This is a genomic window from Geothrix paludis, from assembly GCF_022808815.1.
In the GTDB taxonomy this organism is placed as follows: Bacteria; Acidobacteriota; Holophagae; order Holophagales; family Holophagaceae; genus Geothrix; species Geothrix paludis.
Genome location: NZ_JAKZLC010000004.1, coordinates 1 through 56,913 on the forward strand (window position 1 = coordinate 1; position 56,913 = coordinate 56,913).

48 protein-coding genes, 1 tRNA gene and 2 riboswitches (1 of these 51 only partly in view) are annotated in these 56,913 nt (G+C 63.6%); of the genes, 18 read left to right on the plus strand and 31 right to left on the minus strand.

All coding sequences use genetic code 11. From position 1 onward, the window contains the following. From MLE64_RS10540 to MLE64_RS10550, 3 genes are all read right to left on the minus strand, one after another. The coding region (locus tag MLE64_RS10540) for a mannose-1-phosphate guanylyltransferase (protein WP_243317691.1) at window positions 1-881 on the minus strand (881 nt) is incomplete at its 3' end. A gap of 65 nt (window positions 882-946) precedes the next feature. After that, window positions 947-1,915, minus strand: coding sequence for an ATP-dependent 6-phosphofructokinase (locus tag MLE64_RS10545; RefSeq protein WP_243317692.1), 969 nt, complete (start codon window positions 1,913-1,915; stop codon window positions 947-949). Then, window positions 1,912-2,226, minus strand: coding sequence for a hypothetical protein (locus MLE64_RS10550; protein ID WP_243317693.1), 315 nt, complete (start codon window positions 2,224-2,226; stop codon window positions 1,912-1,914). Before MLE64_RS10550 ends, MLE64_RS10545 begins: the two co-directional genes overlap by 4 nt. Window positions 2,227-2,383: 157 nt before the next feature. Here MLE64_RS10550 and thiC point away from each other — a divergent pair, with 157 nt between their 5' ends. From thiC to MLE64_RS10565, 3 genes are all read left to right on the plus strand, one after another. Next, window positions 2,384-4,213 carry a phosphomethylpyrimidine synthase ThiC gene (thiC, locus tag MLE64_RS10555; RefSeq protein ID WP_279343061.1) on the plus strand — a complete coding sequence of 610 codons (1,830 nt, stop codon included), beginning with the start codon at window positions 2,384-2,386 and terminating at the stop codon, window positions 4,211-4,213. A gap of 94 nt (window positions 4,214-4,307) precedes the next feature. Beyond that, window positions 4,308-4,889 (plus strand): DJ-1/PfpI family protein, encoded by a 582-nt coding sequence (locus tag MLE64_RS10560; protein WP_243317694.1) that lies wholly within the window; start codon window positions 4,308-4,310, stop codon window positions 4,887-4,889. Window positions 4,890-4,977: 88 nt separating this feature from the next. Beyond that, window positions 4,978-5,078: riboswitch (SAM riboswitch) on the plus strand. 373 nt (window positions 5,079-5,451) lie between these two features. Continuing rightward, window positions 5,452-6,720, plus strand: a complete 1,269-nt coding sequence (locus tag MLE64_RS10565; RefSeq protein WP_243317695.1) for a trans-sulfuration enzyme family protein — start codon at window positions 5,452-5,454, stop codon at window positions 6,718-6,720. A gap of 166 nt (window positions 6,721-6,886) precedes the next feature. On the opposite strand, the gene MLE64_RS10570 is transcribed toward MLE64_RS10565, so the two are convergent. From MLE64_RS10570 to MLE64_RS10580, 3 genes are all read right to left on the minus strand, one after another. Beyond that, the gene (locus MLE64_RS10570) at window positions 6,887-7,330 is read right to left on the minus strand and encodes an FKBP-type peptidyl-prolyl cis-trans isomerase (protein WP_243317696.1); all 444 of its coding nucleotides are present in this window, start codon (window positions 7,328-7,330) and stop codon (window positions 6,887-6,889) included. Window positions 7,331-7,899: 569 nt separating this feature from the next. Further along, on the minus strand, window positions 7,900-8,607 hold the full coding sequence (locus MLE64_RS10575) for a 2OG-Fe(II) oxygenase (protein WP_243318105.1): 708 nt from the start codon (window positions 8,605-8,607) through the stop codon (window positions 7,900-7,902). A gap of 171 nt (window positions 8,608-8,778) precedes the next feature. Continuing rightward, window positions 8,779-9,576: an SDR family NAD(P)-dependent oxidoreductase gene (locus tag MLE64_RS10580; protein ID WP_243317697.1), complete on the minus strand. Its 798-nt coding sequence runs from the start codon at window positions 9,574-9,576 to the stop codon at window positions 8,779-8,781. A 751-nt stretch (window positions 9,577-10,327) separates the two neighbouring features. Between MLE64_RS10580 and MLE64_RS10585 the strand changes: the two genes are divergently transcribed. The 3 genes from MLE64_RS10585 (at window position 10,328) to MLE64_RS10595 (ending at window position 13,546) form a co-directional block, all read left to right on the plus strand. Next, on the plus strand, window positions 10,328-11,554 hold the full coding sequence (locus MLE64_RS10585; protein ID WP_279343062.1) for a tyrosine-type recombinase/integrase: 1,227 nt from the start codon (window positions 10,328-10,330) through the stop codon (window positions 11,552-11,554). Between the two features lie 301 nt (window positions 11,555-11,855). Beyond that, window positions 11,856-12,683, plus strand: a complete 828-nt coding sequence (locus MLE64_RS10590; RefSeq protein ID WP_243317699.1) for a type IV toxin-antitoxin system AbiEi family antitoxin domain-containing protein — start codon at window positions 11,856-11,858, stop codon at window positions 12,681-12,683. Then, window positions 12,680-13,546 (plus strand): nucleotidyl transferase AbiEii/AbiGii toxin family protein, encoded by an 867-nt coding sequence (locus tag MLE64_RS10595; protein WP_243317700.1) that lies wholly within the window; start codon window positions 12,680-12,682, stop codon window positions 13,544-13,546. The genes MLE64_RS10590 and MLE64_RS10595 overlap by 4 nt, the downstream gene beginning before the upstream one ends. 1,592 nt (window positions 13,547-15,138) lie before the next feature. On the opposite strand, the gene MLE64_RS10600 is transcribed toward MLE64_RS10595, so the two are convergent. Both MLE64_RS10600 and MLE64_RS10605 read right to left on the minus strand, forming a co-directional pair. Continuing rightward, on the minus strand, window positions 15,139-15,465 hold the full coding sequence (locus tag MLE64_RS10600; RefSeq protein ID WP_243317701.1) for a hypothetical protein: 327 nt from the start codon (window positions 15,463-15,465) through the stop codon (window positions 15,139-15,141). A 120-nt stretch (window positions 15,466-15,585) separates the two neighbouring features. Next, window positions 15,586-16,122, minus strand: a complete 537-nt coding sequence (locus MLE64_RS10605) for a P-loop NTPase family protein (RefSeq protein ID WP_243317702.1) — start codon at window positions 16,120-16,122, stop codon at window positions 15,586-15,588. 1,491 nt (window positions 16,123-17,613) lie between these two features. On the opposite strand from MLE64_RS10605, the gene MLE64_RS10610 reads away from it, so the two are divergent. Beyond that, window positions 17,614-18,381 carry a replication/maintenance protein RepL gene (locus MLE64_RS10610; RefSeq protein WP_243317703.1) on the plus strand — a complete coding sequence of 256 codons (768 nt, stop codon included), beginning with the start codon at window positions 17,614-17,616 and terminating at the stop codon, window positions 18,379-18,381. Between the two features lie 115 nt (window positions 18,382-18,496). Here MLE64_RS10610 and MLE64_RS10615 read toward each other — a convergent pair whose 3' ends face one another. The 6 genes from MLE64_RS10615 to MLE64_RS10640 form a co-directional block, all read right to left on the minus strand. Then, window positions 18,497-21,880 carry a DEAD/DEAH box helicase family protein gene (locus MLE64_RS10615; RefSeq protein ID WP_243317704.1) on the minus strand — a complete coding sequence of 1,128 codons (3,384 nt, stop codon included), beginning with the start codon at window positions 21,878-21,880 and terminating at the stop codon, window positions 18,497-18,499. A gap of 26 nt (window positions 21,881-21,906) precedes the next feature. Continuing rightward, on the minus strand, window positions 21,907-24,498 hold the full coding sequence (locus tag MLE64_RS10620) for a GmrSD restriction endonuclease domain-containing protein (RefSeq protein ID WP_243317705.1): 2,592 nt from the start codon (window positions 24,496-24,498) through the stop codon (window positions 21,907-21,909). Window positions 24,499-25,206: 708 nt separating this feature from the next. Further along, on the minus strand, window positions 25,207-26,013 hold the full coding sequence (locus tag MLE64_RS10625; protein WP_243317706.1) for a TIGR02391 family protein: 807 nt from the start codon (window positions 26,011-26,013) through the stop codon (window positions 25,207-25,209). A gap of 1 nt (window position 26,014) precedes the next feature. Further along, window positions 26,015-26,845 carry a hypothetical protein gene (locus MLE64_RS10630; protein ID WP_243317707.1) on the minus strand — a complete coding sequence of 277 codons (831 nt, stop codon included), beginning with the start codon at window positions 26,843-26,845 and terminating at the stop codon, window positions 26,015-26,017. A gap of 2 nt (window positions 26,846-26,847) precedes the next feature. After that, the gene (locus MLE64_RS10635) at window positions 26,848-28,029 is read right to left on the minus strand and encodes a restriction endonuclease subunit S (protein WP_243317708.1); all 1,182 of its coding nucleotides are present in this window, start codon (window positions 28,027-28,029) and stop codon (window positions 26,848-26,850) included. Further along, complete coding sequence (locus MLE64_RS10640) at window positions 28,026-29,561, minus strand: class I SAM-dependent DNA methyltransferase (RefSeq protein WP_423748255.1); 1,536 nt, start codon at window positions 29,559-29,561, stop codon at window positions 28,026-28,028. The genes MLE64_RS10635 and MLE64_RS10640 overlap by 4 nt, the downstream gene beginning before the upstream one ends. Before the next feature lie 343 nt (window positions 29,562-29,904). Between MLE64_RS10640 and MLE64_RS10645 the strand changes: the two genes are divergently transcribed. After that, complete coding sequence (locus MLE64_RS10645; protein WP_243317710.1) at window positions 29,905-31,638, plus strand: hypothetical protein; 1,734 nt, start codon at window positions 29,905-29,907, stop codon at window positions 31,636-31,638. A 101-nt stretch (window positions 31,639-31,739) separates the two neighbouring features. On the opposite strand, the gene MLE64_RS10650 is transcribed toward MLE64_RS10645, so the two are convergent. The 12 genes from MLE64_RS10650 to MLE64_RS10705 form a co-directional block, all read right to left on the minus strand. Continuing rightward, the gene (locus tag MLE64_RS10650) at window positions 31,740-32,435 is read right to left on the minus strand and encodes a JAB domain-containing protein (protein WP_243317711.1); all 696 of its coding nucleotides are present in this window, start codon (window positions 32,433-32,435) and stop codon (window positions 31,740-31,742) included. Window positions 32,436-32,729: 294 nt separating this feature from the next. Beyond that, on the minus strand, window positions 32,730-33,419 hold the full coding sequence (locus tag MLE64_RS10655; protein ID WP_243317712.1) for a hypothetical protein: 690 nt from the start codon (window positions 33,417-33,419) through the stop codon (window positions 32,730-32,732). A gap of 361 nt (window positions 33,420-33,780) precedes the next feature. Then, window positions 33,781-34,248 (minus strand): hypothetical protein, encoded by a 468-nt coding sequence (locus MLE64_RS10660; RefSeq protein ID WP_243317713.1) that lies wholly within the window; start codon window positions 34,246-34,248, stop codon window positions 33,781-33,783. After that, window positions 34,245-36,101: a type IV secretory system conjugative DNA transfer family protein gene (locus MLE64_RS10665; protein WP_243317714.1), complete on the minus strand. Its 1,857-nt coding sequence runs from the start codon at window positions 36,099-36,101 to the stop codon at window positions 34,245-34,247. The genes MLE64_RS10660 and MLE64_RS10665 overlap by 4 nt, the downstream gene beginning before the upstream one ends. Beyond that, window positions 36,098-37,651: a hypothetical protein gene (locus tag MLE64_RS10670; protein ID WP_243317715.1), complete on the minus strand. Its 1,554-nt coding sequence runs from the start codon at window positions 37,649-37,651 to the stop codon at window positions 36,098-36,100. Before MLE64_RS10670 ends, MLE64_RS10665 begins: the two co-directional genes overlap by 4 nt. 1 nt (window position 37,652) lies before the next feature. Beyond that, window positions 37,653-38,099, minus strand: coding sequence for a hypothetical protein (locus MLE64_RS10675; protein WP_243317716.1), 447 nt, complete (start codon window positions 38,097-38,099; stop codon window positions 37,653-37,655). Window positions 38,100-38,542: 443 nt separating this feature from the next. Next, a tRNA-Asn gene (locus tag MLE64_RS10680) sits at window positions 38,543-38,618 on the minus strand. An 80-nt stretch (window positions 38,619-38,698) separates the two neighbouring features. Then, a complete protein-coding gene (locus MLE64_RS10685; RefSeq protein WP_243317717.1) occupies window positions 38,699-39,283 on the minus strand; it encodes a GTP-binding protein in 585 nt (194 codons plus the stop codon). 15 nt (window positions 39,284-39,298) lie between these two features. Further along, a complete protein-coding gene (locus MLE64_RS10690; RefSeq protein WP_338028454.1) occupies window positions 39,299-39,796 on the minus strand; it encodes a roadblock/LC7 domain-containing protein in 498 nt (165 codons plus the stop codon). Between the two features lie 42 nt (window positions 39,797-39,838). Further along, window positions 39,839-40,675 (minus strand): deoxyribose-phosphate aldolase, encoded by an 837-nt coding sequence (deoC, locus tag MLE64_RS10695; protein WP_243317718.1) that lies wholly within the window; start codon window positions 40,673-40,675, stop codon window positions 39,839-39,841. Window positions 40,676-40,766: 91 nt separating this feature from the next. Next, the gene (locus MLE64_RS10700; protein WP_243317719.1) at window positions 40,767-41,498 is read right to left on the minus strand and encodes a hypothetical protein; all 732 of its coding nucleotides are present in this window, start codon (window positions 41,496-41,498) and stop codon (window positions 40,767-40,769) included. 147 nt (window positions 41,499-41,645) lie between these two features. Then, a complete protein-coding gene (locus tag MLE64_RS10705) occupies window positions 41,646-43,016 on the minus strand; it encodes a sigma-54-dependent transcriptional regulator (protein WP_243317720.1) in 1,371 nt (456 codons plus the stop codon). Between the two features lie 87 nt (window positions 43,017-43,103). On the opposite strand from MLE64_RS10705, the gene MLE64_RS10710 reads away from it, so the two are divergent. The 5 genes from MLE64_RS10710 to MLE64_RS10730 all read left to right on the plus strand — a co-directional run bounded on the left by MLE64_RS10710 (window position 43,104) and on the right by MLE64_RS10730 (window position 47,932). Next, entirely contained in the window at window positions 43,104-43,838 is a 735-nt protein-coding gene (locus MLE64_RS10710) for a DUF4412 domain-containing protein (RefSeq protein WP_243317721.1), read from the plus strand. Between the two features lie 54 nt (window positions 43,839-43,892). Then, on the plus strand, window positions 43,893-44,132 hold the full coding sequence (xseB, locus tag MLE64_RS10715; RefSeq protein ID WP_243317722.1) for an exodeoxyribonuclease VII small subunit: 240 nt from the start codon (window positions 43,893-43,895) through the stop codon (window positions 44,130-44,132). Beyond that, window positions 44,129-45,016 carry a polyprenyl synthetase family protein gene (locus tag MLE64_RS10720; RefSeq protein WP_243317723.1) on the plus strand — a complete coding sequence of 296 codons (888 nt, stop codon included), beginning with the start codon at window positions 44,129-44,131 and terminating at the stop codon, window positions 45,014-45,016. The genes xseB and MLE64_RS10720 overlap by 4 nt, the downstream gene beginning before the upstream one ends. 8 nt (window positions 45,017-45,024) lie before the next feature. Continuing rightward, window positions 45,025-46,950, plus strand: coding sequence for a 1-deoxy-D-xylulose-5-phosphate synthase (gene dxs, locus MLE64_RS10725; protein WP_243317724.1), 1,926 nt, complete (start codon window positions 45,025-45,027; stop codon window positions 46,948-46,950). Between the two features lie 82 nt (window positions 46,951-47,032). Next, window positions 47,033-47,932 carry a hypothetical protein gene (locus MLE64_RS10730; protein WP_243317725.1) on the plus strand — a complete coding sequence of 300 codons (900 nt, stop codon included), beginning with the start codon at window positions 47,033-47,035 and terminating at the stop codon, window positions 47,930-47,932. 22 nt (window positions 47,933-47,954) lie between these two features. On the opposite strand, the gene MLE64_RS10735 is transcribed toward MLE64_RS10730, so the two are convergent. After that, the gene (locus MLE64_RS10735; protein ID WP_243317726.1) at window positions 47,955-49,562 is read right to left on the minus strand and encodes a bifunctional metallophosphatase/5'-nucleotidase; all 1,608 of its coding nucleotides are present in this window, start codon (window positions 49,560-49,562) and stop codon (window positions 47,955-47,957) included. 100 nt (window positions 49,563-49,662) lie between these two features. Between MLE64_RS10735 and MLE64_RS10740 the strand changes: the two genes are divergently transcribed. The 4 genes from MLE64_RS10740 to MLE64_RS10755 all read left to right on the plus strand — a co-directional run bounded on the left by MLE64_RS10740 (window position 49,663) and on the right by MLE64_RS10755 (window position 52,908). Next, window positions 49,663-50,127 carry a DUF6941 family protein gene (locus tag MLE64_RS10740; RefSeq protein ID WP_243317727.1) on the plus strand — a complete coding sequence of 155 codons (465 nt, stop codon included), beginning with the start codon at window positions 49,663-49,665 and terminating at the stop codon, window positions 50,125-50,127. An 87-nt stretch (window positions 50,128-50,214) separates the two neighbouring features. Beyond that, entirely contained in the window at window positions 50,215-51,216 is a 1,002-nt protein-coding gene (locus MLE64_RS10745) for a ThiF family adenylyltransferase (RefSeq protein ID WP_243317728.1), read from the plus strand. Window positions 51,217-51,384: 168 nt separating this feature from the next. Further along, window positions 51,385-51,984, plus strand: coding sequence for a non-canonical purine NTP pyrophosphatase (locus MLE64_RS10750; RefSeq protein ID WP_243317729.1), 600 nt, complete (start codon window positions 51,385-51,387; stop codon window positions 51,982-51,984). Window positions 51,985-51,993: 9 nt separating this feature from the next. Then, window positions 51,994-52,908 carry a DMT family transporter gene (locus tag MLE64_RS10755; protein ID WP_243317730.1) on the plus strand — a complete coding sequence of 305 codons (915 nt, stop codon included), beginning with the start codon at window positions 51,994-51,996 and terminating at the stop codon, window positions 52,906-52,908. Between the two features lie 24 nt (window positions 52,909-52,932). On the opposite strand, the gene MLE64_RS10760 is transcribed toward MLE64_RS10755, so the two are convergent. The 4 genes from MLE64_RS10760 to mtnP are packed head-to-tail and all read right to left on the minus strand — an operon-like array spanning window position 52,933 to window position 56,097. Further along, the gene (locus MLE64_RS10760; RefSeq protein ID WP_243317731.1) at window positions 52,933-53,913 is read right to left on the minus strand and encodes a DUF2268 domain-containing putative Zn-dependent protease; all 981 of its coding nucleotides are present in this window, start codon (window positions 53,911-53,913) and stop codon (window positions 52,933-52,935) included. After that, window positions 53,913-54,740, minus strand: coding sequence for a peptidoglycan DD-metalloendopeptidase family protein (locus MLE64_RS10765; RefSeq protein ID WP_243317732.1), 828 nt, complete (start codon window positions 54,738-54,740; stop codon window positions 53,913-53,915). The genes MLE64_RS10760 and MLE64_RS10765 overlap by 1 nt, the downstream gene beginning before the upstream one ends. 53 nt (window positions 54,741-54,793) lie before the next feature. Continuing rightward, window positions 54,794-55,225: a hypothetical protein gene (locus MLE64_RS10770; RefSeq protein ID WP_243317733.1), complete on the minus strand. Its 432-nt coding sequence runs from the start codon at window positions 55,223-55,225 to the stop codon at window positions 54,794-54,796. After that, the gene (gene mtnP, locus MLE64_RS10775; RefSeq protein ID WP_243317734.1) at window positions 55,222-56,097 is read right to left on the minus strand and encodes an S-methyl-5'-thioadenosine phosphorylase; all 876 of its coding nucleotides are present in this window, start codon (window positions 56,095-56,097) and stop codon (window positions 55,222-55,224) included. Before mtnP ends, MLE64_RS10770 begins: the two co-directional genes overlap by 4 nt. Before the next feature lie 47 nt (window positions 56,098-56,144). After that, window positions 56,145-56,343, plus strand: a riboswitch (cobalamin riboswitch). A 66-nt stretch (window positions 56,344-56,409) separates the two neighbouring features. Here mtnP and MLE64_RS10780 point away from each other — a divergent pair. Continuing rightward, window positions 56,410-56,913, plus strand: the beginning of a protein-coding gene (locus MLE64_RS10780) for a TonB-dependent receptor plug domain-containing protein (RefSeq protein ID WP_243317735.1). 1,524 nt of this gene lie beyond the right edge of the window; only the first 504 of its 2,028 coding nucleotides appear in the window; the start codon lies at window positions 56,410-56,412; the stop codon falls past the right edge of the window.

Here is a 56,913-nt window from a genome sequence, read left to right on the forward strand (position 1 = left end):
GTCTCGCCCTGGCTCACGTTGCCTTCGGGATCGGTCTCCTGGAACTCGATGGCCGCGGGCCAGGAGCCCACGTCGGACCAGCGGAAGCGGGTGGGCACCACCGCCACCGTCTCGGCCTTCTCCATGAGTGCCACGTCGATGGCCACCTTGGGCAGCTGGCGGTAGGCGGCGCCGAGGGCCGCGGGATCGGCGCCGGCCGCCACCCAGGCGTCCAGGGGCTTCAGCACTTCCGGCGCGTGCTTCGCCAGCCCCTCGCGGAAATCGGTCAGGGTCCACACGAACATGCCGGCGTTCCAGTAGTGGCGGCCTGATTCGAGGTACTGGACCGCCACCTCCACCGGCGGCTTCTCGCGGAAGGCCACCACCTTCTGCACGGGGCCGTGGCCCTCGGATTCGATGTAGCCGTAGCCCGTCTCCGGGTAGGTGGGCTTGATGCCGAAGGTGACCAGCTCATGCTCCCAGGCGGCATGCTTCACGGCCGTGTCCAGGTCCTCCAGAAACAGGTCCCGGTCGCCGATCCAGTGGTCCGCCGACAGCACGGCCATGACGCCGTGGGGCACCTTCCGCTCGATCTGAACCAGGGCCAGGGCCAGGCAGGGCGCGGTGTTGCGGCCCTCGGGCTCCACGATCACGTTCTCCGGCGGCAGCTCGGGCAGCATGCGGCGCGTCTCGGCGGCCAGGTCCTCCGTGGTCACCACGAAGATGCGCTCGGGGGCCACATGGCCGTCCAGGCGGCGCACGGTCTGGTGGAGCAGGGTCTCGGTGCCCACGATGGCCAGGAACTGCTTGGGGCGGGCGTTGCGGCTACGGGGCCAGAACCGGGTCCCCCGCCCCCCGGCCATCACGACGGCGACCAGGGAATCCTTGTGGCTATCCGACATCACCTGCCTCCTGCAATCCTGCGACCTTCCAGGGGAACACAGGGGCCGCGCCCCTCACAAGCCACCTAGCGTGAAAGGACGTCCACCAGATCGCTCAGGTCCTCCGGAGGCGCGGGCGGAGAATCGAGGATGCGGGCCAGGGGCTGGACCGCGAGGGCCCCGGCCACCTCGCCCAGGTAGAAGCCGCCCTTCCCCGCGTCCAGGAGCCGCACGGCCTCGGCGCCCCAGCGGCAGCCCCAGATGCGGTCCAGGGCGGAAGGACTCCCGCCCCGTTGGATGTGGCCGAGCACCACCACGCGCAGATCCAGGCCGTAGTCCCGGCGGAGCCGGTCGCCCACGGCCACGGCGCTGCCCAGGCCGTCGCCTTCGGCCACCACCACGATGGAGCTGCGCTTGCCCCGCAGCCAGTTGGCGTTGAGGCGCGCCACCAGGGCCTGGTAGGAGCCGTCCGGCGACTCGGGAAACAGCACGGCCTCGGCGCCGCAGGCCAGGGCCGTGTGGACGGCCAGCATGCCCGAGCTGCGCCCCATGACTTCCACCAGGAAGAGCCGTCCGTGGCTGGAGGCCGTGTCCCGGATGCGGTCGATGGCCTCCACTGCGGTGTTCAGGGCGGTGTCGAAACCCAGGGTGCGGTCCGTGCCGGGCAGGTCGTTGTCGATGGTGCCCGGAATGCCCGCGCAGGGGACGCCTTGCTCCCGGTGGAGGGCCTCGGCGGCCCGGAAGCTGCCATCCCCGCCGATGACCACCAGGGCCTGGATGCCCGCCTCCCGCAGGTTCACCGCGGCCTCGGCACGCCGGGCCGCCTCGTGGAACTCCGGGCAGCGGGCCGTGTGCAGCACCGTCCCCCCGCGCTGGAGGATGTTGGCGCAGGCGCGGCTGGGCATGGGGGCCCAGTCCTTCTCCAGCACCCCCTGGAAGCCGCGCCGGATGCCCCAGGCCTCATGCCCCAGGGCGTCCGCCTGGCGGACCGCCGCGCGGATGGCGGCATTCATGCCCGGAGCGTCCCCCCCGGAGGTGAGGACGCCGATCCTCATTTCGCCTTCCGGTGGGCCGGCAGCTTGGAGCGGGACACGGAGCCCCTGCCCTTGGCCGAGGCCGCCTTGCTCCGCTTGTGGGCCTTGCCCCTGACCCGCCGGCCCTTCCGCGTGTCCTTCACGTGGGCTTCCGGCGGCGGCAGGGGGGGTGGCTCGACGATGCCCCTGGGCACCGGCGGGAGGTCCCCCTCGGAGATGCCCTGGGCCGAGGCCCGCTGGGCCCGGATCTTCATCACGGGATCGTCCTGGGGCCGCGGGGCGGCCACCAGCCCCAGGGCCAGGCTGCTGATGAACAAGACGCGTCGCGGCATGGTCCCTCCTGTAATCAATTATCGCGCATCCGGACGGATGCGGCGCTCCACCTGTCCTGTGCGCCGCGTTTTGGATTCGTCCCCCCGGCCCCCCTCGCGATAAACTTGCTGATTCGGGGATCAATCCCGGCCCGATCTCAACAAGTCCGGAGTTTTCATGACCATGCAATCCGGTTCCGCCCCCGTGGACGGCACAGCCCTGGCGGCCTGCCTGAAGCCCTTCCCCGCCTCCACCAAGATCCACGTGGCCGGCAGCCTCCCAGGCGTCCGGGTGCCCTTCCGGCAGATCCAGCTCCAGCCCACCCGGGACTTCCAGGACCGCCTCACCGAGAATCCGCCCGTGGTGCTCTACGACACCTCGGGCCCCTACACCGATCCCGCCATCGCCATCGACGTGGCCAAGGGCCTAACTCCCCTGCGCCAGGACTGGATCCTGGGCCGGGGCGACGTGGAGGCGCTGCCTGGCGCCACCAGCCTCTACCGCAAGCTCCGCGAGCGCGACCAGGAGCTGGACGCCATCCGCTTCCACGCGGACCGCAAGCCCCTGCGCGCCAAGGCCGGCCGCAACGTCACCCAGCTGCACTACGCCCGGCAGGGCGTCGTCACCCCCGAGATGGAGTTCATCGCCATCCGCGAGAACCTGGGCCGCGAGGCCGCCGGGATCAAGAGCCGCATCACGCCCGAGTTCGTGCGCGACGAGGTGGCCCGGGGCCGCGCCATCATCCCCGCCAACATCAACCACCCGGAGACCGAGCCGATGATCATCGGCCGGAACTTCCTGGTGAAGATCAATGCCAACATCGGCAACTCCGCCGTGGCCTCCAGCATCGAGGAGGAGGTCGAGAAGATGGCCTGGTCCATCCGCTGGGGCGCCGATACGGTGATGGACCTCAGCACGGGCAAGAACATCCACGAGACCCGCGAGTGGATCCTGCGCAACAGTCCCGTGCCCATCGGCACCGTGCCCATCTACCAGGCGCTCGAAAAGGTGAACGGCAAGGCCGAGGACCTGACCTGGGAGATCTACCGCGACACGCTCATCGAGCAGGCCGAGCAGGGCGTGGACTACTTCACCATCCACGCCGGGGTGCTGCTGCGTTACGTGCCGCTGACCGCCAAGCGCGTCACGGGCATCGTCTCCAGAGGCGGCAGCATCATGGCCAAGTGGTGCCTGGCCCACCACAAGGAGAACTTCCTCTACACGCACTTCGAGGACATCTGCGAGATCATGAAGGCCTACGACGTGGCCTTCTCGCTGGGCGACGGCCTGCGCCCCGGCAGCACCGCCGACGCCAACGACGAGGCCCAGTTCGGCGAACTGGAGACCCTGGGCGAGCTCACCAAGATCGCCTGGAAGCACGACGTGCAGGTGATGATCGAGGGCCCCGGCCACGTGCCCATGCACCTCATCCAGGAGAACATGACCAAGCAGCTCGAAGTCTGCGACGAGGCGCCCTTCTACACGCTGGGCCCCCTCACCACGGATGTCGCTCCGGGCTACGACCACATCACCTCGGCCATCGGCGCCGCCATGATTGGCTGGTACGGCTGCGCCATGCTGTGCTACGTGACGCCCAAGGAACATCTCGGCCTGCCCAACAAGAAGGACGTGAAGGACGGCGTCATCACCTACAAGATCGCCGCCCACGCCGCGGACCTGGCCAAGGGCCACCCCGGCGCCCGCCTCTGGGACGACGCCATGAGCAAAGCCCGCTTCGAGTTCCGCTGGGAGGACCAGTTCAACCTGGCCCTGGACCCCGACACCGCCCGCGAGTTCCACGACGAGACCCTGCCCGCCGAGGGCGCCAAGACCGCCCACTTCTGCTCCATGTGCGGCCCCCACTTCTGCTCCATGAAGATCTCGGACGACGTGCGGCAGTACGCCGAAGCGCACGGCTACAACGAGGAAGAGGCCCTGAAGAAGGGCATGGAGGAGATGGCGGAGACCTTCGTCCAGAAGGGCGCCGAGGTTTACCAGAAGGCTTGATTCGCTCCCTGTGCGAAAAAAGCCCCGCCGCCGGCGGGGCTTTTTCGTGGATGGGCGCGTATCATCGGGGCGGTTTCTCATCCAGGAGGCAGTCATGGCCGCGAAGAAGATCCTCATGCTCGTGGGCGATTTCGGAGAGGACTACGAAATCATGGTGCCCTTCCAGACTCTGCTGGCCGTGGGCCACACGGTCCACGCCGCGTGCCCCGACAAGAAGGCCGGCGAATCCGTGGCCACGGCCATCCACGACTTCGAAGGCCACCAGACCTACTCCGAAAAGCCCGGCCACCGCTTCGCCCTCAACGCCACCTTCGCGGACGTCAAGCCGGACCAGTACGACGCCCTCGTGATCCCCGGCGGCCGCGCCCCCGAGTACCTGCGCCTCAACCCCAAGGTGCTGGAGATCGTCCGCCACTTCTTCACCGCGAAGAAGCCCGTGGCCGCCATCTGCCACGGTGCCCAGATCCTCTCCGCCGCGGGCGTGCTCGAGGGCCGCACCTGCTCCGCCTATCCCGCCTGCCGCGCCGAAGTGGAAGTGGCCAAGGGGAAGTACGCCGACATCGCCATCGATGGCGCCGTCACGGACGGCAACCTCGTCACCGCCCCGGCATGGCCCGCCCATCCCGCCTGGATCGCCCAGTTCCTGCAGGTGCTGGGAACCCGCATCACCCTTTGATCCGCGAGCCGGCCCTCAAATGCCTGTTGGCATACCTATCTTCTCTCTTCATACTGGTCGTCCACAGGATCTTTGCCAGTTTCATCACGCGATATCCAGAAAGGTGGAGGGACGGGCCCTGTGAAACCTTGGCAACCTGCGAGAGCAAGGTGCCAATTCCTGCCGCAAGCGATTGCGGAGAGATGCTGACGTGTCAGAAGCTGACATGCGAAGGGGCCCGAGAAATCGGGCCCCTTCGTTAGAGTGCCTAACCAAACCCCGACCGGGCCGCGAGAAAGCCAGGCGGGATGCACCGCAAGGAAGGGCCCGCAGGGCGATGTGGTTCATCGTTCAAGGGCCGTGACGCCGCGGGGCGCCCACCTGGCTTTCTCCCTCCGGGCGAGGGCCAGCGGGCGTCGCGGTGCCGCGTCACGCTCGTCGCGCGTAGTACCCGCTACGCGTCTCCTCGCGTTCCTCGCCTCGCTCGCCCGGTGGCCCTCGCGCGGCCCCGTGGGGGTTTGGTTAGGCACTCTGATTTGGATCGCAGTGGAACGACGGAGGTCCTCCCTTTCCGGAGGCTCCCTTGAGCGAGCATTACCTCGATACCAACGTGCCGGGCAACCCGGCCTACCACTTCACCATCCTGCCCCCGGCGCGGGAGAGCGAGGCCGGCTGGATCCACCGGGCCGGGCTGGTGCCGGACGCGGGCCTGGGCACCCAGTGCGTGCACGCGGGCGTGCAACCCGATCCGGCCTATGGGTCGGTCATGCCGCCGCTGTACCTCTCGTCCACCTTCGCGTTCAAAGACATCTGCACCAACGCCGGCTACGACTACACCCGCAGCGGCAACCCCACCCGAGCGGCCCTGGAGGAAGCCCTCGCCCTGCTGGAGGGCGGCCACGGCGCCACCTGCACCAGCACGGGCATGAGCGCCATCCTCGTGGCGCTGAACCTGCTGCCCCACGGCAGCCACCTCGTCTGCACCGTGGACTGCTACGGCGGCACCTTCCGCCTGCTGGAGCACGCCAAGCGCTTCTACGGCCTGGAGGTCACCTACCTCGACCTCGCAGACCTGGACGCGGTGGCGGCAGCCATCCGGCCCAACACACGCCTCATCTGGATCGAGTCGCCCTCGAACCCCCTGCTGCGCCTCACGGACATCGCCGCTGTGGCGGAGCTGGCCCACCGCCAGCCGGACTGCCTGGTGGCCGTGGACAACACCTTCCTCTCGCCCTACCTCCAGCGCCCCTTCGAGCTGGGCGCCGACCTCGTCATCCACTCCACGACCAAGTACCTCAACGGCCACAGCGACGTGGTGGGTGGCGCCGTGGTGGCGGGGCCAGGCTGCCTGGCCCTCACCCAGCAGATCCAGAGCGTGAACAACCTGCTGGGCACCTCGCAGGCGCCCCACGACTGCTTCCTGGTGCTGCGTGGTCTGAAGACGCTGCCGCTGCGCATGCGCCAGCACGAGGCCACGGCTCAGGTGCTGGCGGAGTTCCTGGCCGCTCATCCCGCCGTGGGGAAGGTCCACTACCCGGGCCTGCCCGGCCACCCGCAGCACGGGCTGGCAAAGCGGCAGCAGCGCGGCTTCGGCGCCATGCTCAGCTTCGAGCTGAAAGAGGGCGGTACCGAACGCCTGAACCACGTGCTCCGGAAGCTGCGCTGGTTCACGCTGGCCGAGAGCCTGGGCGGCGTGGAGTCGCTGGTGGCCCACCCGGCCTCCATGACCCACGCCTCCATGACGCCCGAGGCCCGGCACCGCGCCGGCATCAGCGACGACCTCGTCCGGCTTTCCGTGGGCCTGGAGGACGTACAGGACCTGCGCGCGGACCTGGCCCAGGCCCTGGCCTGAACCCAAGACTTCAACAACCTCCACGAAGGGCACGAAGAAGCAATCTAAAGGCCACGAAGAGGGGCACCAGCGTTCCGTCCTAGGACATCCGGGCTCTGGCCCCCGATCGCGCATCGCGCGAGCGGCTTCGTGTTCTTCGTGGTGATCTTTTTCTGCCGATGTGGAGCTACTGGACCCCCAGCAGCTCCACATCGAAGATCAGGTCGGCGTTGGGCGGGATGTCCCCACCCGCGCCACGGGCGCCGTACCCCAGCGCCGCAGGGATGTAGAGGGTGCGCTTGCCGCCCACCTTCATGGTCATGAGCCCTTCGTCCCAGCCCTTGATGACGCGGCCCACGCCGATGGGGATGGCCAGCGGCTCGCCGCGGTCCACGGAGCTGTCGAATTTCTTCCCCTTCTTCCCGTGATCCGAGAGCCAGCCCGTGTAGTGGACGAGGCAGCGCTGGCCCCGCTGGGGCGCGGCTCCCGTGCCCACCTTCGTGTCCACGTACTTCAACCCGCTGGCCGTGGTGACCAGGGCGGGCGCCTTCACCTTGGGGCGCCCAGCCGACTGGGCGGGAGTCGCCAGCGTCAGCAGGGCGAGAGACCAGACTGGCATTGCATGGGGCATGGGGATCTCCTCTGAAACGGGTGTGATGACAGGCCCCGCCGTTCAAGTCTGCCAGAGGATGCGCCCGCGGGCCGGCCGCCCTCCGCCTGACGCACCCTGCCCCGCAGGGCCCTCCTGCTCCTCGCGGCGCTCGCCCGCTGAGTCGGGACCTCCAGGGATTCAAAATCCCTTTCAGTTTGGGCTCCGCAGTGAATCCGGCCGACCGACTTCCCGGTGAGAGGCATCTACAGATCCTCTGGGAACAGGCCACAAACAGAGAATGGCGCGGAAATCAAATCGCCCTGATGGATCTGGTGGACGTCCAAAGACCAGCCAGCCGTCATTACGGCACTCGGTCTCGGCCGGATTCCCTGGGGAAGGATCAGGGAACAGCTCGAGACGAAACAGGGAACACCGCTAGCTGGAGATGAAAAACTTCAGTAATAGCCCACAGCCCCTTGCGTGGAAGAGGCGCGCCCGACCCGGATCCGGAGGGGTTGGAGAGGTCCACTCCATGGGATCGGCCCGGCGATCAGTCATCACCGACATGGACTAGGGATTGGAAAACGACAGGTGCTGGGATCCGCCGTTCAGGCCGCATCCTGGAAAATCAGGCCTAGCACATGGCGCCGCCCGGCCCGCACCTCGCTCACGCCGTGCCGCACGTGCACCTGGTGGAAGCCGCGTTCTCCGCGACCAGGCCGGACGTGGCTCGGGAAGATCAGGGCCTCGCCCTGGGCCGGGCGGAAGGCCAGGCCTCGAGACTGGGCCCGGGGGTGCTGCTCCACCAGCAGGAATTCGCCGCCCTCGTAGTCCAGCCCGGGATCATCCAGGAAGACCGCCATCTGCAGCGGAAAGGTGAGGTCCCCGTAGAGATCCTGGTGCAGGCAGTTGTGGTCGCCGGGGCCGTAGCGCAGGAGCAGGGGCGTAGGACGCGTCTGCCCTGCGGCGACGCAGGCCTCCAGGAAGGCCGCATGGGTGGGCGGATACCGCACCGGCTGGCGCAGAGCCTCCATCCAGGCATTCGCCAGGGAGGCCAACCGGGCGTAGACCTCCGAGCGCAGGACCTGCACCAGGGACGGCAGAGGTGCGGCAAAGTACTTGTATTCCCCCTTTCCGAAGCGGTGGCGGGCCATGTCGATGCGGCTGCGGAAGACCCCTGTGTCGTAGGTTGCGACAAGCTTCCTGCAGGCTCCAGGTGCCAGCAAACCGGGAATTCGGGCCACGCCGCGAGACCAGAGCTCCTCCTGGACCCGATCCCAGGGAAGGGTGTGGACGTCGGGGCTCAAGGGGTGCATCACGGAAGCTCCTGGGTCGTCCTGCGTCGAAGGTGGAGTGTGCGGGATCCGCGACCCACCCGTTTGTTACGCCGAGTGCGGTTGAGACGAGTCGCCCAGGTCTTCATGAAGCCCCCGTCACCAGGAGATGGATGAGTCCTTGGGAATCGCCTGGCACCGGCCGGGTCGCCGTCATCCAAGAAAGGACCCGCCCGAGACGTCCAGGTACTGGCCCGTGATCCAGCGGCTGTCGGGACCAGCGAGGAATGCCGCCGCATCAGCCACCTCCTCGACCGTTCCCACTCGGCCGAGGGCGGACAGGGATTCCACGTAGCGCCGGTTCCCGGAGTCGCTCAGCAGTTGGGCATTCATGTCCGTATCGATGACGCCTGGGGCGAGCGCGTTCACCGTGATACCGCGTGGACCGAGTTCCTTCGCCAGCAGCAGGCTCAGCGTGTCGATGGCCCCCTTGGTCATGGCGTAGGCCGCCTCCGGAGGGTAGGCCATGCGCGTCACCAGCGAGGACAGGTTGATGATCCTGCCGCCGTCGCGGAGCCTGGGGACCAGGGCCTGCAGCAGGAAGAAGGGAGCCTTCACGTTCACCGCGAACACTTCGTCGAAGGCGGCCTCCGTCGTCGCGCCCAGAGTTCCCTGGGAGGCGATCCCCGCGTTGTTGATGAGGATGTCCAGCCCGGTGGAACCCAGCCGTCCGAGGAGCCCTTTCTCCAGTTCCCGGACGAGGCGCTCGATTCCCGTCATCGTGCCCAGATCGGCCTGGATGGCCCAGGCCGCTCCCGAGGCCCCTTCGATCTCTTCCACCAGGGCCTGGGCGGAGGCCTCCTCGTGCCGGTAGTGGATCACCGTGAAGGCACCTTCCCGGGCCAGGCGCAGGGCGATGGCCCTCCCGATCCCCCGACTCGCGCCCGTCACCAGCGCGACCTTGCCTCCCAGGCGCCTGCCCTGGATCCCGTATTCCAGCCCTGCGTTCATGATCGCTCCTTCGCTGAGGGAGCCCGGGAGGGCCCGCCCCCACCGTCCCGGAAAGAACATCGCCCTGCATTCCGATCCTTGCGGCCGTATGCGGGTTGAGATCGGTGCGTTCTCAGACTGGAGGAGTCAGTCGAAGCGCAGATCGGCCAGGTTCAACCGTCAGCGCTTCGAGGAACCGTCCGATGGAGGCGCTCAGGTCGACTACTGGTTCGAGGAATCCCTGACGCCCGGGCGCTGCGGGGATTCCAGCCTCTACCTCGGCGCTGCCCCGATAATCAAACGCCCCACCGAGCTGGTGGGGCGTCTTGTCTGGCTCCGGAGGGGGGATTTGAACCCGTTGCCGGCGACCACTCGCGCTTCATCCGTTCCGGCAGCGCCCCGCGCTGCCGGAGCGGCGCGCTCGCGGGCCGGCTGTCACTCGGGGGTCCAAATCCGCCAGATCCTAGCCCAACAAAGAACAAGGGGTCCCGGTGGGACCCCTTGTTCTTTGTTGGCTCCGGAGGAGGGATTTGAACCCCCGACCTAGTGATTAACAGATTCTTTTTGAGCATCACGACATCCCTTTGAAATTCAAACATAACATACATATTTATCAAATTTTATAAATATTTTCATCACCGCATACCGTACTCTAAAACCCCCTGTAATACCGTGTTCCGCTGTAGCATTGCTGTAGCACGGTGCTACCGAGGGACAAAAAATGGGTAAGACAGGTACAACCTCCCCTCGTCGAACCAAACTCACCAAGCGAATGATCGAAAGCTTGCCTGCAGACACCCAGGCCTACACGGTCTGGGACCAGGAGGTCCCAGGATTTGGGGTGCGGGTGCTTCCCTCTGGACAGAAGTCCTTCGTGTTGAAGTTCACGATCAACCGACAGCAGCGCTGGATCACCCTGGGGAGGTTCGGCGACCTCACACTTGAAGAAGGTCGAAAGCTCGCACTTTCACGACGCGGAGAGGCCGCCAAAGGCATCGACCCGACGATCGAGATTCGAGCCCAGAAGACCGCTCCCACCGTCAAGGAGCTCATCGATCGTTTCATCGAAGAACATGTCATCCCTAAGACACGAGAATCCACGGCCAGGGGCTACACAAGATTTCTCAAAAACGTTATCCAGCCCCGCCTTGGAAAGATGCTGGTCAAAGAGGTTTCCAGCGCCGAGATCGCTAAGTTTCACCACGACCTTCGGGCCACCCCACGCCAAGCCAACCAGGCGGTTGCCATCCTCCGGAAGATGTTCAACCTCGCAGAGGTTTGGAAGTACCGGCCGATCTCCAGCAATCCCTGCGTCCACATCGAGAAGAACCCTGAGCGGAAACGCGAGCGATACCTCTCCGATCCAGAGCTACATGCCCTCGGCGAAGCCCTTGTCGAGGCAGAAGACAAAGGGTCGGTCCCGCCAGCCGCGCTTGCTGCGATCCGCCTCCTAATCCTCACTGGGGCTAGACACAACGAGATCCTCAAGCTGCGGTGGAACCAGGTTGATCTCCAGAAGAACTGCCTGACATTCAAAGCCGACGATCACAAAACCGGTGGCTCATCTGGGACCAAGACCATTCCCCTGAACCAGCCAGCATTGGATGTTCTGGCCTCGATCCCCCAAACACTAGGCAACCCCTATGTCATCCAAGGGATCATCCCCGGAGGCCATTTCGTGGGTCTACAGAAGGTATGGGAACGGATCCGGAAGGATGTCTCCACCCGGGAAGCCGAGAGGGTGAAGCACAAGAAGAAGCGCAAGGAGGACGCGATCAGCCTTGAGGATGTCCGTATCCATGACCTGCGCCATACCTTCGCAAGCGTAGGAATCTCCAGTGGCTTCAGCTTGCCGACCATCGGGTCTTTGCTTGGTCATAGCCAACCCTCGGTCACCCAACGGTACGCCCATCTGGCCGACAACCCCCGAACCAAGGCTTCTGAAGAGATTGCCGCAAAGATATCTGGAGAGCTCTTCGGAAAATCACGAAATAGTTAAACACATCATTATCAGTAAATAAATACATAGATAGCTACTCCGGTAGTTAGAGACGTTAGTGTTAGAATTCATCAACGGAGACGAAGACATGCTTCGGAAGGAACTCTATATCCAATCAGGCGATACGATCGGACTTTCGTTAGAAATTCTCTTGACAATCTACTCAGCAGCCTTAAACTAGCGTCCTCAGGACGCTAGTTTAAGGCTGCGTAGCATAGATATGGAAAAACACCCTACGAGAATCCTGGAAGAATTCCTCGCCCCGGAAGGACGGCGAGTCCTCGCCGATTGGCGAGCGGGGGTGCTGATTCGTCGGGCCATCCGCCAAGGTCAACAGGTTTCGAATGCCCTCAAGAGAGACAGCAGCACACGCTCGGTTCGCCGTCTCCTGGAACGCCTGAGTCAGGCCGGAGAGTTCGAAGAACTAGAGGAGTGCCCTCACCTCTTCCTGGTGAAGTCCCCGTATGCTCTGGGGGAGCCCATCCAGGAATGGGAGGTGCTGATGGAGGCACATCCATTGGCCGCCTTCAGCCATGACTCTGCGCTGGTCTTCCACCGGCTCACAGAAACCTTCCCACAGACCTTCCATCTCATTCTCCCGGTCATTAACCCAGATTGGCTCCCGATTGGGACAGATGATCGTGATTGGGATAACGAGAAGCCACCCAAGGGACGTCGGCCCGAAACGATCTTCGGAAAGACCGTCTACTGGCATAAGGTGAAGGAAACCAGAGGTGTTCAGGAATACCGTCCATTTGGGTATCCGGTCAGGGTCACCACGCCTGCACGAACACTCCTAGACGGCCTTCTGGAGCCCTCCTGGTGCGGCGGCATCGAGAATGTTTTCCGTGCCTGGGCCTCGAGCAAGGACACCCTGGATCTTCCTGCCGTCCTCGATCTGGTGGATACCTTCGACAAGTCGATTCTTCGACAGCGAGCAGGATTCGTCCTGGAGGCTCTGGGATTCACCTCGCCAAGGATTGAGGCCTGGCAGTCAAAGATTTCGACCGGAGGATCCAGTCGGCTTCTGGCCAGCGAAGCATTCGATGCTATTCCCGGCAACTTCAGCGAGAAATGGCGAATGGCCATCAATGTACCGACCGCCACACTCACCGAGGGTTGGATATGAAGTCCAACTACCCAGCCAATTTCCAGGAAATCAGCATTTGGTCCAAAGACCATGGAATCACCCCGGCGCAGGCCAGAGAGAGGTATGCCCAATACGGTGTGCTCCGGGCCATCGCCAATAGTCATTCCCTCAGCGATCTCCTCGTCTTCAAGGGTGGCAACGCCTTGGATTTCGTATGGATGCCGAACCGGAGCACCAGGGATCTCGATTTCTCGGCACGAACCTCAGAGGGTGTTACCGAAGCGCACCTTGAAAAGCTGTTCAATGGTGCACTCGGCACAGTCACCAATGACCTGGGCACCCACTACCGGGTCCACTCAGTGAAAAAGAACCCTCCTGGACCTGATAGGTCGTTCCCCACCCATGTTGTAACCATCGGCTATGCCCTGCCGGATGATCAACGCAATCGCATGGCCATTCAATCCGGCCTCCACTCTCGGGCAACGATCCAGGTAGAGGTCAGCCTGAACGAACCCATCTGCGGGACTGAACCCACGGAATTCGATGGAGCACACCCTGTCAGCGTGGCAACCCCGGAGGACATCGCCGCAGAGAAGCTCAGAGCCCTGCTTCAACAGATTCCCCGAAATCGGCGGCGTCCCCAGGACCTCCTCGACATCTCTGTCATGCTCCGCGAAAAAGCCGGTCTTGATCTTGGCCTGATATCAGCTTTCCTGCTGCGCAAGGCAGAAGCCCGGGACATCCTGGCGATAAAGTCTGCTTTCCTGGTTTCGGAAATTTGGGAGCGTGCCAGCACCGGGTACGAAGACCTCCGGATCACCAGCCGGGGGCTCTTCGTCCCATTCGAAGAAGCCCGGGAAGTACTCCTTGACCTAGTCTCCAGACTTCAAATCCCTGATTGAGCCATGTAGTCCAGGGTCAGGCAGATGTCAGAACTGGACGATTTGAAGGTCACAGGCTCCAGCCCCAGCCCGACAGGGCAAGCTGTGGATCGGGGGAACCCCCGAAAGCGGTAGGCCGACATGGCCAAGATTCGGTCTCAGACCAGAAGTCCTTCGTTCTAGGGCGGGCGCCCAACCTGCCGAGCGGTGGTTCGCCTCGGTTGCAGGCAAGGCGTGATTGTAGGTGTTGCCTGGACCAAATGAATAGACAAGTCGGTTGCCGGGACTACCCGAACACGAAGGCACACGCTTGCTACTCATCCAACCGCCGTGGTGAGGCACCACAATCGCAGAGAAAACCGAACCAAGGACCCCCGGTATGGCGGAATATCTGGCATCTCCAGGAAACAGGATCTGTTCACCAGACTCGCAATCGTTTACGACTACAGCGAGTCCACTATGATTCGTCCCCTTCCCTGTGCATTTCCGGATCTCAAATTCTGAGGTCTCTATAGCAGACAGTTGAGACGGCCAAATCAGGATGTTTCCACCGGCAGCTTTCAAACTCTGGACAAAAGTCCAATGCACTAGACCTATCCGTTGGCGCGGAACTATCCATGTCGCAGATAGCGCTCTTTTGTCACGCAATGCTGATGACCAGTGGTCCCAATCCCAATGGGAGAGAATGATTGGCGGATTATTGTAGAAACAGAATTGACTGAGAGAGCCTGGAAAGGTGCGTGCATGTCCCTGCACTCCTCCTCCAAAATCCAGATAGGTGAGTACGCTCCCCTTCCTATCAAGAAGCGCACCACAGCTCCCTTGGCCCACATCATAGACAGCCGCCATGTTTATTTCTCTTACCCATATGAGCGTGTCGACCAGCTCATCATCGGTGGCAGCTCTGTCACCTGCTAAAGAGTAATGGCGAAGCCGCAACAGAGAGTCTCCTGCGACATCCTCCTCGCGAACCACATGCACAGACTCGCTGACTTCCGAGAATAGATTCCAGTAAAGCCGAGGTGATTCATCAGTCGCACCCTTCGAAATAGCTAGCGATAGCCATGGCGCATTCCGGCGGTGGAACCGAATAAAGGGTAGAAGGTCATGGAAGGGATGATTCGTATCGTCTGCTTGGAATTCAACCTGGAGAATGAAAATGGGCACATTCTCAGCGAACGATGAATCCGAAGTTTGGCTCTCGTTTGTGATCCAGCGCGCATCGACGCAATCAAAATAGAGACGGTATGTTTCTTCGTCTCCTTCCAATCTTTCCGACTGATCTAAGTGGGCAAAAACCCGTAAGGGGAGTTCCGGTTTGGGTCCTTCCGTCTGGCCTGATTCAAGAAATGGATTCACGGAATCTCCTGAAATCGTCATGGAATTAATTCACTCCGAAAAGGATACCCACGCATCGCCATCCACCTGGCTTGTCATTTTCACCCTATTGCAATCCTCCGTTCGGATCTCACATCCCCTTCACGCTCCACCAAAGGAGAACAGCCCCCAGGGCCAAGTCCTCCTTTCGGTAGACCTCCCTGGGGGCTTGTGTGTCCTGATTGAAGGCGCAGCAATTCTGACAGAATTCAGGCCCCCGCCCTTGCTGATCCAGACTAGGCCAGAAGCTCGCTCATGGTCCCGGTGATGAGACATTGCATTACAGCGTCCATCCCCTTTTGCATCTCCTGCCGGCTCCGGAAAATGGTCAGAAAGACCCGAGCGGGATCTCCATCGTTGGCCTCTGATTCCAATACCCCAACGATGACCCAGTTCCCGTTCTTGAGGTCGATCACCCTCACATAATCGCACCCCTCCCGACGAACACCCCTGACGAAAGCGACCTCGGGACGCATCTTGAAGGCAAACCTGAGGGTGGGGGCCTCCATCACCAGGCTCGCAAGGAACGTGTAGGTGGAAGTTTCGTCGAACATCTTATTCATGCTTCTCTCCTTCTGGGCACTCAGGTGCCCGCTGTGGCACAGGCCTCCGGCCAGTGCGGTTAAAACGGCACTACCAACTCCTCCTCAGCGGCCCTTGCAGGACCGTTAAGAGCGAACTCTTTAAGTGGTTTTCATTCGAGCCTTCAATCCGACCAACCGCAGATCCTGTGATCTGACCTTGTTGACCGGAGAGACAGTGAGGAGGCGGCTCATGAGTCGAGCTCCGTATCTTGTCGTCAACTGAGACTCGTCGAGGTTGGAGGTCCAGAAGATCGGCAGTTGGTTTCGATATCGGTAGTCCAGCACTTCCGCGAACACACCCTGCGCATAATCTTTTTCCGAACCGAACCTCTCCTGCCCGATGTCATCAAGGTAGAGCTGGCGGGCTTCCTTCCAAAGGGTGATCAGCGAGTCCAGTTCCCGGTGCCCATCTGTGGCACTCATCCGCTTCAGTTTTTCGACTTCTTCCGGCCAACTGATCCATCGGGCAAATGGATAAAAGGGGAAGACTGCCTTCTCTGGATCCGGGCTCTCGACCACAAACCTTTCGATGGTTTCCGCAAGCCGGTGCACAAGCTGAGAAGTCTTGGCTGCACCTGTTCCGCCGATGAGCCCGTATCCAGATGGAACATGCGGAATGGGATGGAACACCGGCATGTCCAGGCACTCCAATTCGGCAGGGGCAACCCCAATCTTCGAAAGAAGGTGAAGCGTCCTAGGATGCACCATCACCACCCTCCTCTTCCTCAGATCGCCCCAGCTGGTCCAGGAAATCCTTGTCCAACCCAGGTGTTCGCGACAGAGGTTTCGTATCACATACCCTGGAGATACCCGGGCCCTGTCCGGGTTCCTTCGCCCGGGCCAGCCAGGAATAGGCAAACCGCTCCATTCCCCCAGGGGTCTTCTGCCTGTGAGGATTGGCATTCAGCCAAGCCCTCATCTTCAGGACCTCCGTCAGAAGATCGAGTCCAGGGAAGGCCTGCTCCCACTGCCGCCAGACCCCATTAGGGATCTCCCAACCCGGAGCGGATTTGCCGCGACAAGGAAGAGAGAGAGGAGTGCCGCCGCGCGCGGGAGTCGGAGCATCCGACTCCGCGCAAGCATTTCTCTCACTCTCTTCTTCTCTATTCTTCTCTTCTGTACTCTCCTGTACTCCTGAACCGTGGTTAACCGCGGTGATATCGCCTTCGTCAGCGCCCTTCAACCTGCGCTGAGCCTGTCGGAGGCGTACCTGGTCCTGGCTCGCTCTTACCGCTTCGATCCAGGGGCACGAAAGGACACCCTCACCGGAGGGGGCGAACCAGCGCATCACCCGTGGCAAGAGATCGCGAATTTCACTGGCTTCGACAGCCAATCGTTCGGCGAGGGCCTCCACATCAGCTGGGATAGTCCGGCCCAGGTAACACTCGTCCAGGAGTTCCCTGGCTAGGCCTTTCTCGGCCCACGAGAGTCTCTGAAAGTGGCGATCGGACATCCACTCCGAGGGAGGCCAAGGGTACCAGGTCAACGGAACCTCCAGCCTGCTGACTCGCACCATTACTCCACCTCCGAAGACGATGAGAGGCCAGCTTCGGAGGTGTTGCGACGACGGGATCGTTCGGCCCAAATCACCAGGTCATGGATCGCATATGTCACCTTATGATGTCCGAGCTTGAGATACTCGGGCCCCCCACCGATCTGGCGGAGCAGCTCCAACCAGCGGTTAGAAATCCCAAGGAAGGCGGCAGCATCCTTGGTCGAGAGGTAGCCCTGGGGAGGCTGGTGAGACTTCAGGTTCATGATGGGTTCACCTTTCGTTGGTTTTTTAGGCAGACCTTTCCTGACCTCATGGAGGAATGGTGTTGGTCGATTGTGGTTTTGAGGTGTCCTGTTCAACGCTCGGCGCCAGCGTGGAACCTTGGAAGAGATGAAAAGGCGAGTGGGCAACCTTCAGGGTCAGATCTTCCCACCCGCCGATAGGACTGAATGGAACCCTCTTCCCTCAGGGAAGTACTCTTACTTCGTAAGAGTAATGGGCCGACCTCAGAATTAGGAATGACGGTCATCTCGATAGACGATTTCTCAATTTTTTGATAATATATATTATGTTTTTTTATACATAGATATTAGGCCACACAGATAACATGTATTTTATTTAAAGGAATAATTATGGTTAAAATAAAGAAAGATCCAGAACTAGGTTCTGATTCAAAAAATCCTTTACTCGCCGCGGGAAGTTCCTCCCCAATCAAGAGGACAAGCTACTTAACCATCCAGCAACGGCAAATCTTCTCGATTCTTGGGATCAAGCCGGAAGATCCACCCAAGGAGGATGAGAGTACATCGGTTCTTGACTGTAGTTTTCCAGTGCGCGCTCCTGACAAAACAAAAGCGGGTACCAAGAAAACAGCACTAAAGCACCCCGATCGGCTATTACCAACTGAGCTGCGTGTGCTCCTGCACCTATTTTCTCGGATGGAGTTCAGGAATTGGGTTCTTCAGGGCCAGGTAACACTTGCGAGGGAGCTCGGTATAACGGCACAGGCCTATAGCAGCGCATTGAAGCGGCTACAAGAGTTCAACATTCTCATTCGTCCGTGGGTCCGGACATCGAGTGGGACCCGCCCATGCATCCTTCTCAACCCGCTTCTGGTAAATAGAGGGAAGAAGGAAGATCAGGAAAAGGCCGAAGCACTTTTTCTAAAATTGGCTGGCAAGATCAGCCGTCGTGGTCCCGCATCGAGGGTTCCCAAGAAAAAAAGGGCACACAAAGTGCGGGGATCGATCAAACCTGATCAGAACAAAGGAACCAGCCAACCACTCCCTGGTGAAACATTCGAGAGCAACTCATCAATACCAACGAACCCTGATGAGTTCCGTGAAACAAAGGTGAGTGGCCTAAGGTCCATGGCAAGAACAAAGAAAAACGCCAAGTAATCACAACCTGGGTGGCCCATCGGATCGAAAGGAAACCTCCGGCCTTTGGCGAATCTGTTTGTGCAGGCTAGTGTACTTTTCTGGCTCAAATAATCTGGATGAAACCTTAGATCGTCTAAGCCACAGCCCTCTGCCGTATGTCCGCCAATACCCCAAGCAGCAGCTCAACTTGCGGTGGGTTGAATACACCCTCCACACCCATCGGATTGATATCCGTGTAGGGAGATTCGTACAGCAGTGCCGGGTTCATTGCACCGTGTTCAGTTAGGTGATCGATTACCATACCCAAGAAGTCGATCTGACTGGCGTTCAGTGTCGAGCCCTGAATGAACTCTGCAAAGGCCGCTTTCGCCGCCGCTCGGTCCAGGCCGATCAGTGAGCGCACGAAGAGACCAAGCCCATGGCTTTCCTGCTTGGCCTTCTCCAGCTCGTCCTCATTACCAAGCCCGGCTTCCCGCAGCATGCGCTCCAACTCCTCCAGATCCATCGCCGTGAGCGGCTCGTTCATGCGCAGGCGGTGGATGGTGAAGTGGTTCTCGTGGTTGAGGAGGAACTGGCGAGCCTTGGCGCGGAAGCGCTCCATGTTGACGCCCATAGGGACATAGACAGGATCAGAGATCTTCTCTTCGCCCAGCTCGTCCGTGAAATCGGTGTAGAGTACCTTCCGATCCACGCGATCCATGAGCTTCACCAGATCCCGCAGCTTCCGGCGGGCCTGCTCCAGCATGGGCAGGGTGAGCCCCTCCCACCAAAGGTCCGAGCAGATGTCGTGGATCAGTTCCATCTGAGCCGCCACCATCGGGATGTTGCCCTTGGACGCCAGGGCGTGTGCGATGGCGACCAGACGATCCTGATGCCGCTCCCAACCCGCATCCTTTCGCAACACGGCAAGCTGAAGGTTAAGCACCAACAAATCGAAACGCTTGGCCTCTTCGCCTCCATCCTCCAGCCCAGTGGGAAGACCACCCAGGATCTTGATGGCCTCTGGTGTTTCCATGACTGTTACGGCATTCCAGGCTTCTGGTTTCGAGAATCGCTCCACCAGGCGCAGGTGTGGGCGTACGAGGAAGGATTCAGGATTGAGCGCTGTCACCTGCTGTTGAAGGGAATTCGCCGTCTCGTCCCTCAGGATCCACTCTGGTTCATTCCCACCCTCGGACACACGATCGCCCAGGACTTTGTCCAAACCAAGGACCAACTCCGTGCGGGCACGGAAGAGCTGCTGGCCAAGGCTGTCCGGCAGGGGTGACGGTTTGGAGTTGGGATTCTGCCGGAAGTACTCGAAGTTCTCGAAGAAGTCGAAAATCAGGAAGTGGCTCTTATCCTTGCCGGGGCCAAAGAGGTCCGGACAAAGGCGCGTCCCGCGCCCGATCATCTGCCAGAACTTCGTCTTTGAACGAACCGGCTTGAAGAAGGCCAGGTTCAAGACCTCGGGCACATCAATGCCCGTGTCCAGCATGTCCACGGAGACGGCGATGTGGGGGGTCTGGTTGGCTTTCGAGAAGGCATCTATCAAGGTCTGCGCGTAATTGACTTTGAAATCGATCACCTGGGCGAAGTGGCCTTTCAGGTGGGGGAAAAGCTCGTCGAAGCGCTGGACAATGAACTCAGCGTGGGGGTGATTTCTCGCAAAGAAGATGGTCTTCCCCAATCGGTCTCCACCTTCCACCTTGAGGCCGTGTTTCATGACATGGCCCAGCACCTTGTCCACGGTGTCTGCGTTGAACAGCCAGTCGTGGAGGGCATTACCAGGGACAGAGTCCGGCACTTCGCCATCCTCCCATTCCAGCGCATCCCAGGCGTCCTTCTCCTCTTCAGAGAGCTGGTCGTATTTGATGCCTTCGCGGTGGAACTTCAGAGGCACCTCGCGGCTTCGGTATTCCACCAAATAGCCGTCCTTAATGGCCTCCTCCAGCTCGTAGGCGTCCGTAGGAACGCCCTTCTCCAGGTCGAAGAGCCCGTAGGTGTCCCGGTCCACCTCGTCCCGTGGAGTGGCCGTGAGGCCCACCAGGTAGCTATCGAAGTGACGGAAGATGGCACGGTATTTCTGATACACACTCCGGTGCGCCTCGTCGATGATGATGAGATCGAAGTGGCCCGGCCCGAAGCGCCGCTGCCCGTCCGTCACCTCGTCAATGAGGCCCATCATCGTGGGATAGGTGGAGACATAGATGCGGCCTTCCGTATCCTTGTCTGTCACCAGGTTCACGGGATTGTTTTCGGGCAGGAACTTCTTGAATGCGTTGATGGCCTGGTTTACCAAGGCCACCCGATCCGCCAGGAAGAGGATCCGCTTGGCCCAGTTGCAGCGCATCAGCAGATCGGACAGGGCGATCACCGTGCGAGTCTTTCCAGCCCCCGTCGCCATGACCACCAGGGCCTTGCGGTGGTTTTCCTTCTCGAAGGTTTCGCAAATGCGCCGGATAGCCCGGTGCTGGTATGAACGCTCCACGATGACGGTGTTGATTTCCGCTTCCCCCAAAGGCTTGCGGCTGGTTCGGCGCTGGATGGTCAGCTCCAACTCGGCTTTAGTCAGGAAGCCCTGCACCTCGCGGGGTGGGTGCTGGGTATCGTCCCAAATCCAGTGCTCGTACCCGTTGGAGTAGAAGATCACAGGGCGCTGCCCGAAGATCCCCTCCAGGCCATCCGCGTAGAGTTTGGCCTGCTGCTTCCCTTCCTGGGGGCTCTTGGATGTGCGTTTGGCTTCTACCACTGCCAGGGGTTTGCCGTCGCTCCCCCAGAGCACGTAATCCGCGTAACCCACGCCGCTCTCATTGGGGAAGGGGCGAATTTCGAATTCCCGGTCACGCTCCTGGTCCAAGGGCCAGCCCGCCTCATTCAGGAGGAGGTCGATGAAGAAGGCGCGGGTTTCGGCCTCGGAATAATCATGGGTATCCGGCACCACCTGGTTCTGGGCCTTAACCTGGGCGATCTCCGCCCTCAGCCGCTCCAGTTCAGCATCCAGATCCACGCGCGCCTTCTGGGCGGCGGCCAGGGCCTCGTCTTTCTCCGCCAGCTCCAGGTTCAACCGCTGGAGCTGGGCCAGGGTTTGCGCCGCCACCTGGGTCACCGGGGGTGGAAGCTCGCTGGCCCGGAATGCCAAATTCTCCGAGGGGCGCTCTTGTCGGGCATAGGTCCTTGCGAGCCAAAAACCAAGATGGAAGAGATCCCGCACAGCGGCGACCGCATCCTCCACCCGCACCGGCTTGGTGCTGTGCACCGCCAGATTGCCCAGATCCTTAATGAGCTTGGCTTTTGCCACCAGGCGCGATTCCAGGAGGCCCTGGAAGGTGGGCTCAAAGATTAAGGCACTCAAATGGTCCTGGTAGGGCCTTCTGAGCGAGCCATCGTGCTCGTAGAGCCACGTCACCATCAGCTCCAGCGCCCGCCGGGAATAGAAGCACGCCGTGCGGGGATCCCCCATGACCAAAGACTCCGCCTTGATGGCGGAAGCCGCGATTTGCGGCCATTCGGATTGGAGGAAAACGAAGTGAGTCATGGCGGAAGGCCTCTGGCAGGGATGGGTCAGCGTCCGGAGGACTCCAATAGAAGGTCGATGGTGGATCGATACAGAGCCGCCATGTCTTCGGCCGCTTGTTCCACGAGATCAGGCGATGGGTTCATGGCCGGGCGAGAGAAATACAGCCTGGACCAGTTCTGGCCCCAGTTCCGAACGAATTCGATCTGCACGTTGGGCGGAAGTCCCTTTTGCCACTCAGCGAAGCGCTGCTGGAAATGATCGAGGCGCGGGTGGTTCTGGGAAGCCTCTTTCGATTCAAAGTGGAGTTCGATTCCGAGGCTCTGGCGGGGTCTTCCGTGGAATCCCCACTCATAGTGCACACCGGAAATGCCTACGGGAATCTGGTGATAGTGCTTGCCGGAAACTGTGCCTGACTTGGCTTGAGGGCAGAGTTCCAGGAATCGAGCCTGCAGTGCTTCAAAAAAGGCACGATATTCCGCCTTCTGAGCTGAGCCCGAGGGGTTTCTGCCAGTAGGATCCTCAAGTTCGCCGTTTCCGGCACCACCCACGAATTCGAGCTGCCGTTCAAATGCCTGGCGGATTAAGCCAATGGCGTAGGGGATATCGCCCTCTGTCGCGACGCCCAGCTCAACATCGCCATTCCCCCAACGCCCGAGCCCCGTCACGTCGCGGGTCAACCCCCTAGGATCGTCCAACTCGGGATACGGGATGTTGATGGAAAGCAGAAGGCGGCCTGCCTGGGGAATGATGTCTACGAAGTTCGTTTCGGCCTTATAGGCAATATAGAGCTTCAGGAACTCCTCGTTGACGCAGGCATCGAGGCTGAGGATCGCCTGGCGGAGCATCTGGAAGAGCCCCTTCATCGCCCCCGTCGCCACATGGGGGTGATCGTCGATGGAGTAGGGCGTGGAAGTGCTTGCCACCTTGCGGGTCAACATCGCAATCGTCGACTCATCCAGAACAGGGGCGGTCCACACATTGCAGCACTGATCCGCGAGTTGGGTGGCGCGTTGAAGGATGGCCGCCTCGTTCCAAGTTTCAAGCAGGCCGATGCCCCGATTCACACGCAAGGGGCTTTCCCGGAATCCTCCTTCCATGTCCCGTTTTTCCGCAAATGGCTTGTCACTGTATTCCGAGTTGTACCCGGTGAGCGTGAGATTCCCGAGTTTGTGCAGGTAGGTCCCATGGATACGCTGCCAATCCTCTCCCAGTTCTTGCTGCCAAGCTGCGGGCACATTTTCGTTCTGGGGCATGATGTGCTCAATGGTGTATTCCTCCACTGAGATGGGCTCCTTGCGTCCGTGGTTCTCCAACCGGCGCAGCCAATAGCTGCGGCTACGGAAGTGGTACATGTCCCGTTCCTGGAGCTGGCGCTTAAACTCGTCGTTTTTCGGGAAGCGCCTGTAGGAGGGTAGGGTCATGAATTGCGCCCTGAGGCTGTCCAGATAGCGGTCCTTCTTCAGGCCCTTTGTGAAGGTCGCGAAGGTCTTGTTGAGTGAATTCGTGGGGATCTCGCAGACAGCACGGCGAAACACATAGCTCTCTATCAGGCGCAGGACCTCCAGGAAGCCCTCCTTGGACAGGAGGCCCTGGTCGTAGTCCGCATAGAGCTCCAGCAGTAGGGGAAAAGCCACTTCCACCTTCAGCTCCCTTAAATCCTTGAAGGCTGCCCGCAGGCCTGGATCCGGCTCGGTATGCAGGGCCATTCGGCAGAAGTAGGAAGCGTGGGTCCGGATGTCCTTCACCAGAGCCTCGACCCCCTCATCTCCCGTCTCGAAACTCTGGGAGTACTGCTTGAACTCCCGGTAGACATGCTCTTCTTTCGGGATGACGCCTGTCTTGACGGTTAGGTAATGCCGCATGAACCCATCGAATTCCTCGGAGTACGCGCGCTGACCAAACTCCCGCTCCATGGGCCGCCAGTAGTGCTCGTAAAGCCGCTTCTGAGGCGCCCAGTCGAGACTCATCAGGATGAAGTTCCGGATCAGATCGGCCTGGCTCAACTCTAGGCCCGTGGAGTTCATGCTCTCGAAGATGAGCTGTGGGTTGTCCTGGTCCCGGTCCAGGGAGATGTCCACCACCATGAGCTTGGCCAGACCTTCGCAGATGGCCGAGAGTTCATCGGAGGCCTCGGTAATCCAGGAACGAAACAGGTCCAGGTTCTCTTTCACCCGGATTGAGTGTTCCTGCGGCAAGGGCGTCCCACCCACCAGGGCGGTCAGCGTGGCCGTATCCGTTTGCGACAGGAGAAGCTTGAAATAGCGCTCGCCCTCTTCTTCCGCGTTAACCAGGTAGTAATGCCGCAGTCTCCTTGCAGAAAAACCCTCGATCGGTTCTGCGGTGCCTAGAGCCTCGGCCAAAGCCAGGATGAGGAGCGACACCGTAGTGAGCCGTTGCTGACCGTCGATCACCAACAGGGGCGACTGGGTCGTCACGGAGTACAGGCCCTGCTCCACGTAGACGATGGAGCCAACGAAGTGGCCCGAAATTTTGTTGCTTCGCCCTGCCTTCAGGATGTCATTCCAGAGCTGGCGGCATTCCCGCTCCGTCCACGAATAGGAGCGCTGGTAGATGGGAATCACGAACTGGGGAGACTTCTTTAGGAAGGCCAGGAGCTTTGCTTCGACAGCTTTCATGGATTCAACCTTCGGGCGTGAGAGAGGGTTGGGGCCACCAATAATGCGTGGGTCCCAGCGGACAGATCCTTGCACCGCAGCGTGGATCTTGGAGGCTGTGAAGGTCCAGGGCCCATTCGCCATTAAGAGCGCGCAAGGCGGGAAGCAACGAGAGGGCGGCGTCGAAAGGGTGGTCCTGGTCGCCGAAGGAGATTGTGGATGGGTCGAGATTCAGTTCTTGAAGGAGCCATGCGGCCATGGCCTCGCGCTGTTCGGCCCATGCGTGCTTCCGGCCCGTGAGGGCGTAAAAGAGCACTTTGGGATGGGCCTCTGTGATCCAACCGCCGTCCTGCACCAGACGCGGGCGTAAAAGGGTCAGAAAAGCCATGCCACCGACGGGCATGGATCCGAAGATGGAATTAGGCGCCGCCACACTGTTCTGCACCGTCGGGTAGGCACGGCGCAGCCAGCGGTCCGCCGGGCGCCAACCTGCCGAGCCGCCGTTCCATTCCGTAAGAGTGTCTACTCCAATGGCAAGGAGGGGCCCATCCAGAGTATGCGTCTGCACCCATTCCGCAGCTTCCTCCAGGCAGCGGCTGGAAGCGAAATGGAGCCCCTTGACACGCCATCGGCCATCCTCTTGGTGTACGGCACATGCCGCAACGCCATGGGCGCCGTCCCCGCCGGGGTCGTAACCAACTATCCAGGCCTGAGAGTGAACACTGGGGGTCATCCACGCCCCCCAAAGTCCGTCGGAACACAGTTATCTAACTTTCGATGCAACATGGATAGGAACGTCAGGTAGTCGGCGGCATCGTCCTCACCCTGCCAGAGAATCTTCGGGCCATGGGCAATGGGGTTCCGGATCGCTCCGTGGGCACCCTTCAGGAGCATGGCGAAGCCCTTATGCTCGGATTGCTCTGTCTCGGTCCGCAGCGTGTTGAAGGCGAGGTGGGGGCGTTCACTGGAGAACGCCTTATCCACCAGGGCAGCGCCATCCAGCGAGAGGCCTGACATCTCGCGGATCCGCTGGAATAGGCCCTTCACTGCCTCGAAGACGGCGTGAAAGTAATTCTCCTGGAGTAGCTCGGCCCGGCAGTATCTGGTTACTTCAGGGTGAATGGGCCGCCCGTGCAGCTTGGAGCGCAGAACCCGAGCACGTTCCTCCGCCTCTGGGATGGTCTTGGCAGCTTTCACCGGACGGAACTCCCCATCTGCACCGAAGTCCAATCCCGCAAAGGCGAGGACCGCATTGAGTTCCCGACGATGGGCATCGAACTCGTCCTGCCTTCCCACGAAACGGGAGGGGCTCAGGAAGGTGCGAATGAAGCTCAGAATGTGGTTTGCACACCGGTCCTGCGATTGCCTGGCCATGAATAGGGCATAGAGCCGCTTCCACTTAGTGGATTCGCCGGAATCGTCCTCCCATCCGCAACTCGCAATGATGCGAGAGATGTCCGTACCAGAGCCGCACTCCCCAAGGACCTTTGCCAAGCCTTCGAGGAGTGATGCGGGGAAGCACGGAACGGCGCTCATCTCATCGCCCCTGATAAACCGCGTCAGCGTCGATCTGGGTGGTGAGGTAGGGCGTAAATCCCGCAAGCAAAATGGACACCACGACCAAGTCCCGCATCTCCATGGAGCGGAGTGAACCACCCCGGCTCCCTCCATGGCGAATGCCCGGATAATCAGACGCAAATCCGTAGAGGCTCGAAAGAGAAGCCCGAACCGCCTTGTGCGGCCATGTGGTTATCTGGCCGCAGATCTGCCCAAGATCAGATCCTGTGACATCGGGATGTGTCTGTCCAAGGGCCTCCAGGAGGTTTACCTGTCTTTGAATGCAGGTCTTGATTCGCTCATCGGAGCAATCAATGCGCAGGTCCCGAATGCTGTTGTCGTAGGCCCGCATTAGGTTATGGAGATGTTCATCCTGGCTCGTCAACTCCCGAAGCTGATTCACCAAACTGGCAAAAACACCGGGGAGTGTGGGGCACAGCGTGCACGGGCGCCGCAGGTCATACCTCAGGCTGAACTTCTGAATGAAGATCTCCAGCAGGTTGAAATAGCTATTAGAGAGAGGGTCACCACCTAGGTCGTCCAGCACATCGTGAGCCGATTCCAGGAAGGCCAGCAACGCTCGCTCTCCCTTGAATGCTTCGCAAGGCGTCCGCTGAAAGGCCTCCGTACTGATGGCGGAATCATCCACAATGTCCGCCAGCGCCTCGACGCCTGGTTCTTCTTTCATGGCACGGGCCAGTTCACGAAACAGCTCACAGAACAGGTCTGAAGGCGACTCCTCGTGGGCCGACAGAGGCTCCCAGATCCAAGTCCAGGTTTCCGGCCAGACGCTGATGAATTCACCCTGCATGGCTACAGCTCCCCCCGAAATGCTCGGTACTGGAGGGAGGCGAAAAGGGCGTCGAAGTGAGCGAGGGAACGGCGATGTTCAGTCTTCATGTGATCCACCAGGTCCATCCGCTTCGCAAATACCTCCTGCAAGGCCATCGGTGGAAGCAGCAGGGGAAATCCTCGGAGCTGCGTCATGTTGATGCTGGCAATGCCGGTCGTCTGCTTGGCTGACTTGAGGAAATAAGTCTTTCCGCGTCTGCTGCCAACAAGCCAGTTGAGGAACAGTGGATGGACCACTCGCGATGTCAACCGCACCCTGAATACGTGATTCTGATGGATGCACTCAACCACTTCACCATGCCAAAGAGAGCCTCGCCCCAGCTTGTCGGGGTCACCTCCCTCCGTCAACAATAGGTCGTTCTTTTGAAGTCGAAACCTAGCTATCTCAACTTCCGTGGCTTCAGTGGATTTGAGAACATCTAGCCGTATCTCCCGATCTTGCACGTTCACAACAGCCAGGTATGGCACTTCGCGAGTTGCGAGCCCATCCAGGTTTCTACCTATCGTGATACCGGACACAATATCGGCCACATCACCAAGAGGCGTCGTATCTGGCCATCCCATTGAATTCGCCACAGGATCACCAAACGTCTCGATGAAAATACTCTGAGCGAGGGTGTCGAGCTTGGCAAGGGCAGTGCGACGCTTGGCCCGGAGAACCTCGACCTGATCCAGGATCGCCGCGATACGACGCTGTTCTAAGAGGGGCGGGAGAGGGAGAGAGAGTTGCTCGAATTTTGACTTGCTAACAATTGCCACAGTGGTAGCGGGCGCCATCCCTACGAGCTTTTTCTTGAGTAATCGACATGCGTGGAACCCGTATCTCGGCCAGACTAAGTCCTCGTTGAATACAATCGAATTGATTTGCTGGTTTGTCGCGAGAGGTTGTCCCGCAATTCCAACCTTTCCAAGGGAACCGATGCAGCAAACCAATACGGCCCCCTGTGGCAACATCCTCGCAACGCTCTCGCCCGCAGCGCTGATCGTTCTCTCTGCCTTAGTTATGGGGTCGAAATGGTCCAATTCCCCAGGAGTTACAAAGGGAATATTGCCACCCCAAAGGGAGTCATCTGCCGTGGAAGGTGTCGACCCCGTGTACACGGTCCCTAGATCGGCAATCGGATGCGAAGGCCATGAAGTCATCCCAGCATCCCCTCCAGCTCTGCCATCCCGTGCTGGATCTCGACTTCTAGCCTCTTCAGTTCCGCCATGATCTGCTTGGGGCTTTCATGTTCCACGGCCTCATGTACCACTTCCTTGTGGCGGTTGAGGCTTAAGTCGTACCCCTTGGCTGCGAGTTCGGCCTTAGGCACGCAAAAACTCTGGGCCGTGCGGTCCCGTTCCCTCTCGGTGGTGGTCCGCTGAATCCAGCGAGTGAGGACATCAGGCAAGTTGTTTTTGGTGTGCTCCGCCTCGGTAAGACCTGTGGCCAAGGCGCCCAGCTTCTCCTCGTCAAGCAGCGGATTTCGCTTATCGTCCAGGCTCCAGCCATCGGCCTGCATATCGTAGAACCAGACGTGATCCGTGCCGCCACTGTTGGTCTTGGTGAAGATGAGGATGCCGCAGGAGACGCCCGCGTAGGGCCGAAAAACGCCGCCGGGAAGGCTAATGACAGCTTCTAGCTTCTGGTCCTCCACCAGCATCCGCCTCAATTCCTTGTGGGCCTTGCTGCTGCCGAAGAGCACGCCATCGGGCACGATGACAGCCGCCCGCCCACCGGGCTTGAGCAGGCGCAGGAAGAGGGCCAGGAAGAGCAGCTCGGTCTTCTTGGTCTTCACGATGGCCAGCAGGTCCTTGGCGGTGCCCTCGTAGTCCAGGCTTCCTGCAAAGGGTGGATTGGCCAGCACCAGGGTGTATTTTTCGTCCTCCCCCGCGTGATCCTGGCTGAGGCTGTCCCGGTAGACCACCTCGGGGTTCTCCACGCCATGGAGCAGCAGGTTCATGCTGCCGATGCGCAGCATCGTGTTATCGAAATCGAAGCCGTGGAAGAGCTTGTGGTGGAAGTGCTCTCGGAGCTCCGGATCCCGCAGGATCTCGGGATGGCGCTGTCGCAGGTATTCGCCCACCGCCACCAGGAAACCGCAGGTACCCGCCGCCGGATCGCATACGAGGTCCGTGGGCTTGGGCTCCATCAACTCCACCATGAGCTGGATGATGTGGCGCGGCGTACGAAACTGGCCGTTCTGCCCGGCGGTGGCAATCTTGCCGAGCATGTATTCGTAGAGGTCGCCCTTGGTATCCCGGTCCTCCATGGGCACCTTGTCAATCATGTCCACCACCTTGGCCAGCAGATCGGCCTTGGGGATGGTGAATCGGGCGTCCTTCATGTGGTGGGCATAGGTGCTTTCGTCGCCACCGATCCTTTGCAGGAACGGGAAGACATGATCAGCCACCACGCTAAACATCTCCCGCGCTTCAAAATTCTTGAATCGCGACCAGCGCAGATCCGCAAAGGGGCGCCCCTTAGGGTCGTTGTCATCCGGGAAGATGCTCCGCTCCATGGGCTTACCAAAACGGTTGGCCTTGAGCTCCTCCACCGTGTGCAGATCGTCCAGCCGCCGTAGGAAGAGCAGGTAGGTAATCTGCTCGATGACCTCCAGGGGGTTGCTGATTCCACCCGTCCAGAAGGCGTTCCAAATGGCATCGACTTGGTTGCGGATCTCGCCTGTGAGCACAATCAACTCCAGATCTATCCCTAGCAAAGGCAAGAGGTATTCAGCATATTCCCATGGTTCATCCCTTTTCGGTTGGTATCCTCTGCAGCAAGAACCGACACCAGTGGACATGGGGGGGATCACCCAGGCCTTGGTTTCACGACATCACATCAGAGAGACTCAAGGAATGCCAATGCCTACGGACCAATTAGGCCATCTATCTTCCACCGTTCCGGGAGATGCTTGGCACGCCTCTTGGTCCTATGTCCGTCTACTGTTGCTCCAACCGCAGGTCAGAGTCGAAGGACTATGGAAGCTCGGGGACAAGTTCTACGCTGTGTGCCCGGATCTCCCCAGGGGGCTGTTGGCGAAAAATGGCGACCCGCTAGACACCTGGTTCAAAGACAACAAAGCCATAACCTGCCCGATCAGCCTCGCAGCCTCCATTCCAGAAGGTGGGTTGAAGATCCTAGAGCAACAAGCCGCAGACTTGGCGATGCTCCGGGGGACTCCGCTAACAATTCATGATGTAAATGTGCAGTTGGCAATCCTCTTGCCGAAGAGTTTTCCTGATTTCACCTTTGACGACCTGCCACCTGAAAAAGGCTTTGTGTTTGTCTCAAGGGAACTGACACACGAAGAAACATCGGTAATCCATGGGACCTTGAAACCCTTTTTAGTTGGTCTCCCACTCCGTGTTGAAGTGGTGGTCGCACCGAACCGCTTCGTTAGTGCTGAGGCTGCTGTCCCCGAAATCCCTTCTTCCAATGGGCTCAACCTGCTCCCGGCACGGTGGCTGAATCCAACTACTCCAATACCCATCCGCCAGGCAGTAGAGGAGGACGACGATTTTTGGGCTTCTCGCCATGTTGAGATTCTCAGTGGGCCGTCAGCCGACCCGAAGGATTGGTTAGGTAATGGAATTCCAATAGATGGGTCGAGGTGCTTAATTGATGCGTCAGTATTGCCCCCGCGCAATATCCGAACCAGCTTGGCCCTGTTCCGCTATGTCACGCTCGTAGCCCCACTCAGAGACCACCACGATATTGCACTGAAGGGATTGGCAATCAGCGAAAGTGACCTCATTGAACTAGCTCATCGCGGCCGAATTCAGGTTCTGTTTCCACAGCCTATAAATCGCTACTCCACTGGCTTCCTGGAGAGACTATTCGAACTGGACAGCAGGCCATACATCCTGTCAAGGCGTCTCGCTGCGGCCACGGTAGCAGACGCCCGAAGGCGAATGCCATTGCTTTACCCTCCTGTTGGAGTAGCTGAAAGAAGAATCTTATTAGAATTACTCCAAATGGTTCAAGACAACGCTCCGGCACCATGGCGAGAAGGGCTGATTACTGGACTTGGGGAATCCTGGACATCCGCCGAATACGCCCTGCACTCCAAGGGGGCTATGGCGACCTCCCTGAATGGATTCGGACGAATCCTAGGCGAGATGGTTCGGAGAGAGACTGGGAAGGACTTACTGCTGGAGCTTCTCTTCTCCTCCATGCCCGTCGAGTGGGCAGGGGCTTTGGGTGCCACGATCATGCCGGTAGGGCTGGAGAATGAAGGTCCACAAAAGATGGCGGAGTTTTGTGCCAGCGCATACTCGGGCGCGGTCACTGGCACTCAGCTGGCTTCCATCGGAACTGTCGAAGCAGTGTTGGAAGAGGTGCTTGCGCTGGAGGGCGATGCCCCAGTTCGAGAATTAGATACAGCATTTAGTCCCCGGGATATCTCGCAACTGAACGATCTGGTCTATGGAATCGTGAGAGGTAATTTGACTGGCCAGGACCTTAGAAAGGCGGTTCGAGATTTGAACGACAAGGTCAGGTATTACAACTCCAGCACTAAACGGGTGGCATGGCTAAACCTCATGGCTCCGACGGGGGCTCTCGCAACGTACGCACTGACGGGAAATCCAGGGGGCGCGACGTTCGTTGGACTGGGGTCCTGGCTGTTGGGACTGATGGTGAAGGATCTCGACGCAAGTCGGCATCCTTGTGGTGGGCTTATCGATTGGGTCCGTAGTGTCAACGCCCGTACTACTCCAGATGTCGTTCTAGTGAGTCGGCTAAAGAAAGCCATTAAGGAAGGGTGATGGCCTCCTTCCGAGGCACTGTGCCATAGGTCTTGAGGGCTTCTAGCAACCACCTTTCTTCGGGAAACCGGCATCTGGCTACTTGTTAAGCAAGCTGGTCATCACCTATCCCACCCATCTGCGGCACGGAAGCTGTGCCAAGTGTCGCGACCGATGACCATGTGATCCACCAGAGGCACCCCCAGACTCTCGCCAGCAGCACGCATGCGGTTCGTGAGCAGTATGTCTTCACGGGACGGTGTGGGATCCCCAGAAGGATGGTTGTGCCAAGCCAGGGCCGAGGTGGCACCAAACCGGAGTGCCTCTCGGAAGAACTCCCGCGGGCTGATGAGGCAGGCGGTGGCGGTGCCGTGAGCCAGGATCCGGTCGGCGATTAGATCTCCCTTCGCATTGAGGGCCAGCATCCCAAAGCGTTCCTCAGTCCAGCCCTGGATCTTGGGCAACAAATAGGTGCCTGCGGCGCGGGGGGAAGAGATTCTTGGGCGCTCGAAGCTGCGGGTGGATCGTCGCTGCACTTCCTGGAGCACCGCGAAGCGGGCCATCTCACCCTTCGTGAGCCCGATGGTCTGGAGTTCGGCAGGCCCCAGGGCCACCAAGCGCCCCAGGCTCTCGACCTGGCGGAGGATCTCCTCGGCACGTCCAGGGCGGGCGCGATTCAGCATGGCCTCGATGATCTGGGCATCGGAGAGAGCTTCCGGCCCATAGAGAGCCACGGTTTCGGAGACAGGAAAGTTCCGAATTTGTGCAGGAACGCTCGCGTTCGGCTGATCGAAGAGGGGAAGGTTGGAAGAGGTCATGGCGTTTCTCCGTGCCCACCGGGTCGGGGCACGAAACGCCGGGGTCCCCCGCTCCCCAGGCCTGGACCGGGAACGAACCGGGTAACGCAGTGAACCGGGCAGAGAGCGGGTAGGGCCGCTGTGGCGCGGGATCAGGACAACCGGCAGTGCCTGAACCGGAGATGGGCATGCAAAGCCGTGAGTCCATGCCTCCGACTCGAATATCGCCAAGTGCCACAAGAGCTGTTTACCCAAATATCAGGATCTGAATGAACCCGCTTCGCCATGGTCGGTGGGCCTGTGAGCTTCTGGCTGCTACTCCAGGCAAGGGCTCGTCTTCGTCCCATTTGATACTGGGTGATCGTCGTCGGTTGGCCCAGACTGTTGAAGGGCCATGACAAAGGCTTCCATCTTCGAGCCCAACTCGTCGAGCCATCGACTGATTGCCCGATAGGAACACCAGAACAGCTTTGGATGTCCGTGCCTTCCCACCAGCCGGATACCGAACCCGAAGATCTTCCGCCGATAAGGATTCTTGCAGCTGATCAGCGAAAAGCATTGGCCCATGCGAAGGTCGAAAAGGTCATCCAAGAATTCCAACTGTCCCATGCCGGCGGCGACCTTTTCCTCATCAATGTACAGGCGCCCCTTTCGCGCAGATGTGACCTCTGACCATCTCGATTCAGAAGGGAAAAAGCCCGGTTCCGCGCCAATCCGGTGCCGGGCCATCCATCCGATACGCAGGGGCCGAAGCGAAGACAAATAAGCGTCCAGGATTTCCTGCCCTAGGCCCTCAAGGAGGGTTGGCAGTTTCTCGTGAGGAATTTTCAGAATGGTTTCATGGACCTCTGGTTCACCTTTCACCCGTCGGGTGCGATGGACATCCATGACCTTAGTCGCCGGACCAAAGTGGAAGGTGTAGTGGTTGTGCGAATTCTTGGGGTTGAAGGTGATCTTGTCGCCGAGGAAGGCCAGAACGGCATCGCCCAGATCGAGCTTCTTCATGCCATGAGGTAGTGGTGAATCGCCGTTTGTTGCCATACGGTCCCCTCTGCCTTTCCAGCTCGCAAGTGGAAGAAGTCTCTTCGTGATGTTGGACCTCGTCACCATTACACGCAATTCGGAGTGTTGCGTGTATGTGTCGTGGCCATTCTCTCGGCATGCCATGGGAGGCCATTCCCCAGCAGAGCGGAAGCCGAGGCCTAGCCGCCCCGGGGCGCGCGAAGAGAAGCGCAGCCCAGGCCAACACGACATGCAGATGTGGAGCCCCTGGCCCTAACCACTTTCGCGCATGCAGCGGAAAGCGCACGGGAGCATGGCCTCCGTGCGCTCCACCACCACAAATACACGCTCTCAAGCCCCATCCTTAGCTGCCGAAGTCTCTCGGGGACCGGGTGGCGGTGCATTCGCCCACGCCTGGGAAGAAGTAATCGACCACCTCCCGTGCCTCATCCCTATTCGAATCCTCGGGGTCCCTCAGCAAGGCGGCACGAACGACCGGAGGGATTTCGCCCTCCTCCAAGCCTGGGAGCACCACCCGGAGCATGTCCGCCGGGGCCATCCCGACCTCCATGAGTGCATGTGCCACATCTCCCCACCCGGCCGAGACCTCATCCCGGAGGTGCCGGACGATTTCCTCGTACGGGAAGCCGTGCTGCTTCCACTCCCGGGCCTCCTCGGCCCAGGCCTGATGTTCCCGGAGAACCGCGGATATCACCTCCTCGTCGAGGCCCTCGCCCCGAAGATCCACGACGATGTCAGCCCAACCTTCCTGGCTGGCAAGGCTGTCCTCCACCAGGCCCCGCGCGTAAGAAACCCATCCCTGATCGCTCACAGCCAGTCCTCCCCCGCCGGGAGCACGAGCACCTCGGGAGCGACCGAAGGAGCCACGAGGCCAGCCGGGATCTGGATCGATTCCGGCTTCCAGTCCGGCGGCGTGACGGCCTGAATGGCAGCCTTCGCCAGGGCCTCGGCCTCCTCCCAGGGATCCACGGCCACCACCGGCACCCCCAGGGGCGGGCGGGTCACGGTCAGGCTCAGGGGCAGCCAGTAGGTGAACCCGTGGGACCGGGCCAGCGCCGCCCGCTCCTCGGACCAGCGCCCCCAGGCATCCACAGGCATCAGGTCGGCCTCCTTCTCCGTCGGTTGGGCGTTCTTGTTGACCGGGGGGATGCGGCGGGTCCACTTGCCCAGAACCCGGCTCAGCTTCTCCCGGAGATCGTCCTCCATGTTCCGGGCCAGCCAGATCTTGGTGCCGAACCCCTGGAGCACCGCCTGCCAGTTCCTGGGGTAGACATCCTGGAGCAGCCCCATGTTCTGGATGCCCGCCACGATGGACACGCCCTTGGAGCGCAGGAGCACCAGGGCCCGCTCGATGTTCGGGAGCCGCCCGCAGTCCCCGAACTCGTCCAGCAGGAGGATGATCGGTGAGGCGCCCTCGGCCCGGTTCCGGAGGCGACCGAAGATCATGCCCCAGAAGCAGTGGACCGGCACCCGCAGGGCATCGGACATCTCGCAGTTCATGACATACCCGCCCCGGCGGATGAAGTCGTCGATGGTGACGGTGCTGGGACCCTCGGTGATGGCGCTGATGCGCTCGGTCTCCCAGCGACTCAGGGAGACCACCAGATCCTGGAGCACCGGCACCTGGCTCTTGGGCTCGGACATCGCATCCCGGTAGATGGGATCCAGACCATCAAGGAACGGCTCCAGTCGGCTCTCCCTCAGCGTCCGGGCGATCTCCTGGATGCTGGACCAGCGGCGGGAAGCCAGAATCGCCCCAAAGACCGCCCGGGCCATGTCCCGGACCCACGGGTTCGCATCGTGGGGGTTGCTGGGAAAGAGGTAGTCCACCAGCAGATCCCGGTCCTCCTTCGAGCGGATCTCCTCCATGGGATTCCAGACACCCGAACGAGTCTCATGGCCCCGAACATCCAACCCCCAGAGGCAGGTGTTGGGGAAGGTGTCCCGGAAGGGCAGCTCGGCTTTCGAGTCCTGGTAGATCCAGGGGCACAGGGCCGAATGCTGGATATGCCCGAAGACGGTTGTGGTTTTCCCCGAGCCCTGGACCCCGAAGACGAAGAGATGGCGGCTGAGGGTTTCCCAGGTGAGGGAGACCAGGGTCAGGAAGCCCTTGAACCGCTGCCGCAGCACCAGCGTCCAGCGCGATGCCAGGGTGGGAGCACGGAATCCGAGCAGTTCGGCCGTGGGCCTGCCGTCACCCTTCCGGCGCCCGTCCTGGACCTCGTAGGGACCGAAGTCCTCAGGGACATCCTTGAACTGGGCCTCGGCCCTACCTTCGCCTGAGCGAATGTAATTGGGCTTCCGGTCCCAGGTGAGCCAGACCAGGAAGGCCAGGAGCACGAGACCCGCATGAAAGCCAAGGAACAGCGCCGCGTTCCGGAAGGCCAACAGGAGGAATTCCTTCTGCTCCAGGGCCAGGAGCATCCCACCCCCGAGGCCGAGGGCCGCCAGGCTCACGGGCAGGGTCTTCTTCGAGCGACGATGGCGGAGCAACCAGCGGGTCACCCCGTCAAAGCGGTTGTGGAGGAGGGCCAAGGGCTCCTCTTGCTCCACGAGGTACCAGCGGGTGAAGGACCAGAAGGCCCCAAGGAACCCGAAGGCCAGGAGCAGGTACGCCCCCCAGGCCTTCCAGGCGGAAAGGAAGTGGAAAACAAGGTCCGTCATCGGTCTACCTCCGGGCCGCGGGATGCGGCATGAGCGACGGTGTTCGTGGTTTCGGCCGCCACCTCGGCGACCTTCGAGACGCTCCCCACAGCGGGAAGCCATCCGATCACTTGCAGGGCCCGCCGCATGGGCTCGGGGAGTTTGGCTGTCAGGCCAGCACTCCGAGCCGCCGTGGCGCCCAGGTCCGTGGCCCCTCCTGCCAGGGTCCTGCCCAGCGAAAGGGGAGAGAGGGTAACAAGATCCTTGGTGGCGCCTGCCGCCGTCCGGGCCGTCGCTGCGGCCATCTGGACCCCCGCCTGGATTTCTTGGGGCAGCAGCTCACGCCCACCTGCGGCCAGGGCACGGCCAGCCCCCTTGCCCAGTTCGGCCCCTGCGCGGGTGGCCCCTTGGCCCAACTCTTTGCCAGCCTGGGCCAGGTCCTGACCCGCTTCCTTTCCGGCCACCTTCAGCGAGGCCCCAGCGGTCGGCAAGGCCGCCACCAGTCCCTTGGCCAGCTTCGCGGAGGCCTGTCCCACATGGATCCCGCTCCGGGCTGCGGCTTTGGCCACCTCCATGGAGGCCCGGATCGAGGCCTGCGCCGCCTCCTGGACCAGCACCAGGCCCGCACGGCTGACCTTGCGGAGTGGGGCAGGGACCCCGAGTTCCTTCATGGCCTTGTCCAAAGCCATCCGTCCGACACGACCAGCCACTCGGGCCCCGCGCTGCACTACGCGACCGCCCTGATCCACGGCCCGGCCCAGACGCGCCTTGGCTACACCAAGCTCCCGGGAGGTCTCCCGCTTCTCCAGGCGACGCAGCGACCCGGTGCGGCGATGCTCGATCTGCTCCAACTCTGCTTTGTGCCGCGGGCTGCCGAGCATCCCTCGGGACTCGTAGCGGGCCCGGAGCGCTGCCAGCTCTGTCAGACAGCGCCGCTCGATGAGCAGTCGAGCCTTCCGCTCGAAGGGGCGTGCGGCTTCGACCTTGCGCCCGGGCTCGGCCCGCTTCACGGCCTCCCGACGCTGACGCTCGTTCTCCTTCTGCTCCCGGATGACCCCCTGGAGCCGGACCTTCTCTGCCTTGAACCTCTGATGGGCTTCCCAGTCCCGGATCCTCGGCTCGTCCCCGAACAACTCCCGATCCCAGTGCTTCTGCAAGGAACCGTGCCGCCCGAGGGTCTGTTCGGGCATGCTTCCGCGCACGGCGATGTGGAAGTGAAAGCGTCCATCCTGCTCGTGGATGGCGAGGAGATAGGGGCGCCCGTTGGCATAGGCCCTGGCCAGACGATGCCCCGATTCCTCCGCGGCCCGGGAAGGATCCGACGGATTACGACCCAGGATCGTTCGGCATTCGGACTCGGAGGGAGACACGATGACTTCGTGGTACGAAGCCGTCTTCCCGCCCATGGCCTCAATGGCCTGGGAAGGGGTGAGATCCTTCCCCTCCATCCCGAGGAGTCGCGCAGAATCCCGGCCTTGCTGGGCCACCAGGTAGTGCGCCCGTCGACTCAAGCTGGGAGGGGAAGTGCGCCCCCGGAATCCCGGCCGGAAGCCGGGCTTGATGATGGCCATGTCAGGCCTCCCCTCGAAGGGCCTGGACCTTCGCCTCCCCAGAGGCAGTGATATCCGCCGCCCGTGGGCTGGTCTCCACCACGCCCATCAGGTAGGCGTAGGTGTGCTGGGTGAGGCTCGTCACCACCGCCAGTGTCTGGAGGATCTGGGCCTCCCGCTCGGCCTGGCCTTCCTCCACCTTGCGGATGATGGCGACCAGGGCTTCGAGGCGAGTGGCGTGGCGGGCCTGCTGCTCGACGATGCTGGTCAGGGTTCGCGCCAAGGATTCCAGCCGTGTCCCGGAGGTGTCCTCCAGCTCACGTTGCTTCAAGTCGCTGAGGACATCCCTCAAGGCCTGGGTCAGGCTGCATCCTCGCCGCTCGGCGTAGGATTCGAGGGTTTGGTAGTGGTCGCGCCCAACACGGCTGTGCAACACAAGTTTGGCGCTGTCGTTTGCTTTGCGGTTCATGCGGATTCTCCTGGATGGTTGCGATTCGGGTGCGGGAGCTCACGCCTGCGCCAAGGACTGGCGCGCGCAGAACCGCACCACGATTGGCTTTCCATCCGATCCGCAACAGTCAGGCGCCACGCCCAACTTGCCACCCAGAGGGTTCCAGGCCTCCGGCCTTCCGCCCTCTGCCTTCCATCACCCATCGGGGTGACCTTGTACGAATGCCCGAAAGCCTCCTCCGGCGCCGTGCTACAGCAGTCAACCCAGCCCACCACCCCCGGCCAAACCGTGGAGGAGCCGGTTCTCATCACCTGTTGCACCCCGAGCCCGCAGCCCATTCGCAGGTGCGTCACCGCACCAGACCGCACTGGGCCGCACACAGCACGGCTAGAGGCTGTAGCACGGTTGTAGCAAAACAAAAAAGCGCCACCCGTGAAGGTGGCGCTAACTGCTTTGTTTTCTGGCTCCGGAGGAGGGATTTGAACCCCCGACCTAGTGATTAACAGTCACCCGCTCTGACCCCTGAGCTACTCCGGAAAGCGTGAACATCCATTCTACCGGAGGCGGGCCTGGATTCAAGCGGGGAGGGGCGGGACCTGTGATCCTTGTCGTCCGCCCTAGTTCTTCTGGAGCTCCATCAGGATCTGGCGGGCGGCGGCCTTGAGGGTCTCGATGACGCCGGTGCCCTGGCTGGCCACGGCTTCGATCATGGGCTCGTTCCGGAAACGAAGCAGGCGCTCCATCTCGGCCACGGGCACGGCGGAGGGCATGTCCCGCTTGTTCAGCTGGAGGACGTAGGGGATGTTGCGGACGTCGAAGCCGTTCTCTTTGAGATTGGTCGCCAGGTTCGCGATGGACTCGATGTTGGCCTCCATGCGCGCCTTCTGGCTGTCGGCCACGAAGATGATGCCGTCGCAGCCGCGCAGGATGAGCTTGCGGCTGGCGTCATAGAACACCTGGCCAGGCACGGTGTAGAGGTGGAACCGCACCTTGAAGCCCTTGACCGTGCCCATGTCCAGGGGCAGGAAGTCGAAGAAGAGGGTGCGATCCGTCTCGGTGGCGAGGCTGACCAGCTTGCCCTTCTTGTCGGGGTTCGCCTGCTCGTAGATCCACTGGATGTTCGTCGTCTTACCGCAGAGGCCGGGGCCGTAGTAGACGATCTTGCAGTTGATCTCGCGGGACGCGTAGTTGATGAAGGTCATGTCCGTGCCCCAGGCTTAGTCGCCGAAGAGGCGGTCGATGTCTTCGTCCGTGATCTCCGAGAAGGGGCTCTCGAAGCGGTTGCCGCTGTCGGATTCCTTCTGCGCGCGCTGTTCCACCTGGTCGAAGATCTCCTGGAGTTCCTTGCTGGCCTTCTTCACCCGCAGGCGCACCAGCGCCAGGCTGGAATTCTGATCGAAGATGACCACCAGGATCCCGCGCTTGCCCACGATCGAGATGTGCAGGTTGTCCCGCTCGCCCTCGTGGAAGAGGAGGCTGAATTCCTTTTCGCCGATGAGCTTGGCCAGGCCGTCCGTGGCCGCCACGTTGCCAGCGGTGAGGGAGGCGAGGCTGGTGGCGTCGATGCTCTTCACGTCGCCCGCGGCGGCGATCTGCTGGCCGTTCTTGTCCACCAGGAACACCACCTTGGCGGAGGCGTCCTTCTGGAGGCGGCCGATGATCTCGTGGAGGAGCTTGTACTCCTCCTCGAACATGATGAGATCAAGCTTTGCCACAAGAACCTCCGCCGGGACTGCTATCTGTGAGGATAGCACTTTTCAGTAGGCCTCTGAGCCGGCTCCCCCCTGAATCACCGCCACGGAGGCGGAAAGCCCCAGGCGGGTGGCCCCGGCCAGGACCATGGCCAGCGCCTTCTCGTAGGTGCGGATGCCGCCGGAGGCTTTCACGCCCATGCCCGTGCCCACGGTCCGGCGCATGAGCGCGACATCGGCCTCGGTGGCGCCGCCCGTTGAGAAGCCGGTGGAGGTCTTCACGAAATCGAGGCCCGCCTCCAGCGCGAGCGCCGAGGCCCGCTCCTTCTCGGCATCCGTGAGCAGGCAGGTCTCCAGAATGACCTTGAGCACCGTGGGCGCGGGAACGGCCGCTCTCAGCCCTTCCAGGTCCCGGCGGACCATGTCCCAGTCGCCGCCCTTCGCGGCACCGACGGCCAGCACCATGTCCACCTCCTGCGCCCCTTCCTTCACGGCCACTTCTGCCTCGTGGGCCTTGGCGGACAGGGAGGACGCCCCCAGGGGGAAGCCGACCACCGTGCAGGTCCGGACGGCGCTGCCCTTCAGCAGGGACGAGGCCAGGGGCACCCACAGGGGGTTGACGCAGACCGAGGCGAAGCCGTGCTTCAGGGCTTCGGCACAGAGGACCTCCACCTGCGCGCCCGTGGCCTCGGCCTTCAGCAGGGTGTGGTCGATGAGGGGGGACAGGTCCCAGGGCCCGGCGGGAAGGGCCGCCTGCGCCGAGGTCCGATGGTGCAGCCCCGCATGGTCGTGGAGCAGGCAGGCGCCCTCCACGCATCCCAGGAGCTGGGGCCTCCGCCCCTCGGGAAGCGGCTGGAGCCGGGCGCGGATCTCTGCGGTGAGGTCGAGAAGCGGGTCGATCATGGTTTCCATCATGGCCCGGGGGCGTCCCGCCGGAAAGCCGTACGCGAAAAAGCGGGCCGAAGCCCGCCTTTTCGTGAACCGGTGAAGCCTGTTACTTCTTGGCCTCTTCCTTCTTCTCGGCCTTCTTGGCAGCCTTCTTGGCCTTCTTCTCGGCCTTGGGGGCGGCTTCAGCCTTCTTCTCTTCGGCGGTCATGGCCTTCTTGGCCTCGGCCTTCTTCTCAGCCTTCTTCTCGGCCTTCTTCTCGGCCTTGGGCTCAGCCTTCTTCTCGGCCTTCTTCTCCTCGGAGGTCAGGGCCTTCTTCTCGGCGGCAGGAGCGGCGGGCTCGGCCTTCTTGGCAGCCTTCTTCGCCTTCTTGGCCTTCTTCTCAGCCTTGGGAGCGGCCTCGGCCTTCTTCTCTTCGGCGGTCATGGCCTTCTTGGCCTCGGCCTTCTTGGCCTCGGCCTTCTTCTCGGCCTTCTTCTCTTCCTTCTTGGGCTCAGCCTTCTTCTCGGCCTTCTTCTCCTCGGAGGTCAGGGCCTTCTTCTCGGCGGCGGGAGCAGCCTCGGCCTTCTTCTCGGCCTTCTTGTGGTGCTTCTTGGCCTTCTTCTCGGCCTTGGGGGCGGCTTCAGCCTTCTTCTCGGCCTTGGGAGCGGCCTCGGCCTTCTTCTCCTCGGCGACGGTCAGGGCCTTCTTGGCCTCTTCCTTCTTGGGCTCGGCCTTCTTCTCAGCCTTCTTCTCGGCCTTCTTGGTCTCGACCTTCTTCGCTTCAGGCTTCTTCGCCTCTTCCGCGAACACGGGGCTGATCAGAGCGGCGGCGACGAGCAGCGCAGCAAGCTTCTTCATGGGGGTTCTCCCTGGGTTGATCCGGCACGGCCGGAAGTGCCGTCAGGGTTGCATCATCTGGGCCAAACTTCAATTCAATTCAAAACAACACTTAGATAACAGCTTATCCTGGAAATCCTGTTGCATTCTGCCACTCGTGGCAGCCTGCTACTCCCCGTCGTGGAATCCGTAGCGCTTGAGCTTCCGGTAGAGGGTGGTCCTGTCCACCCCCAGGATGTCGGCGATGCGCTGCTTCTCCTTGTGGCGGCCCAGCAGGATCTGGATGTAGCGGCGCTCCAGCTCGTCCAGGGAGGGCCAATCCCCGATCAGGGAGGGGGTCTCCTCGGAAGGCTCGGGCTTGAGCAGGGCCCGCTTGAGCACGTCGGCCTGGATCTTGGCCGGCAGGTCGTCCACGGTTATCTCCCGGCCGCGGCTCAGCTGGGTGAGGTTCTCCACGGCATTGCCCAGTTCCCGCACGTTGCCCGGCCAGGAATAGGCCTCCAGCACCCTCCGGGCCTCCGGATGCAGGCGGTAGGTCTGCTGATCCTTCTGTCCGAACTCCGCCAGGAAGTGGTCCAGGAGCGCGCCCACGTCGTCCCCGCGCTCGCGGAGGGGCGGCACGGCCAGCTCCACCACGCTGAGGCGGTAGTAGAGGTCCTCGCGGAAGGTCCCCGCCTTCACCATCTGCTGGAGGTCCCGGTTGGTGGCGGCGATGACCCGGGTGTCCACCTTGATGGTCTTGTTGCCCCCCACCCGGCGGATCTCCTGCTCCTGCAGCACTCGCAGCAGCCGGACCTGGAAGCTGGGGCTGGTCTCCCCGATCTCGTCCAGGAAGATGGTGCCGCCGGAGGCCTCCTCGAAGAGGCCCGGCTTCTCGCCCACGGCGCCCGTAAAGGAGCCCTTCACGTGCCCGAAGAGCTCGGATTCTAGAAGGGTCTCCGTGAGGGCGCCACAGTTCACGGCCACGAAGGCGCGGTCCCGGCGGTCGCTGGAGAGGTGGATGCTGCGGGCCACCAGTTCCTTGCCGGTGCCGCTCTCCCCCGTGATGAGCACCGTGGCTCGGCTGTTCTGGAGGCTCGCGATGGTCTTGTAGACCGCCATCATCTTCGGACTGGAGCCGATCATGAGGCTGCGCTTGGCTTTGGGCGAGGCGTCCTGGGTTTCGCCCTGGCCCGCCGACTGCCGCCGCGCGAGGGCCCGGGTCACCAGGGCCTTCAGCTCCTCGTTGTTCCAGGGCTTGCTGAGGAAGTCGAAGGCGCCCTCCCGCACGGCCTCGATGGCGGTCTCCAGGGTGCCGAAGCCCGACAGCAGGATGGTGTCCACTCCCAGGGGCTTGGCTTCCCGCAACAGGTCCAGGCCGTCCTTCTTGGCCTCGAGGTTGATGTCGGACAGCAGCAGGTCGAAGCCCCCCTTCCGCAGCAGCTCGATGGCCCGGTCGGGATGCGTCGCCTTGGCGACATCGAGGCCCATGGTCCCCAGCAGCTCCTCCAGGAACTCGCAGGTCTCCTTGCTGTCGTCCACCACGAGGACACGGGCCATGGCCACCCCCACCCTTGAAGGTATCCCACCTGGCCCCCGGCGAGTCCCCAGGGTATGCTCACGGCACCCCTCCCACGGAGAATTCCCATGCGAACCCTTCTGGCTCTTGCCTTCGGAATGGCCGTTTCCCTGGCCAGCCTCGCCGCGGGCGACCTCACCATCACCTCCCAGGTCACGGGCAAGGGCGCCCTGGCCAAGGACGGCTCCCAGGTCCAGTACCTGAGCGCCACGCGGATGCGCGTCAACCACGCCGGATCGAAGGTGGACAGCCTGGTGGATTACGGCCACGAGGTGCTCTACAGCATCGACCACGGGAAGAAGGTCATCACCAAGATGACGTTCAAGGACATGCAGGAGGCCATGCAGGCCCTGGAAGACCAGATGGCCGGCATGCCCGAGATGGTGACGAAGATGATGTTCGGCGACGTGTCCGAGGTGAAGGTCGAGCAGCTGGGGCCGGATACCGTCCTGGGCCGGCCTTGCAAGAAGGTGCGCGTCATCCTCGGCAAGATGGTGGAAGAGCTGAGCATCGACCCCTCCCTCCAGTTCCCCATCAAGGACTACGCCAAGTCCATGGCCATGCTGAACCGCGTCCCCGGGCCCATGGGCGCCCTCTTCAAGCGGGTCTACCAGGAGACGGCCAAGCTCAAGGGCGTGCCCCTGAGGACCCACATCACCGGGCTCATGGGCACGGACGTGACCACCGTGGCCACGGATGTCTCCACCGCCGCCATCCCTGAAAGCGCCTGGGCCCTACCCGCGGGCTACACCATGAAGGACGGCGGCAAGGAGATGAAGGACGCCGCGAAGGGGAAGCGGTAGACTGGGCGGGGCCCCCAGCGATCAGCTAGCGGGCCCCTTCCTTGCGGAATCCCCATGAGCGCCCAACCCTCCTTCGACGATGGCCTGGACCGGCTGGAGGCCCTGGTGCAGCAGCTGGAGTCCGGCAGCCTCAGCCTGGAAGAGGCCCTGGCCCGCTTCGAGGAGGGCGTCCAGCTCAGCCAGGCGCTGCAGAAGCAGCTGGCCGACGCCCAGCGCCGCGTGGAGATCCTCAAGGCCGGCCTCGGCGGCGAATACCGGGCCGAACCCCTGGACGAAGGCAGGGAAGGTCGATGAACGAGCCCGCCTCGCAGGTGCAGGCCGACCTGGACCGCCTGCTCCCCCTGCTGGACGTCCGTCTCACGGCCCCCTTCCGGGAGGGCGAAGCGGCCCGCCTGGGCGAGGCCATGCGCTACAGCCTGGAGGCCGGCGGCAAGCGCGTGCGGCCGGTCCTCTGCCTGCTGGCCGCCGAGGCCGTGGGCGGAACGGCGGCACAGGCGCTCCCCGGCGCCCTGGCCCTGGAATACGTCCACACCTATTCGCTCATCCATGACGACCTGCCGGCCATGGACGACGACGACCTGCGGCGGGGCCGGCCCACCAACCACAAGGTCTTCGGCGAAGGCCACGCCATCCTGGCGGGCGACGCCCTCCTCACCGAGGCCTTCGGCGTGCTGGCCTCCGCGGACCTGGATCCCGTCCGGCGGGCCGAGGCCCTGGTCCTGCTGGCCGAAGGCGCGGGCTGGCGCGGCATGGCCGGGGGCCAGGCCCTCGACCTCGAAGGCGAAACGCTGGACAGCTACGACCTGGACCACCTGCGCCTCATCCACCGCCTCAAGACCGGCGCCCTCCTGCGCGCCTCGCTGGAGATCGGCGCGGTGCTGGGCGGCGCGACCCCCGCGGACCGCTCCGCCCTGCGGGCCTACGGCGAAGCCATCGGGCTCGCCTTCCAGATCCAGGACGACATCCTGGACGCCACCGCCACCGACGCGGACCTGGGCAAGCGCGCCGGAAAAGATGCGGGCAAGGGTAAGATCACCTACCCTTCCCTCCTGGGCCTGGACGGCGCCCGCAAAGCCCTGAGTGAAGCGACCGAGAATGCCTTATGTCATCTAGCAACCCTTCCCAATCGCACGTCCTTGGCAGCCTGGGCCCGGTATCTGGCCCAGCGGGCGAACTAGGCGTCCAGGTGGAGCCATCCGCCAACCCCTATCCCCTGCTGGACTCCCTGGCCGCCCCCCAGCAGATTCGCCACTTCACGCCGGAGCAGCTCGAGCGGCTCGCGGCGGAGGTGCGGGCCTTCATCATCGCCTCCGTGTCCGAGACCGGCGGCCACTTCAGCTCCAACCTCGGCACGGTGGAGCTGACGGTGGCCCTCTTCCACCACTTCGACTTCCTCCAGGACCGCATCGTGTGGGACGTGGGCCACCAGGCCTATCCCCACAAGATCCTCACGGGCCGCAAGGACCGCTTCCCCACCCTGCGCCAGCACCACGGCCTGTCGGGCTTCCTCAAGCGGGACGAGAGCCCCTACGACCACTTCGGCGCGGGCCACGCCAGCACGAGCATCTCCGCCGCCCTCGGCATGGCCAAGGCGCGGGACCTCCAGAAGCAGGACCACGCCTGCATCGCCGTCATCGGCGACGGCTCCATGACCGCCGGCATGGCCTTCGAAGGCCTCAACCAGGCCGGCTACCTGGAGACGAAGAAGTTCCTGGTGATCCTCAACGACAACGACATGAGCATCAACCCCAATGTCGGCTCGCTGCAGGGCTACCTGAACCAGATCATGTCGGGCCAGTACTACCAGCGCTGGCGGGACCGCATCGAGCACGCCATCAAGGCCATCCCGCTGGAAGGCCTCAGCAAGGGCGTCGCCAAGGCCGCCAAGTGGAGCGAGGAGAGCATCAAGCGCCTGATGGTGCCGGGCCTGCTCTTCGAGGACCTGGGCTTCCGCTACATCGGGCCCGTGAACGGCCATGACCTGAACGCCACGTCCAAGGCCCTGGCCGAGGCCAAGGAGAAGATGAAGGACGGCCCCGTCCTGCTGCACGTGCAGACCAAGAAGGGCTACGGCTACGAGCCCGCCGTGCAGGACCCGCTGAAGTGGCACGGCGTGACGGCCTTCGACGCCGAATCCGGCGAGATCATCAAGGTCCAGGGGGACCCGGCCAAGCCGGCCCCGCCCAGCTACACCAGCATCTTCGGCAAGGCCCTGGTGGACCTGGCCCGGCGGGACGAGAAGATCGTGGGCATCACCGCCGCCATGCTCGACGGCACCGGGCTGAACCTGCTGCAGAAGGCCTTCCCCGACCGCTGCTTCGACGTGGGCATCGCCGAGCAGCACGCCGTCACCTTCGCGGCCGGACTCGCGGCCCAGGGCATGCGGCCCGTGTGCGCCATCTACAGCACCTTCCTGCAGCGGGGCTTCGACCAGGTGGCCCACGACGTCTGCATCCAGGACCTGCCCGTGACCTTCGCCCTCGACCGGGCCGGCATCGTGGGCGCCGATGGCCCCACCCACCACGGCCTCTACGACCTGGCCTACCTGCGGTGCCTGCCCAACCTCATCCTCATGGCCCCCAAGGACGAGAACGAGCTGCGGCGCATGCTGCTGACGGCCCTCTACTGCGGCCATCCCGCCGCGCTGCGCTACCCCCGGGGCAACGGCCTGGGCGTGGCCTTGGAAGAGCCCATCACGGCCCTGCCCGTGGGCAAGGGCGAGCTGCTGCGCGAAGGCAGCGACCTGCTGCTCTGCGCCCTGGGCGCCATGGTGGAGCCGGCCCGGAGGATCGCGGAGGTTCTGGCCGGGGAGGGGATCTCCTGCGCCGTCATCAACGCGCGGTTCGTGAAGCCCCTGGACGGCGCCCTCATCCATGCCTGGGCGGGCCGCTGCAAGGCTGTGGTGACCCTCGAAGAAGGCTGCGCCCCCGGCGGCTTCAGCGGGGCCGTCGCCGAGTCGCTGGCCGACGCGGGCCTGATTCGGCCCCTCCTCCGCTGCGCCGTTGCCGACCACCTCATCCACCATGGCGATCCCAGGCGCCTGCTGGAAGAAGAGGGCCTCAGCCCCGAGGCGCTCGAAGGCAGGATCCGGACTTTCTTCCGCGACATCTAAAGTAAAACCTTGCGAAAGACGAATGGAATTCCTATGGTTGGTCCCAACCCGCCGTGGCAGCGCGTTCTTTCCCGAGGCTCTCGTGAGGTCATACCCTATCTACGCGTCCATCCTGGGCGCCCTTCTCTGCCTAACCTCCGTGACGGCTTCCGCCCAGGCCTGGGATGCGGCCGGCAAGGCGACCAGCTGGGCCAAGCAGGACCGGGATGATTCCTTCACCTTCTATGACGCCTCCACGCGCAGCCTCTACACATGGGTCCGGGACGGCGGCCTCCTGGGAACCCTGCCCCTTGGGAAACTCGATGAGGAGCCGGAGCGCTGGGTCATCGACCCCCGCAACACCGCCTGGATCGCCCACGGCACCTCCCTGACCCACATCGACCGGACCGGCCGGGTGCTGGGCAGCGTGAAGCTCCACGCCGAGGTGAGCGATGTCTGCTGGGACGCGGTGGGCCTCATCCTCTCCTTCCGCACGTCCGAACCCTATGTCGAGAAGCGCGACTTCCGCAACGCGGAGGTGATCTGGTCTTTCGGCGCGAAGCCCTCGAAGAAGGACGGCCCGGCCCCCCAGAACCGGCGCCCCCTCGCGCTGGACGACAGCGGCAACATCCTGATGGCCGACGGCAGCTCCTTGAACCTCAGCATCCTGGACGCCAACACCGGCCGGAAGATCGGCGAAACCGCCCTGAAGTTCCACGGAGCTCCCACCCCGGCCCTCGAGGGCGATGCCACCAGCCGCGGCCCCCTGGCGGTCTGGGTGGGCAAGGGCGTGATCTTCGCGGCCGTGAAGGCCTCCCAGGTGCCGGCGGCGCAGCGGGGGACCCTCCAGGGCCTGGCCCTGGCCCGGCTGGACCTTCCGCACGCCACCCTCGACTTCCTGCCCACCGGCCTGGACGAGAGCCACATCCTGGTGGGTGTCCTCGATTCCGATGCGGTGTTCGTCAATCCCAAGGGCGGCCTGATGCTGGTGGGCGTCAAGTAGCTCCGGCCGCCCAGGGGGAGAATCACCGGGCCTGGTTCAGGACGCGCTCCCGATCCAGGTAGGGGATGGTCCGCCAGGCGTTGGGGACGGTCGGATTCAGCGTGGGATGGGCCAGGACATAGGCCAGCAGCAGGTTCCGCTGGGAGGCTTCGGTCACCAGGTCCGGGGCGCCCTTGAAGCCGATGGCCTCCATGTAGCCCCCGCCGCCCCACAGGCGGTAGGTGGAGAGGGCGAGCGTGAAGGTCTGGGCGGGCTTCACGGGCTGGCCCTGGAAGCTGAGGCCGACCACCCGGCTGCCGACCGGCCGGCCCAGGTCCAACGCGTAGGCCACGCCATCCACCAGGTCGAAGTCGTGGATGGGCACGTCGCGGTTGTAGAGCTCCGGCTCCCAGCTGTAGGTGTAGTGCCGGGCCGCGTGCTCGAGGTAGGCCTTGAGCTGGGCGCCGGTGATGCGGATGCGCGCCACCTGGTTCTCGTAGGGCGCCAGGGCGTAGAACTGCCGCACGCTGGTGGGGCCCTTGGGGATGAAGAGCTTGGCGCCGGGGCTGGCCGCGGCGGAAAGCTGGGCCCCCGTGGCCTGCCGCTGCACCTGGTGGATCAGCTGCATCAGGGGCGTGTCCTCCATGCGGGACCAGCGGCTGTCCAGGTCCACCGCCAGGCTGGTGGCGGCGGTGTCGAGGTAGCGATCCGTGGCCGTGCGCAGGTCCGCGGTCAGGCTCAGCACCTCCGGATCCACCGGCGTGTCGGACTCCGGCCGGATGAGCCTGCCCTGGCTCGCGACGACCTGCCAGTGGCCCCGCTCCTTCCGCAGGCTCAGGTCCACCACCGCGAGGGCCCTGCCATGGGCTTGGGCCTGCAGGATGGGAATCCCCTTGTGCTCGGTCTGGATGGCCTGGTGGGTGTGGCCCGTGAAGATGGCATCAAGGCCGGGCACCTGATCCGCCAGGCGGAGCGCCTCATTCTCGTCGCCCTCCCTGCCGTCAACCTGCCCCAGGCCCGAGTGGACCAGGGCCACCACCACGTCGGCCTTCTCCTTGTCGCGGAGGCGGGGCACCAGCTCGCGGGCGGTGGTGACGATATCCCGGAAGGCAAGTCCCGCCCCGTTCTGCGGTCCGGCCAGGACGGCGGTCCGAGGGGTGGTGAAGCCCACGAGGGCCACCCGGATGCCGCCGACGGTCACCAGGACATGGGCGGGAAAGGCCTGGCCGCCCTTGGCCGTGAGGGTGTTGGCAGACAGGAAGGGGAACCGGGCCTGCTTCTCCACCTCGCGCAGCAGATCCTGGCCGAAGTCGTACTCGTGGTTGCCCACGGCCATGGCGGCATAGCCCAGGGCGTTCATGATGGCCACGCTGGGTTCCGGCAGGTCGCGGCGGAGGGTGTTCCGCACATAGTTGAGCGGCTCGCCCTGGATCGTGTCGCCGCAGTCCACCAGGATGGTGTCCGGGTTCAGGGCCTTCTGCCGGCGGATGAGCGTGGCGATCTTCGCCCACCCCTGGTTCGCGGGCTGGAGACTGAAGGTGTCCTCGGCCATCACATGCCCGTGCATGTCCGTGGTGCCAAGAATCTGAATCCGGGCCTCTTGGGCCTGGAGGCCCAGCGCGATCAACAGGATCCAGAACCAATGGCGCATGCAGCCTCCGGGACCGGCCGCCAACCCGTGGTTGGATGGGACCGTCTTCAAGGGTAAACTTTCCCTTCACCCAAGGATGCCCCCTCTTTCCGGAGCCCCCATGCAAGAAGTCCAGATCAAGGCCCCCAAGCATGAATTCACGCTGCTTTGCGATGACATCCGCCAGGAGATGGGCGGCAAGACCTCGCTGATGGGCCTGTACGACCACCACATCGTGGTGCCCCAGGTGCCCTTCACCCTGCCCAAGGTGTGCTTCTACACCCGCTTCTCCCGCATGGACGGCCAGTTCAAGTTCGGCTTCTCCATCGTGAGCCCCACCGGCGACCGCAAGGACGTGATCCGCGACAGCGACGTGCAGATCCCCGACGGCGCCAAGGAAGGCACCTTCAACGTCATCGCGGCCCCCTTCGAAGTGACCGCCGAGGGCGTCTACGAGGTGATCATCGCCCTCACCAAGGGTGCCGACCGCTTCGAGTACATCTACAAGTTCGCCATCTCCGACGCCAGCCGCCTCCAGGCCGAGTACGAGAAGGCCATGGCCGAGGGCGCCCAGGCCGGGAACTAGTCCTCAGGCTTCAGTTTTCAGCGCGGCGCCCCGATGGGGCGCCGTTGCTTTTAGACTGAGAACTGAAGACTGATCCCTGGGACTTCCTTGAACGACCGCTACGCCAAGCAACGCATCTTTCTCGGCCGCGAGGCGGACGGGGCCCTGCGCGCCAAGCGCGTGGCCGTGCTGGGTCTGGGGGCCCTGGGCTCGGTCATCGCGCCCTGGCTGGCCCGGGCGGGTGTGGGCCACCTCACCCTCATCGACCGGGACCTGGTGGAGGCGAGCAACCTCCAGCGCCAGCTCCTCTACGGCGAGTCGGACCTGGGCCGCCCCAAGGCCGAGGTGGCCGCGAAACGGCTGCGCGAAGCCAACTCTTCCATCGAACTGGAAGCCGTCGTGGCCGACCTCACCAGCGGCAACGCCCGGGAACTGCTCTCGGGCTTCGACCTCATCTGCGACGGCACCGACAACTTCGAGGCCCGCTTCCTCATCAACGACGTGGCCATCCTCACGGGCACGCCCTGGATCTACGCCGGCGCCATCGGCGGCGAGGGCGTCGTCTGGCCCCTGAACCCGCCCCGCACCCCCTGCCTGCGCTGCCTCATCGAGGAACCGCCCGCGGGCGGCGACGTGGACACCTGCGACAGCGCCGGCGTGCTGGGCCCCGCCGTGGGGGTCATCGCCAGCTGGGCCGCCCTGGAGGCCATCAAGGTCCTCACGGGGAAGGCGCCCCATGCCGACCTGGCCCGCTTCGACTTCTGGCACGACGAGCGCCAGTTCCTGAAGCCCCCGAAGACCCGCTGCCGCTTCTGCACGGGGAAGGTCACGGAGTTCCTGGACGCCCGCTGGACGCTGAAGGCCAGCCCCCTCTGCGGCCTCGAGGGCGTGCAGATCCGCGTGAACCCGCCCGGGAAGCTGGACCTGGCCGCGCTGAAGATCCGCTTGGAGGCCCGCACCCGCAGCCCCTGGAGGCAGGCCGGAATGATGCTCAAGGGCCAAGAGGGCCCCGACGAGATCACCCTCTTCGCCGACGGCCGCGCCCTCGTCCACGGCCCCATGACCCCCGAGCGCGCCCGCAGCTGGTACACGGAAGTTGTCGGGTGCTGAAGGCTGAAAGAATGAAATAAGCGGAGGAGAACGGAGAGGTGGAGGAAGCGGAGGCACTTCATGAAGTAGCCCGCTGAGGCCCCCGGGGGTCTTTCTCCGCTTTCCTCCGTTCCTCTGCTGCCCTCCGCTTTCAACATTCCTTAGCTCTGATGAAAAGGTGATGCCTCGATGCTGAAAGTCCTCCTCGCCTCCCGGAACGCCGGCAAGCTGCGCGAGTTCGCGGAGCTCCTGCCGGGCGTCACGCTTGTGCCCTGGCCCGCCGAGGCACCGGAGCTGCCGGAGACCGGCGCCTTCTTTCAGGACAACGCCCTGCAGAAGGTGGAGGGTGCGCGGGCCTGGTGGCTGGCGCACGGCCGGGAGCCCGTGGATGGCGTGCTGGCGGACGATTCCGGCCTCTGCGTGGATGCGCTGTGGGGCGGCCCGGGTGTGCTCTCCGCCCGCTTCGCCCCGGACCTACCCGCCTACCGCGACAAGAACCGCCGCCTGCTGGCCATGGTCTCCGACGGGGCGGACCGTTCGGCCCGGTTCGTCTGCGTGCTGGCCTACGCGCCCCTGCGCGGCGAACCCCTCACGACCAGCGGGGCGGTGGAGGGCTCCCTGGCCTTCGATCACCGCGGCGACGGCGGCTTCGGCTACGACCCCATCTTCATCCCCGACGGCTTCGACCGGACCTTCGGCGAGCTGCCCCCGGAGACCAAGCACACCCTCAGCCACCGCGCCCGGGCCTGCGCGGCGCTGCGGGAGCGGCTGGCCCGGCTTCCGCGCTAGCGTGGAAGCATGACCTGGAAGCGCGATCCCCGGACCTGGCTGGCCATCGCCGGCGTGCTGCTGCTGTGGTCCTCGGCCTTCGCGGGCATCCGGGCCGGCCTGCGGATCACGCCGGCGGGCCTGCCGGGCCTGGATGGCTACGGCCCCGGCGAGCTGGCCCTGCTGCGCTTCGGCACAGCCTCCGTCGTCCTGGCGCTGTACGCGCTGGCCACGCGCATGCGGCTGCCGGAGCGGCGCGACCTGCCCGTGATCGCTCTGGCCGGCTTCCTGGGCATCAGCGTCTACCACGTGGCCCTCAACTTCGGAGAGCTGACGGTCCAGGCGGGCGCAGCCTCCCTGCTCATCGCGGCGGGCCCGGTGTTCACGGCCCTGCTCTCGGCCCTCTTCCTGGGCGAGCGTCTCACGCGCCTCGGCTGGGGCGGCATCCTGGTGGCCTTCACCGGCGTGGCCCTCATCGCCCTCAGCAGCGGCCGGGGCCTGCGCTTCACGCCCGGCGCCCTGCTCATCCTGCTGTCCGCCGCCGTGGCCGCCGTCTATTCCATCCTCTCCAAGCGGAGCTTCCGCCGCCATTCCGCCTTGGCCTTCACCTGCTACTCCATCTGGGCGGGCACCCTGCCCATGCTCGTGTTCCTGCCGGGCCTCCTCCACAAAGCCCCGCTGGCCGCGCCTTCCGCGACGGCGGCCGTGATCTACCTGGGCGTCTTCCCCGGAGCCATCGCTTACGTGCTATGGAACCTCGCCCTCTCCCGCATGCCCGCTTCCCTGCTCTCCAGCTTCCTCTACCTCTCGCCGGTGCTGGCCAGCCTCATCGCCTGGGTGTGGCTCGGCGAGGTGCCGTCCCCGCTCACCATCCTGGGCGGCGCCATCGCCATCCTGGGCGTCATCCTCGTGCAGACGAAGGGTCACCGTCCCGCCGCCGGGTGATCCGACCCGATCTCCAGGCGGGACTCAGGGCACGGTCTGCGGGAGCCCCGCCAGGGCCCTCAGCGCCCCCCGCGCCTCCGCCTCGGCCCGTGCGGGCGGCCAGGCGGCCATCTCCTGCAGGGTGTGGGCCCGGGCCAGGTGGCGGATGACTTGGAGTCCCAGCCAATACCCCGTCCGGTCCGGCAGGTCGCCGCGAGACCCTGCCGGCGAGGCGTTGAACCACCGTCGGAAGGCCTCCGGATGCGCAGGGTCGGCCGCCAACCGGTCGGCATCCGCGAGAAAGTGTCGGCTGAGCTCGGGCAGCCGATCCAGGAGCAGCGCCCCCAGGTCCTCCTGGAGCAGCCATTGGCCCTCCGTGCGGTCGGGGGCCAGGGTCGCGCTGACGAAGGTGGCGATCCCCTCGGCGAAGAGGGGCAGCAGCAGCGTGGCCCCGGGCATCACCCCATCGTTGAGCACGCCGGCGCGGCGGGCGTGGTAGAGGTGGAACAGCTCGTGGGGCAGGAGAACACCCAGGTCGGCCTCCTCAAGGGCCAGCGAATCCACCGCCAGCAGCAGAACCGGGACGCCGTCCGGCCCCACGGCGCTCTTGGCGTCGAAGCCGGGGGCCAGCACCAGATGGACCGGCGGGCGAGCGGGCGCGTCGGGGAAAAGGGCCTTGAACCGGGCCTGCGTGCCGGGGAGTGCCTGCTCGAGCGCCCGCTCCTCCGCCGGAATCCGGGCCGCGAGGCGCCTGTAAGCGTCGAACCGCTGCCGGAGCAGCCGGGCTTTCCGGGCCCCTCCGTCGGGATGATCCCGCGTTTCCCAGACGGCCGCGTCGTAGAGGGCCCGGCGCGGCGCCTCGATCATCCGGTCCCAGAGGGCCGCCTGGACGTCGAAGGGTCGGCCCTCGGCCCGGGCCCAGAACGCCTGGAAGGCCGCCGCTGCGGAAGCCGCCGATTCGCCCGCCAGCGCCGAACCCGCAAGGGTCGAGACGAGAAAGACCGCCATCCCCGCCCGATGGATCATCACCGCCCCAGGAAGAGCCGCGGATCCACGCGGGCGTTGTTGAGGCTGAGGGACCAGTGCAGGTGCGGGCCCGTCGCCCGGCCCGTCATGCCGACCTCGCCCAGCAGGTCGCCGGCCTTCACCGCCTGGCCCTGAGTCACCTTGATCTTCGACAGGTGGGCGAAGAGGCTCACCACGCCTTCGCCGTGGGCCAGGAACACGGCGTTGCCGCTGAAGAAGAAGTCCCCCGTGAGCACCACCACGCCCGCGGCGGGAGCACGCACGGCCTGGCCCGCCGGAGCCTTGATGTCAAGCCCCGCGTGGGGGGCGCGAGGCTGGCCGTTGAAGATCCGCCGCAGGCCGAAGGAGCTGGTGAGGCCGCCGGGCGTGGGCTGCTGAAAGCGCAGCGTGGGCACCTGCCCCTCGGGCCAGGCCTTCCAGGCGAGTCCCATCAGCGCCTGCTCCCGGGCGATGCGCGCCTCGTCCTCGGCGTTCGGTGTCACCTGGCGCTCGTCCTTCAGGCGGATGCGCTGCTCCGGGTAGCGCTTGGGACGGATGGTGAAGGGAATGGACCGCCCCTCCACCTCGACCTCCTGCCGGCCCGGCTTCGCGCTGAGCGGGATGCCCACCACCGCCACCCAGCCCCGGCCACTCCGCCGCACCAGCACGGGCTCTCCGCGGTAGGTCGCCTTCGGCGCGGTCTTTCCGTCCGCTAGAGCCACCACCGCCACACCACCGGGGACGGGGGAGGGCTTGAAGGGAAGCGGGGCGCGTTCCGCGCCGACCAGCAGAGACCCCACCGAAACCAGCGGGATCGCGGCGCCTGGCGCACTAAAGCATCGGGACATGGGCCCTCCGGGGCTCCCGCCGGGGAGATCCCCAGGATAGCTGGCCATGGCGCTCAGCCGGCGAGGTCCGCCCCCAGCCCCGCCTCCCGCATCTTCACGGCCTCCTGGTAGGCGGCCAGGACGGCGGTGCGGACGCGAAGGTACGAGGTGTCGGTGACCTTGGTGTTGAAGGTCAGGGTGGCCACGAGGTAGTCGCGGCCGTCCGGCAGGGTCTGGGGGGTGCTGACCTGGATCTGGGGCGGCATGATGGCCGAGGAGCTGCCCTCCCGCAGGTCCACCGACAGACGCTCGCACCAGGCCTGGAGCCGCGGCGTGAGCGCCAGGCCCTCGACAGGGGAGGCCACCATCACGCGGCCGTAGAGCGTGAAGAACAGGCGCAGCTGCGGCGGGTCGAAGGCATGGTTCAGGTAGCCCGACATGCTCGCGATCTGCTGGAAGTCCTTCAGCAGGGCCTGGAGCTTGGGGCTGGCCTGGGCCGGGCTCATCCGCGGGTCCCGTATCCGTACCGGCCCACCAGCAGGTCCAGCCGCTTGCGGGCGTCCTCGGTGACCGCCTCCGGCGCCGTGAAGAGGGCCGCCTTCAGGGCATCGCCGCAGGCGCAGGCCCGCGGGGCCCCGGAAAGGCCTGGCACCACCGCGCGAAGCAGGCGCTGGGCCTTGTCCACGTTGGCGTGCATGACCTCCAGCACCGAGGCGGCATCCACGCCCTCCTCCTCCTCGCGCCAGGCGTCGTAGTCCGTCACCAGGGCGATGCAGGCGTAGCAGAGCTCCGCCTCGCGGGCCAGGCGGGCCTCGGTCACCTGGGTCATGCCGATGAGGTCCGCGCCCCAACTCTGGTGCAGGCGGCTCTCGGCGCGGGTGGAGAAGGCCGGCCCCTCCATGCAGACGTAGGTGGCGCCCCCCTCGATGGGAATGGACAGGGCCTGTCCAGCCTTGAGCAGGGCCGCGGTCGTGTGGGCGCAAACGGGTTCCGCGAAGCTCACGTGGGCCACCAGCCCCTCGCCGAAGAACGTGTCCTTCCGGTGGCGGGTCTTGTCGATGAACTGGCTCACGAGGCGCAGCTCGCCGGGCTTGTGGCGGGCCTGGAGGCTGCCCACGGCGGAGACAGAGATGAGGCGCTCGACGCCCAGGGACTTCAGGGCCCAGAGGTTCGCGCGGTAGTTCACCTCGCTGGGGGTGAAGCGGTGGCCTTCGCCGTGGCGGGCCAGGAAGGCCACGGGTGTGCCGTCCAGGGCGCCGAGGTGCACGGGACCCGAGGGCGCGCCGAAGGGGGTCTGCACCAGCTCCGTCCGGTCGAGGGAGAGCCCCTCCATCCGGTAGAGTCCACTGCCGCCGATGATGCCGATGGGTGCTCGCATGCGGCCATTGTACTTGCGGAATCCACCGGCGCCGTGGTTCTCTGAAGCCTGACAATTTCGTGCTGGATGCACGGGAAGCAGGTGAGACTCCTGCGCTGCCCCGCAACGGTATGCACCACGCCCACGCGTCACCGGGTGTGAGACCTCAAGTCCGAGTCACTGGGATCGTCCCGGGAAGGCTCGGAGGGAGCTGAAAGGCCCCTGTCGCGTGCGAGCCCGGAGACCGGTCCCGCACCTCACCCCCCGTCGCGGGAACGGGCCGGGCCATTCCCTTGCGGGACGCCCAGCCGCCGCGACCTCATGCGTGGAGGCATGATGGGTTCTGCCCGCATTCTCTTCTCCCTGGCGGCCGTGTCCGCCCTCTCCATGGCCGGAGAAGCCGACCGCAAGCCCGCCGAGGCCACGGTCAGCGTCAACGCCGAGGCCCAGCCGGTGGAGGTCACCCGGACCCCGGGCCCCGTGCGCATCGTGGAGGCCGAGGAGCTGGCCCGCCTGGGCAGCCGCACCCTGGCCGATCTGCTGGATGTCCTCCAGCCTGGGGCCGTGATGGCCACCGGCGGCACGGGCAAGCAGGCCTCCGCCTTCCTCAACGGCACCCTCAGCCGCAACGTGGTGGTCCTGCTGGATGGTCTGCGCCTGAACGATCCCACGGCCCTCAGCCCCGACCTGGGCGCCCTCAGCCTCGTGGGCATTGCGCGCGTGGAGCTGATCCTCGGCCCCTCATCGGTGCTCTACGGCAGCGACGCCATCGGCGGTGTCATCGCCCTCACCAGCGCGGGCCGGGGCGCCGAGGGCTGCCACGGCCAGGCCGGCCTG

Excerpts from the sequence above, each read along its gene's own strand:
- MLE64_RS10655 (WP_243317712.1), bottom strand. The coding sequence starts at position 33,419 with ATGAAGAAGCTCGATCTGGGCGATGCCGTTCTGGCCTTCCTCGGCGAC.
- MLE64_RS10630 (WP_243317707.1), bottom strand. The coding sequence starts at position 26,845 with ATGCAGGGTGAATTCATCAGCGTCTGGCCGGAAACCTGGACTTGGATC.
- MLE64_RS10570 (WP_243317696.1), bottom strand. The coding sequence starts at position 7,330 with ATGCCCCATGCAATGCCAGTCTGGTCTCTCGCCCTGCTGACGCTGGCG.
- MLE64_RS10550 (WP_243317693.1), bottom strand. The coding sequence starts at position 2,226 with ATGCCGCGACGCGTCTTGTTCATCAGCAGCCTGGCCCTGGGGCTGGTG.
- MLE64_RS10685 (WP_243317717.1), bottom strand. The coding sequence starts at position 39,283 with ATGACCTTCATCAACTACGCGTCCCGCGAGATCAACTGCAAGATCGTC.
- MLE64_RS10545 (WP_243317692.1), bottom strand. The coding sequence starts at position 1,915 with ATGAGGATCGGCGTCCTCACCTCCGGGGGGGACGCTCCGGGCATGAAT.
- deoC (WP_243317718.1), bottom strand. The coding sequence starts at position 40,675 with ATGATCGACCCGCTTCTCGACCTCACCGCAGAGATCCGCGCCCGGCTC.
- MLE64_RS10575 (WP_243318105.1), bottom strand. The coding sequence starts at position 8,607 with ATGCACCCCTTGAGCCCCGACGTCCACACCCTTCCCTGGGATCGGGTC.
- MLE64_RS10615 (WP_243317704.1), bottom strand. The coding sequence starts at position 21,880 with ATGACTCACTTCGTTTTCCTCCAATCCGAATGGCCGCAAATCGCGGCT.
- MLE64_RS10740 (WP_243317727.1), top strand. The coding sequence starts at position 49,663 with ATGCAAGAAGTCCAGATCAAGGCCCCCAAGCATGAATTCACGCTGCTT.
- mtnP (WP_243317734.1), bottom strand. The coding sequence starts at position 56,097 with ATGCGAGCACCCATCGGCATCATCGGCGGCAGTGGACTCTACCGGATG.
- MLE64_RS10760 (WP_243317731.1), bottom strand. The coding sequence starts at position 53,913 with ATGATCCATCGGGCGGGGATGGCGGTCTTTCTCGTCTCGACCCTTGCG.
- MLE64_RS10560 (WP_243317694.1), top strand. The coding sequence starts at position 4,308 with ATGGCCGCGAAGAAGATCCTCATGCTCGTGGGCGATTTCGGAGAGGAC.
- MLE64_RS10650 (WP_243317711.1), bottom strand. The coding sequence starts at position 32,435 with ATGACCTCTTCCAACCTTCCCCTCTTCGATCAGCCGAACGCGAGCGTT.
- MLE64_RS10595 (WP_243317700.1), top strand. The coding sequence starts at position 12,680 with ATGAAGTCCAACTACCCAGCCAATTTCCAGGAAATCAGCATTTGGTCC.
- MLE64_RS10610 (WP_243317703.1), top strand. The coding sequence starts at position 17,614 with ATGGTTAAAATAAAGAAAGATCCAGAACTAGGTTCTGATTCAAAAAAT.
- MLE64_RS10720 (WP_243317723.1), top strand. The coding sequence starts at position 44,129 with ATGAACGAGCCCGCCTCGCAGGTGCAGGCCGACCTGGACCGCCTGCTC.
- MLE64_RS10580 (WP_243317697.1), bottom strand. The coding sequence starts at position 9,576 with ATGAACGCAGGGCTGGAATACGGGATCCAGGGCAGGCGCCTGGGAGGC.
- MLE64_RS10765 (WP_243317732.1), bottom strand. The coding sequence starts at position 54,740 with ATGTCCCGATGCTTTAGTGCGCCAGGCGCCGCGATCCCGCTGGTTTCG.
- MLE64_RS10635 (WP_243317708.1), bottom strand. The coding sequence starts at position 28,029 with ATGACTTCATGGCCTTCGCATCCGATTGCCGATCTAGGGACCGTGTAC.
- MLE64_RS10750 (WP_243317729.1), top strand. The coding sequence starts at position 51,385 with ATGCTGAAAGTCCTCCTCGCCTCCCGGAACGCCGGCAAGCTGCGCGAG.
- MLE64_RS10585 (WP_279343062.1), top strand. The coding sequence starts at position 10,328 with ATGATCGAAAGCTTGCCTGCAGACACCCAGGCCTACACGGTCTGGGAC.
- MLE64_RS10620 (WP_243317705.1), bottom strand. The coding sequence starts at position 24,498 with ATGAAAGCTGTCGAAGCAAAGCTCCTGGCCTTCCTAAAGAAGTCTCCC.
- MLE64_RS10625 (WP_243317706.1), bottom strand. The coding sequence starts at position 26,013 with ATGAGCGCCGTTCCGTGCTTCCCCGCATCACTCCTCGAAGGCTTGGCA.
- MLE64_RS10665 (WP_243317714.1), bottom strand. The coding sequence starts at position 36,101 with ATGACGGACCTTGTTTTCCACTTCCTTTCCGCCTGGAAGGCCTGGGGG.
- MLE64_RS10670 (WP_243317715.1), bottom strand. The coding sequence starts at position 37,651 with ATGGCCATCATCAAGCCCGGCTTCCGGCCGGGATTCCGGGGGCGCACT.
- MLE64_RS10755 (WP_243317730.1), top strand. The coding sequence starts at position 51,994 with ATGACCTGGAAGCGCGATCCCCGGACCTGGCTGGCCATCGCCGGCGTG.
- thiC (WP_279343061.1), top strand. The coding sequence starts at position 2,384 with ATGACCATGCAATCCGGTTCCGCCCCCGTGGACGGCACAGCCCTGGCG.
- MLE64_RS10700 (WP_243317719.1), bottom strand. The coding sequence starts at position 41,498 with ATGAAGAAGCTTGCTGCGCTGCTCGTCGCCGCCGCTCTGATCAGCCCC.
- MLE64_RS10675 (WP_243317716.1), bottom strand. The coding sequence starts at position 38,099 with ATGAACCGCAAAGCAAACGACAGCGCCAAACTTGTGTTGCACAGCCGT.
- MLE64_RS10705 (WP_243317720.1), bottom strand. The coding sequence starts at position 43,016 with ATGGCCCGTGTCCTCGTGGTGGACGACAGCAAGGAGACCTGCGAGTTC.
- MLE64_RS10710 (WP_243317721.1), top strand. The coding sequence starts at position 43,104 with ATGCGAACCCTTCTGGCTCTTGCCTTCGGAATGGCCGTTTCCCTGGCC.
- MLE64_RS10600 (WP_243317701.1), bottom strand. The coding sequence starts at position 15,465 with ATGAATAAGATGTTCGACGAAACTTCCACCTACACGTTCCTTGCGAGC.
- xseB (WP_243317722.1), top strand. The coding sequence starts at position 43,893 with ATGAGCGCCCAACCCTCCTTCGACGATGGCCTGGACCGGCTGGAGGCC.
- MLE64_RS10605 (WP_243317702.1), bottom strand. The coding sequence starts at position 16,122 with ATGCCGGTGTTCCATCCCATTCCGCATGTTCCATCTGGATACGGGCTC.
- MLE64_RS10735 (WP_243317726.1), bottom strand. The coding sequence starts at position 49,562 with ATGCGCCATTGGTTCTGGATCCTGTTGATCGCGCTGGGCCTCCAGGCC.
- MLE64_RS10770 (WP_243317733.1), bottom strand. The coding sequence starts at position 55,225 with ATGAGCCCGGCCCAGGCCAGCCCCAAGCTCCAGGCCCTGCTGAAGGAC.